This window comes from Rhizobium phaseoli (assembly GCF_003985125.1).
Taxonomy (GTDB): Bacteria; Pseudomonadota; Alphaproteobacteria; order Rhizobiales; family Rhizobiaceae; genus Rhizobium; species Rhizobium phaseoli.
Window position 1 is genome coordinate 337,749 of record NZ_ML133568.1, and the last position, 56,574, is coordinate 394,322.

Consider the following 56,574-nt stretch of genomic DNA (forward strand, 5'->3'; position numbering starts at 1 on the left):
AGGGCAGATGGGGGGGGTGAGGAGCATCAGCGACGAACGCCTTGAGCGGCAAGCGAAAGGCATTTTCTCCAGAGACCGAAACATAAACGCCCAGCATCGTCTCGAAGATGTGGGTCGCACCCCGAACTCCTCCGCACGCCATTGGCTTCCGTCCCCGCCTGTGTCAGGAATGACCCATTCGGAACGGAGTATTCGGTCCCCTGTGACGATCGGCTTTGCGCATGCGGAATTGATTGCGGTGCTCGTCGCGGTGACGGGGGATGAGCCGCGTGTGCTGACGATCCGTTCCGGCAATGCGCTGCCGTCCGGCCCGTTCGAAATGGGGCATCGCACCCTGCAATCGGGCCTGCGCGAATGGGTGCAGGAGCAGACGGAACATCCGGTCGGCTATCTCGAGCAGCTCTACACCTTCGCCGACCGCGACCGGAACAATGATATTCCCGGCGGCCGGACGATCTCGATCAGCTATCTCGGCCTCGTCAACGAGCAGGCCGGCGCCGGCCGGCCGGGCTGGCACGGCTGGTACGACTATTTTCCCTGGGAAGACCACCGGCACGGCCGCCCGGCCGTGCTCGGCGAGATCATGACGCGTCTGAAGGGCTGGGCCGATGCCGATCCGGCCCGGCGCGACCTGCGCCATCGCCGCGCCGATTTCACCTTCGGCCTCGACGGCGGCGGCTGGAACGAGGATCTGGCGCTGCAGCGCTACGAATTGCTCTATGAAGCCGGGCTGGTGGCCGAAGCCGGATGTTCTGCCGAGGCCAATCTCGGCCGGGCGATGTTTGCCGACCATCGCCGGATTCTCGCGACCGGCATCGCCAGGCTGCGCGCCAAGATCAAATACCGCCCTGTTGTCTTCGAGCTGATGCCGGAGAGTTTCACGCTTCTGCGGCTGCAGCGCACCATCGAGGCGCTCGCCGGGCTGACATTGCACAAGCAGAATTTCCGCCGCCTGATCGAACAGCAGGAACTGGTCGAGGAAACCGGCGGCACGGAAAGCGAAACCGGCGGCCGGCCGGCCAAGCTTTTCCGCTTCCGCCACACCGTGCTCGAGGAACGGGCGCTCGCCGGAACGAAATTACCGCTCTCCCGCAATTGACATATGCTCAGAACGAGAATATCTCTTTGCCCGTGATATGCTCAAATAGAGCATAATTAGGAGCCGGCCATGAACCATCCTGTTTCCGCATCCTCGCTCTATGAGCGCGTCAGCCGCGTCATTCCCAAAGCCGAATGGATGTCGTTCGAGAACGATGTCGACGCCATTCTCGACCTCAAGCGCCGCCGCAATGCCGTCATTCTCGCGCATAATTATCAGACGCCGGAAATCTTTCACGGTGTCGCCGATATCGTCGGCGACAGCCTGGCGCTCGCCCGCAAAGCGATCGAGGTCGATGCCGATGTGATCGTGCTGGCCGGCGTGCATTTCATGGCCGAGACGGCCAAGCTTCTGAACCCGGAGAAAACCGTGCTGATCCCGGATCTCGGCGCCGGTTGTTCGCTGGCGGATTCGATCACGGCGGAGGATATCGCGTTGCTGCGCCAGGCCCATCCCGGCGTGCCTGTCGTCACCTATGTCAATACCTCGGCCGCGGTGAAGGCCGCCTCCGACATCTGCTGCACCTCCGGCAATGCCAAGCAGGTGGTGGAGTCGCTCGGCGTGCCGAAGGTGCTGATGATCCCGGACGAATATCTCGCCCGCAACGTCGCCCGCGAAACCGACATCGAGATCATCGCCTGGCATGGGCATTGCGAGGTGCATGAACTTTTCACCGCCGACGATGTCCGCCAGTTGCGCGAAAATCACCCCGGCGTGACGGTGCTCGCCCATCCGGAATGCCCGCCCGACGTCGTGGCCGAGGCCGATTTCGCCGGCTCCACCGCCGTGATGTCGGACTATGTCGGCAGCCGGAAACCGGCGCGGGTCGTGCTGCTGACCGAATGCTCGATGAGCGACAACGTCGCCGTGCACCATCCGGATGTCGAGTTCATCCGGCCCTGCAATCTCTGCCCGCATATGAAGCGGATCACCCTCGCCAATATTCGCGCCGCCCTTGAGGAAAACCGCCATGAAGTGACGGTCGATCCGGCAATCGCCACGGCGGCGCGGCGCGCCGTCGAAAGGATGCTGGCGATATGAGCGAACGTCTCGATCATCTTGCCGGGCACACCGTCATCGTCGGCAGCGGCCTGGCCGGGCTGATGACGGCGCTGACGCTGGCGCCGGAACCCTCCGTCATCGTCACCCGCGCCGCCCTCGGCACACAGACCTCAAGCGCCTGGGCGCAGGGCGGCATTGCCGCCAGCATCGGCGCCGACGACAGTGCGGCGTTGCATCTGGCCGATACGCTTGCGGCCGGCGACGGGCTCTGCGACCGGACCGTCGCGGCCGGCATCATTGCCGAGGCGCCGGCGGCAATTGCCGCACTGGAACAGGCCGGCGTGCGCTTCGACCGCAATGCGAGGGGAGAATTCTCACTCGGATTGGAGGCGGCCCATAACCGCCGCCGCATCGTCCACGCCGAAGGCGATGGCTCGGGTGCGGCAATCATCGCCGCATTGGTACGAGCCGTGGCGCAGTCCCCTGCCATTTCAGTGCTCGAAGGCTTCGAAGCGCGGCGGATTCTGATGGACGGCGAAGGGGTAGCCGGCCTGCTCTGCGCGACCGCGGATGGGGCTGCCATCCTGCCGACCGCGAAGGTGGTGCTGGCCACCGGCGGTATCGGCGGCCTTTATGATGCGACCACCAATCCGATCGGCAATTTTGGCCAGGGGATCGCGCTCGCGGCACGGGCGGGTGCCGACCTTGCCGACATGGAATTCGTCCAGTTCCATCCGACGGCGCTCGATTCTCGCCGCAGGCCCTTGGCGCTGGTCAGCGAGGCGGTGCGCGGCGAGGGGGCTCTGCTCGTCAATGAAAGCGGTGAACGGTTCATGGCCCGCATCCCGGGCGCCGAGCTTGCGCCGCGCGATGTCGTGGCGCGCGCCATCAGTGCCGAGAGCGCCCGCGGCGGCAGGGTCTTCCTCGATGCCCGCGACGCGCTCGGCATCCGGTTCGCTACACGCTTCCCTGTGATCGCAGCCCTTTGCGGCGAAGCCGGAATCGATCCGGCGAAAGACCTCATTCCGGTGCGCCCGGCCGTTCACTACCACATGGGCGGCGTTGCAACCGATGCCAATGGCCGCAGCTCCGTTCACGGCCTCTGGGTTGCCGGGGAGGCGGCCTCGACCGGCCTGCACGGCGCAAACCGGCTGGCCAGCAATTCGCTGCTGGAAGCGGCGGTGATGGGGATGCGGGCGGCGCGCAACATAGCGGGCCTGCCGGCACGCACCGGCGGTCCCTTGCAATCCGAAAGGCTGCCGGCGCCGGCCGACGCATCGCTGGTCCGGCCGGTCGTCTCGCGCCATCTCGGCGTGCTGCGCAATGGGGGCGCGGTACAGGACGCGATTGCCGCCCTGCTACCGCTTGCCGAAAGTGACGGCCCGGCCGCCGATCCGGCCATCGTCGCGCTGTTGATCGCAGTCTTTGCCGGTCTGCGGATGGAATCGCGCGGCGCCCATGCCCGCACCGATTTTCCGCTGAAGCTCGCCGATATCAAGCGCCGCCGGATGCGTCTGTCCCAGGCGCTGGAGATCGCCCGTGCAACACCGTCCTATGCCCTTGCCAGGAGTGCCTGAGATGAGCCTTACTCCCCTTCCGCGCCTGATCGTCGAGCCGCTGGTGCGGGCGGCATTGCTCGAAGATCTCGGCCTTGCCGGCGACATCACCTCGGCAGCGGTTATCCCCGGCGAGCATCGCTCGACGGTGATGATGGCCGCCCGTCAGCCGGGCGTGATCGCCGGTCTTGACGCGGCCGAGCTCGCCTTCACCCTCGTTGATCCCGAAATCGTCATGCGGCGCCATATCGAGGATGGCGACGCGGTCAAAACAGGCGACGTGATCGCCACGATCGAGGGGCCGTCGCGCGGCCTGCTCACCGCCGAGCGCACCGCGCTGAATTTCCTCGGCCATCTCTCCGGCATTGCCACCGTGACGGCAGAGATTGCCGCCGCCATCAGCGGCAGCAAAGCTTCTGTCGCCTGCACGCGCAAGACGACCCCGGGGTTGAGGGCGCTGGAAAAATACGCGGTGCGGGCCGGCGGCGGCATGAACCACCGTTTCGCACTTTATGACGCGGTGCTGATCAAGGACAACCACGTGGCGATATCAGGCGGCGTTGCCGAGGCGATCCGCCGGGCCCGGGCCGGCGTCGGCCATCTGGTGAAGGTCGAGGTCGAAGTGGACCGGCTCGATCAGCTGCATGAAGCGATGGAAACAGGCGTCGATGCCGTCCTGCTCGACAATATGAAGCCGGATCAGCTGCGCGAAGCGGTCGCCATCGTCGCCGGCCGGGCGATCACCGAGGCATCCGGCCGGGTGACGCCGGCAACGGCCGCGGCCATCGCGGCTTCCGGTGTCGACCTGATTTCCGTCGGCTGGCTGACGCACAGCGCGCCGGTGCTGGATATCGGCCTCGATTTCGTCGCGGCCGCAACCGCGGCGGAAACTCGCGCCAAACGCGTCGCATCAGCGCTGTGAACCCTCGGCTGTGCCTGCTGAATTGCCGGCCAGCAAGCCTTGCCCGCCTGAAATAACGCAAGGCAATCCGCGTCGCCCGCAAAGTGTTGGCAAGCATTTCCCGTCGGCCGATGCGAAAAAAATACAAATATTCGATGAAAAATTCGTTTTTCGATAGCAATACCGCTATGCGCGGACCGCATATGGCTCTAACATGTACCTGCGGGTGCGCACGCGCGCTTGGCTTTCAGGGGTGAGAAGCGGGATGCAACGGACATCCGGACAGATGCCGACGAACAGGCTCTGCCTGCTCGGAAGGCCGCGACTGCTGGCAGCGGGGAGGGAACTCTCCTTGCCGGAGAAGTCTTATTTTCTCCTCGCCATGCTCGCCGCCGAAGCCGATCTCGAACTCGACCGCGAGACCGTCAGGCGTCAGCTCTGGCAATCGGAATTGCCGGAAAAGCGCGCCGGCAGTCTGCGCCAACTCCTGGCGCGTATCGAGCAGAGCATTCCCGCCGACCTTCCGCCGCTGCTGGCGGCGACCCGAACCCATATCGGGCTTGCCGACGGCTGGGAAGTCGACGTTCATTTGCTGAAGCAGAGGGGGCCGCTCGCAGCAGAGGACATCGGCATCTTGAATGGCGAACTGCTTGAAGGCGCCAAGTCACCGACGCAGGGGGCCGAGGACTGGTTGACCTTCGAGCGCCAGCGTGTCGACGAATTGCGTGCCGCCCATCTCACCCGGCTGGTCGAGAGCGCCGAAGACAGATCGGACGAAGAACAGGTCGCCTTTGCCCGGCGGCTGCTGGAACTCGACCCGGCCAGCGAGACGGCCTATCGCGCCCTGATGCGCCTCTATGTCAGGATGAACGATCCGGCCGCGGCTCGTCAGGCCTATCTGAAGTGCAAAAGCCAGCTGAAGGACGACTTCGACACCGAACCGGAAGAAAGCACCACCGCGCTTGCCCGCGAGCTCGGCCTGACCCCGGCCGCACAGGCCGCAGCCGAGCGCCCTTCTTCGACGCTCGGTGGCTTCGCCGGTCCACTCGGCGAGCCGCGGATCATCATCCTGCCGCCTGAGAGTATTTTTACCGATCCGCTGATGGAGCGCGTCGGCCGGGCGCTTCTCGAAGACGTCACCATCGGCCTCAGCCAGCAGCGCGGCTTCAAGGTGATCGCGGCCCATACGAGCCTCGAGATCCTCAGCCGCGCGGTCGATCCGGCGCGCGCCGTCCCCGGCCCGCTCGATCTCAGCTTCGATTATGCGGTCTATGTCACCATCCAGGGCCGTGACGAGGATGTCTATGCGACCTGCCGGCTGACGCGGACGACGACGTCGGAAGTGATCTGGGCCTTAGAACTGCCGCTGGTCATGCAAAAGATCAGCGAATCCTTCGCGCATCTGACACGGCGGATCGTTTCCTCGCTCGCCGACACGATCGAGCGCCACGAACTGGCGATGCCGATCGGCGATGCGCCGCCATCGGCCTACCGTCTCTATCTCGAAGGCAAGCGGCTGATCGCCCAGACCGATCTGCAGCATCTGCGCCAGGCGCGCAAATGGTTCAAATCCTCGCTCAATCGTTATGAACACTTCTCGGCCGCCCATGCCGGCGTGTCGCGCGCGCTCGGCATGGAATGGCTGATCCGCGGCATGCAGGACACGGATCTGCTCGACGAGGCGAATGGCGCCGCGCGGCTCGCCCAGCAGTCCGACCCGAACAGCGGCCGGGCCTTCCGCGAGCTCGGCTTCGTGGCGCTGTACCGCCGCCGTTTCGACGAAAGCCTGGAATACTTCCAGCAGGCCCAGGATCTCAATCCCAACGATGCCGACATCCTCGCCGATTATGCCGATGCCCTTTCCCATGACGGCGATTTCGATCGCGCACTGGAGCTCAGCCGCGCGGCCTTCAAGCTCAACCCCTTGCCACCGGACTATTACTACTGGAACCTCGGCGGCATCCACTTCATGCGCGAAGAATATGAAAAGGCAATCAAGGCGCTGGAGCCGGTAAAGACCAAGCAGGCGACCGCTCGCCTGCTCGCCGCCTCCCATGCCATGGCAGGCGAAAAGGGGAAGGCCGGCAATTACGCCCGCGTGGTGCTCGAAAACTTCCCCGATTTCCGCAGTGAAGATATTCGCCATTTCGTCCCCGATCGCGATCCCGCCTTTACGGAACCGTTGATAAAAGGCCTACAATTGGCCGGTCTTCCTTAATTGCACGGCCTTTTAACGAAGCCTGTAACGCTTAAATGACGCGGACAATGTTTCTCTCCGATGGTTAACGGCAGCAACGCGCCGTCCAGCCAATTGGAGATGAACATGCAGACGAACGCTGAAACCACCGCTCAGACACAGTCCTTGCGCTTTTCCGCAGCCGCCAAAGCAGCCCTGAAGCAGGACCAACTCAACGTTTCCGCCAATGCGCTTGAGAGCCTGACGCATGCGCTGAGGTTCCGATAGGGACGAGATCGGTATGTCCGCTTTTGCCGACCTTGAAACGCTAGCCGATGACCTCGAACGATCATCGGCCGGCGTCAGCGACTATCACGACCGCGCGGTCACGCCGGCGCAGACATTGGCCGCCGTCAGGCCGCATCTGCGCGAATTCGGCATTACCCGCATCGGCCTGCTGACCGCCCTCGACGTGCTGAACATTCCCGTCGCCTTCGCGACGAGACCGAACAGCCATACGCTTTCGGTCTTCCAGGGCAAAGGCATCGACAATGATGCCGCCATGGCATCGGCGGCCATGGAGGCGATCGAGACGCGGATCGCGGAAATTGCGCCAGCGGATCTGACACGGGCGACCGTCGACAGCATGCGGGCGGAAGGCGCCGCCATGATCGATCTCGACAATGTTGCGCGCTGCGCGCCCGATGACATCGGCGGCGGCGCCATCCCCTGGTGCTCCGGGCTCGACATCCTCTCCGGCAGCAGCGTCTTCGTCCCCTGGTGGCTCGTCGGCCTCGACCATCGCGGCGAGCGGCCGTCGGGCTTCGAGCAGTCGAGTGACGGGCTCGCCTCCGGTAACACGCCGTCCGAAGCGGTCCTGCACGGGCTTTGCGAGCTGGTGGAGCGCGACGCCTGGGCCTTGACCCAGCTGAAATCGCCGCAGCGCCTCAAGGAGAGCCGCATCGACCCCGCCTCGTTCGGCGATGCGGTCATCGATGTCATGACCGACCGGATTTCGCGCGCCGGCATGCGCCTGCTGCTGCTCGACATGACCACGGATATCGGTGTCCCCGCTTTTCTGGCCATCATCATGCCGGGCAATCTGTCCGACCGCGTCGATGCGCGCTGGGTCCATGTCTGCGGCGGCTGCGGCTGCCATCCCGATCCCGTCCGTGCCGCGCTGCGCGCCATCACCGAGGCGGCGCAGAGCCGACTGACGGCGATCGCCGGCAGCCGCGATGATTTCTCGCCACGCATCTATCAGCGGCTCGACAAGAGTGCGGCGATGCAACAGGTGGTCGAACTCTGCGCGGGCGATGGCCGAATGCGCGCCTTCCAGCCCCGCCATCGCCGTCCCGCAACCATCCAGGAAACCATCGGCCATATTGCCGACCGGCTGACGGCGACCGGCATCGAGCAGATCGTCGTCGTGCCGTTTCCGCATCATCAGGCCCTGCCGGTCTCCGTCGTCAGGGTGATCGTCCCGGGCCTCGAGGTCGATATATCAGGTCAGTACATCCAGCTCGGCCTGCGCGCCGTAAACACCATGAGAGGAGCCCAATCATGAAGGTTCTGTTCGTCGGTCCGAGCCTTGGTGGCGGCCTTGCCGCAGCGAGAAACATGTCCCCCTGTATCGATTTCCGGCCGCCGGCCGCCTGCGGCGACATTCTCAAAGCGGTGGAGGACGGCGCCACGGCGATCGGTCTGGTCGACGGCTATTTTGGCGATCTGCCGTCGGTCTGGCACAAGGAAATCCTCTACGCGCTCGAACAGGGCGTCGCCGTTGCCGGCGGCGCCAGCATGGGCGCATTGCGGGCGGCCGAATGCGCGCCTTTCGGCATGGTCGGGCTCGGCTCGATCTTCGAAGATTACCAGTCCGGGCGGTTGCTCGACGACGAGGCCGTGGCGCTGGTGCATGCGCCGCAGGCGCTCGGCTGGCTGCCGCTTTCGGTGCCCTGGGTTGATTTCGAGCCGACGATCAACGCCCTTCATGCCGGCGGAGAGATTTCGTCGGGCGAGCGCAAGAAACTGCTGCTCTCCGGTCGCTTCCTGCATTTCTCCGAGCGGACCTATGCCAGGGTGGTGGACGAATGCCATTTCCGCAAGGCGCGCCGCGACTATCTCCTCGCCGCCCTGCGCAAGAACCGGGTCGAACGCAAGCGAGACGACGCGCGGCTGGTGCTGGAATGGCTGAACCGTGACGAATTCATGCCCGTCGACCGTGACTGGCACTTTGCCGCGACCTCTCACTGGGAGCTTTTGCACGCCGAAGTCACGCGCAATGTGACTGCTGTAACGCTTGTATAACGGTCACGGCGAAAAGATGCAGCGGTGATGGAATCTGAGGCCTTCATGGCCAAAGGGGCGGGACAATGTTTGAACAGCATAACGAAGGCACAGGCAGCGAATACGCAAGGATCTTCCGGCTGCTGTCGGCAGCCAAGGAGGAGGCTGAAAAGCTTCAGCTGCGCAACCTGATGCACCTGACGAACATGGCGCTGCTGCAGGTCGTCATCGATTGGGACGGCATAGATCCGGACAGGGAGCTAGACGTCAACCTCGAGAAACTGCTCGGCAGCAAGGCCAAGATCGCAATGAAGGACGCCAGCGAAAATCTGATCCTGATCGATCGCCATTGACCTTCATGCAGTCCGGTGGGATCGCGTGAAGGAGATCCGGCCTATTCGGCCGCTTCACCGTCCATCTGTTCGGTGTGGGCGATTGCCTGGACGAGCTTCAGGATCTTCTTGCGAAGCGCTTCGTTCTTGATCGAGAAGAACGCGGCGTTGAGAAGGACGCCCTCGCGCGAAATAACGAATTCCTCGCTGGGAGCGGGGTTGTCGTTGGCCGTATCAGGCGTGGACAGGTCGTCGAAGAACGTCCTGACGTCGACCTTCAGCGCGCCGGCGATTTCAACCAGCATGCTGGCGGAAACGCGATTGGAGCCTTTTTCGTATTTTTGAATCTGTTGGAATGTCACGCCGACGCGATCGCCCAGTTCGGTCTGCGAAACTTTCCGCAGCAGACGCTGTATGCGGATGGTCTTCCCGACATGAACATCCACTGCATGCGGTTCTTCTTTCATTTTGTTTTCCCTCCTGAGGACACGGAGATGAGGTTATTCGCCATATCCGTGTCTGACAACTTTTACCTGAGTTACACAAAGCTAGCAATTGCCCGGCTGTAAGTCGTCCCAAACCGAAACATCACCTTGCTTCATATTAACAGGAGCAAAAAGCATGCCAAAGTAGTACTTTTGGACGACACATCACCTGATTTTGGGATGTGGTGTCGTCTTCGGGAGAGAGGCAAGACTACCAATGATGGCGACCGCCGGCATACTCGGGGAATTACAGCGCCGCGGGCCGGAAAAGCTGCGCAAAAGGCGCTGCAATATTTTGAATTAATTACCCTGAAATCGATGCGATTTCGCAATGATGCCACAGCAAGAAAGACGACTGGCGGACGTTGCCGGGCAAACCGTCGATCGAGCCCTACGCTCACATTGTCAGAGTGGAGATCTGATCGGTGTCGTGGCGGCCTCGAAGGTCGGCCAGCGCCGCCGGATCCGGAGCGCCCTGGGCAGCGAGCTTGGCGAGCGCTTCGAAATAATGTTCGTGCCCAGGTGGAGAAACAGTCATCAGCACGCGCGCCGCCTTGTCGCTGACATTGGCGATGTTGTGCGGCACGCCAGGTGGAATGAACAGGAAGGTGCCCGGCGTCGCGCGGATCGTCTTTCCGCCGGCGTGCCAAACGCATTCGCCATCAAGCACATAAAAGGTTTCCTGCACCCGATGGACATGGAGGCCGGTGACGAACCCGGCCGGTATCGTCCAGTCGAACATGCTCGTGTGTTTGGTATCCTCGCAGGTGACAAGAAACACCATGGGATGGCCACGCAGCATGATCCCCTTATTCTCGTCGGGCATGCGGATGACAAGGGCGGCGCAGCGGGGCATGCGGCTAAGCCCGTTTGACCCATGGGGCTTTGCCGCCTTCGATGCGCAGGCGATGAGCCATTTGCTGCGTGGCCGCTATGATGAAGCCTGTCGCGCCGCCTACCGGTCTGTTCAAGCCAATCCGGCACACAGCATCACGCATGTACAACTGGCCGCCGCGCTCGCGAAATGCCTTGGGGACGCGCTGCGGGCCGCCGGTCTGCCGGAGTAGCCGGCAGAAGGGGCTGGTCCGGCGGGGCGAAATGACACGTTAAGCTCTCGAACCGGTTGGCCGCGTGGCGGATCGCCAATTGACTGGCTTGCTGCCTTACGCTTCCGGTCTCCCCCGGCGTAGCGCTTCCGTCGCCACAAGCTCGGCAATCTTCTCGGATAGCGCCGGATCCGATACAGCCCGAGCGAGAGTGACACCACCGGTAAGCAGGGCGAGCAATAAAATGGACCGATCTTCTCGCGAGATCCCTTCACGATCTCCTGGCGCACCTTGCGGGAGGCCCGCAGCGATTTCCGCGATGAGGCGCTGCAATTCTTCGGTATAGGCATTTCGGGTTTCGTTGTCGGTGCGCATGACGTCGGCCGACAAGCTTGGCAACGCGCAGCTTTCACCGAGATCGCAGGTCCGCTTGTATCCCAAATAAAAGGTGACGAAGTTTTTCAGCCAGCCCTGTTGGTGTTCGGCCCTGAGGGCCGATATTCCCAGCCGCAATTCTTCCAGCCCAGCAAGAACGGCAATGCGGAAGGCTTCGCTCTTGGATCGAAAGTGCCCGTAGAAGGCACCGTTCGTCACGCCTGCTGCCTTTGTCAGCGCGTCGATGCCCGCGCCACCATATCCTTCCTTACGAAACAACTGCCCAGCAGCGGCGATGACCTTCTCCTGGGTACGCTTCTTATGTTCAGCGGTGTAGCGCATATAACCTCATAAAGAGCGGACACTCTTTTTATCTTGCTTAGAGAGCTTTCACTCTCTATGAATAGAGAGCGTCCGGTATATATCGCACCCGGACATCTCTGAAACAAGGAGAGACCATGCCCATCACACTGACCATACCGGAAGGACTGCTGTCGCCTGCCGCGCAGGCAGAGGCCTTCGCAGGGCTGACGGAGGCCGTTCTTCAGGTCTCCGGCCTCAACGGAAATGCGTTCATGACGTCGAATGTTGTCGGCTCGATAAACGTCCTTCCTAAAGAGCACGTGCTTGTGGCCGGGAAACCGGCAGAGGCAGCGTTCGTCGAACTGAAACTGCCGGAGATCGCACTAGCGACGCCGGAAGCCAAGCGAACCTTTATCGAGAAGGCAACCGATGTGGTCGAACGAGCCGCAGCCGGACGGCTCCGACGCGAACATATTTGGTCGAACATCGTCTACGCGCCTGACGGCGCCTGGGGGATTGCTGGTCGCAGCTATGACAATAATGACCTTATAGGCGCCATCACCGGGTCGGCGGTGTAATCACATTGGACATTCAGAAAAGCCGGGCCAGAAGGCCCGGCAGCAGTGGGAATTCGAACCATGCAACTGGCCAACTATCTCTTCTTCACCACGCAGTGTGATGCTGCGCTCACCTTCTATACGGAATGCGGTCTTGGTGCGGTAACCATGATGATGCGCCACGGAGATCACGGCATTCCACTCGCAAGCGAGGCGATGAAGGGTAAGGTGATGCATGCCCGTTTCGAGGGGCCAGGAATTCTGTTCTTCGCCTCGGACAATCACGACGCCGAGCCGATGAGAGGCTCGGCGCAGATTCTCATCATGGACGATCGTGATCGAACGAACGACCTGTTTGCTAAACTGGCGGCTGGCGGTGAGGTGACGACACCGCTCGCGATGCAGCCTTGGGGGAGCTACTATGGCAAGCTCACGGATAGGTACGGGGCTCAGTGGATGCTGGACTGCAAAGTTTAGAGTCTTCAAAGCCGAGAACAACTGATCGCTGGAGCGGACACTCGACACTCAACCGCGCAGAGTGTCATTTCGCCCCCAGCCGGAATCGCCCCCAGAAGGCGCGTCAGAGTGACCAGAGCCGTCGGGCATTGGCGAAGAGCAACTTCGAACGCTCCGCCTCGCTGCTGCCGGAGAGCGCGGCATGGGTCGCCGCGACCCAGGTGGAAAGGCCGCCGCCGAGCGTGCAGACCGGCCAATCGCTGCCCCAGACGACCCGGTCCCAGCCGAAACTTGCAATGACATGTTCGATATAGGGCCGCAGCGTCTGCGCCGTCCACGTCTCGGCATCGGCATAGGCGACGACGCCCGAAATCTTGCAGATGACGTTCGGCCGCCGGGCGATCTCCGATATTCCGGCCTTCCACGGCTGAAAGGCGTCCAAGCGGATATCGGGCACGCCGCAATGGTCGAGCACGAACTGGACGTCCGGCGCAAGATCGACGAGGGCGGCGACGCGTCCGGCCTGATGCGGCAACGTGCAGAGGTCGAAGGTCAGGCCGCTGCCGCCGATGCGCCTGATGTTTTCGCGAAACAGCGCGCCTTCCGAGACGTCGTCGGCCACGACATGCAGCACGCGACGAAATCCCTTGACGAAGGGATCGGTCTTTTGCCGCTCGAGATAGGCGGCAAAGCCTTCATCTTCCGGCCGGCAGGAAACGATGGCGCCGGCGATCAGGCTGCCGGGCTTTTGGGCGATGCCGGCAATGTGGTCGGTCTCGGCCTGCATGGCGGCCGGATCGACATCGACTTCCATATGCAGCGCCGTGGTGATGCCGCAGCGGCGCGCTTCGGCTGCATAGGTCTCGTAGAGAAAATCCTGGTCGAGCGCAGGCACGCCGGAGAGCCAAGGGTAGGGGAGCGCCGACCGATCGATGACATGCAGGTGGGTGTCGATGAGCACGGGTTCCTCCAACGCTGGCTTGCGGCAACCTATCTCTGGTGAATGGATTGTTCAAATAAAAATTCCCGAGCTCAGGCCGGGATGATGACGTCGGCGCCGGCGAGCTGCGAGAGTTCGGCGGCGGTCTTCTGCACCAGCGTGATCGTCTGCGTGATGTCGGGGGCCGACGGTGCATTGACGAGCGCGATGAAAGGACAGGTCAGCGCGGCAATGCAGCGCCGATCCGGCCCGAGAACCGGCGCCGACAGATTGTAGACGCCGGAGGTCTGGGCGCTCGCCATCATCTCGTAGCCGCGCTTGCGGATCTGATCGAGGCGATCGTAGAATTCGGCGCCGAGCTCGATATCGGCGCGGTTGCGCACATGTTCCGATATCATCATCTCCCGCTCCTCGTTACTGCGGAAGGCGAGCAGCACATGCCCCGAACCGGTGTCGAACAGGCTGATATGGGCGCCGATGCGGATCGAGAATCCCCAATAATCCGGCGCCTCCTGCTGGGCGATGACAACGGCGGCGCCGCGATCGAAAACGGCTAGATGATTGGCCTGACGCGCGCGCTGGGCGAGATCGCGCATCAGCGGCGTGGCGTAGGAGGCGAGCCGTCGCACCGGCGCATGCAGCTGCGCAAGCCCGAAAAGCTTCAGCGTCAGCGAATAACGATCGCCGTCCAGCCGCGTGACGTAGCCGCGACGCACCAGGCGGTCGAGCATGCGATAGAATTCATTGGGGCTGCGATCGAGCCGCTTGGCGATTTCCGCCTGGGTAAGGCCGCTGTCGACGCCGGCAAGCAGCTCCAGGATGTCGAGGCCCTTATCGAGGGCAGGAGCGCGGTAGCGGTCTGACTCGTCGGGCTCCATTCCATCCTCCTGTGAATATTATTCTGCATATACGCAGAACCGCGGCCGGAAAAGCAAAACTTCGTGCTTGACCCTTGGCCAATCGTCTGTTTGTCTATAAACAGACAAATTATTGCTGAAGACAGCTGCTCAACGGAACCGACGAGAAGCCGGCATCGCTTCAGGCGGGCCGCAACGCGCAAAGAGGGAAAATGGCAGGCGCTGACGGACAAGCTATTCCATCTCAGCCCGGCCTTCGCCAAGATATGACTATACGCACCGCCCGCGCAGACAATTCCAGAAAAGGCCCGTGACATGACAAACAGATTTTCCGGCAAGACCGTTCTCATCACCGCCGCCGGCCAGGGCATCGGCCGGGCAACGGCGGCAGCCTTTGCCGCGACCGGCGCCAAGGTCCACGCCACCGATATCAACACCGAGGCGCTGGCGACGCTGGCGGCCGAAACCGGCGTTTCGACCCACAAGCTGAACGTGCTCGAAGACGATGCGGTCAAGGCCCTCGTCGCCGAGATCGGCGCGGTCGACGTGCTGTTCAACTGCGCCGGCTTCGTCCATGCCGGTTCGATTCTGGAGATGAAGGATGCGGATCTCGAATTCGCCCTCGACCTCAACGTCAAGGCGATGATCCGCACGATCCGGGCCGTGCTGCCCGGCATGCTCGCGCGCAAGGACGGGGCGATCATCAACATGGCCTCAGTCGCCTCCAGCATCAAGGGCGTGCCGAACCGCTTCGCCTATGGCGTCACCAAGGCAGCGGTGATCGGCCTCACCAAATCCGTCGCCGCCGATTATGTCGCCGACGGCATCCGCTGCAACGCCATCTGCCCAGGCACGGTGGAAAGCCCGTCGCTGCAGGACCGCATGCGCGCCGGCGGCGACTATGATGCGGCCCGCGCCGCCTTCATCGCCCGCCAGCCGATGGGCCGGCTCGGCTCGCCGGAAGAGATTGCCGACCTAGCCGTCTATCTCGCCGGCGCGACCTACACTTCGGGCCAGGCGATCGCCATCGACGGCGGCTGGACGATCTGACCCAGCTGATGACGCGGCCGGCAGACTGCCGGCCGATTCGCTATTGCAATTGGGAGAACAATCATGACCCGCATCACCGACCTTCGTGTCTTCGATCTCCGCTTTCCCACCTCGCAAAGCCTGGATGGATCGGATGCAATGAATCCCGATCCGGATTATTCGGCCGCCTATGTCATTCTCGATACGGACGCGCCTGATCTTGCCGGCCACGGCCTGACCTTCACCATCGGCCGCGGCAACGACATTTGCTGCATGGCGATCGAGGCGATGCGCCACCTCGTCGTCGGCGTCGAGCTTGCCGAGGTGCTCGCCCATCCCGGCAAATTCTGGCGGCATCTGACCAGCGACAGTCAGCTGCGCTGGATCGGCCCGGAAAAGGGCGCCATCCATCTCGCGACCGGCGCCGTCGTCAACGCCGTCTGGGATCTGCTCGCTAAGCAGGCCGGCAAGCCGGTCTGGCGGCTCGTCGCCGAGATGTCGCCGGAAGAGATCGCCGATATCGTCGATTACCGCTATCTGACCGATGTGCTGACGCGCGCCGAAGCCGTCGAGATCCTCAAGCGCGCCCAAGCGGGCAAGGCCGAACGCATCGCTCTCCTCGAAAAGCAGGGCTATGCCTGCTACACCACCTCGGCCGGCTGGCTCGGTTATGAGGACGAGAAACTGCGCCGCCTCTGCCAGGAGGCGATCGACGCCGGCTTCAACCATATCAAAATGAAGGTCGGTCGCGATCTGGAAGACGATATCCGCCGTCTGCGGATCGCCCGCGAGGTGATCGGCCCCGACCGCTACCTGATGATCGACGCCAACCAGGTCTGGGAGGTCGGCCAGGCGATCGACTGGGTCAAGGCGCTTGCCCCGGCCAAGCCCTTCTTCATCGAGGAACCGACAAGCCCCGACGACGTCGCCGGCCATCGCAAGATCCGCCAGGCAATCGCCCCGGTGAAGGTTGCGACCGGCGAGATGTGCCAGAACCGCATCATGTTCAAGCAGTTCATCGCCGAGGGCGCGATCGACATCGTCCAGATCGATTCTTGCCGCATGGGCGGGCTGAACGAGGTCCTTTCTGTGTTGCTGATCGCCGCCAAGTTCGGCCTGCCGGTCTGGCCGCACGCCGGCGGCGTCGGCCTCTGCGAATATGTGCAGCACCTGTCGATGATCGATTACATCGCGGTGTCAGGCACCAAGGATGGCCGCGTCATCGAATATGTCGATCACCTGCACGAACACTTCCTCGACCCCTGCCGGATCGAGAATGCCGCCTACATGCCGCCGACCCTGCCGGGCTTCTCCATCGAGATGAAACCGACTTCGATCAGCGGCTATACATTTCGAGGCTGAGGAGCGCCGGCGGCGCGCTCGTCCCCGCCAGAACCCGGAGAGGGAATTCTCTGCTCTCAAACCAGCATCGACTGCTGGGCGGAGATACCTGCCGTCGCGCCCTGCGATATTGCCGTGGTGACCGAGTTCATGGCTGGGTTTGCGAGATCGCCGGCGGCGTAGATGCCCGGCATGCTGGTTTCGCGGCGCTCGTCGACCTTGAGGGCGATGCCGAAGGGCGTATCGACCGTGGCGAGGCCCAGTGATTCATGCAGGCTTGCGGACGGCTTGTTGCGCGGATGCGCAAACAGGATATCGACCCCGGCGTTGCGGCCGCTCTCGAGATTAACGGTGGTGATATGGCCCCTGTGATGGGCGATTTCGGCGATCCGGCCGTCGATGACAGGTATGTTGCGGCGCGCCAGGTCGGCGCGGATATCGGGCGCAATGTCGTGACCATCGGCGAAGACCGTCAACGTGTCGGTCCAGTCGTGATACAGCCTGACATAATTGTGCGACGGCGGGCCGGACCAGACGAGGCCCCAATGCTGGTCGGCGACTTCAAAGCCGTCGCAATAGGGGCAGGGCACGATGGAAGTGCCCCAGCTTTCGGCAAAGCCGGGAACATCAGGCATCTGATCGGCCACGCCATAGCTTAGGATGAGGCGGCGCGCCCCAAGGCTTTCGCCATCGCCAGTGAGGACGGAGAAATCATCGATGGCGCCGGAGATGCTGTCGGCCCGGGCATTGAGCAGCCTGACCGTGGGATAGCGTGCCAGCTGCATCCGCGCCTCGGCCAGGATGTCCAGCGGTGGCTTGTGATCGTGGCCGAGCAGGCCATGCGAGTGTCCGGCGAAGCGATTGCGCGGCAGGCCCGTATCGAGAACGGTGACCCTGCGGCGGGTACGGCCGAGCTGAAGGGCGGCGGCGAGACCGGCAAAGCTGCCGCCGATGATGATGACGTCATCCATGGTGATAAGCTCCGTGCTGTTGAGCGGGTGTGATTGGCTGAGCCTTGGCGCGTCTCGTCCACCGATCCGCATCGATATGGCCAAGCGGCTTAGAGACTCGATCTATGGGACAGGATAAAATCCGTTCGTTGGCTTGCATATTTCCGATACTGCGTGGTATCGTAAGACATGAATAACGATACTGTCAAGGATCTTAATGGTCGTGACCGAAAATAGTCGAGGCCGGCGCGGCCGGCCAGCCAACGAGGCGCTTGGCCAAACGATAGTCGACGCAGCATACGAACTCTTTGTGGAATTGGGTTTTCAAGCGACGACATTGGACAAGGTCACCCAGCGAGCGAAGATATCCAAGCTCAGCATCTATCGGCACTTCGAGAACAAGGAGGCGCTGTTCAGCGCGGCCATCGCGGACCGCTGCCATCAGTTTGCACCACAGGCCCTTTTTGAAGGCGTCGACGGTTCGGCCGAAGAGCAGCTCATGGCGGTGGGATCATCCCTGCTTCGCACGCTGTTGAGCCCGGACGTCCGCAGTGTCGAAGCCATGGTCATGGCCGACAAGACGAATCAAAAGTCGTTAAGCAAGCTCTATTACGAAGCCGGCCCCGCCCATGTCATCGCCCAAATCGAGGCCCTGTTGCGTCAGTTGCACGCGAAGGCGGTTCTGAACGTGCCCGATCCTCTCCAGTCCGCCCGCTTGTTTGGCGCGCTTTTCAAAGGATCCGATCTCCTGATTATTGCGCGCTTCGATCCGGCAAGAGCAGAGGACGACAACGAAATCGAATCCTATTGCCGATCGGCCGTCGCCATGTTCATCGCCGCGCACGGTGGCAGCGGCCAGGCGGGCGGATAACCCAGTCAAGAACGGATCAGAACAGGATATGGCATGGCAGAGAAAAATGTTTATCAGGTAGCCGACTGGAATGGCCAAAGCGGGGAACGCTGGGTCGCTTACCAGGCCCGGCTCGATGCCATGCTGGCGGTGTTCGGCCAGGCCGCGGTCGAAGCCGCCGCGCCCGCCATCGGCGAAAGCGTGCTGGACGTCGGCTGCGGCGCGGGGGCGTCCACTCTGGATTTGGCCGCCCGCGTCGGCGCGGGGGGCCATGTGCTAGGCGTGGACATATCCGAACCGCTGATCGGCAGAGCGCGCGAGCGAGCGCCGCAGCACACGCCGGTGCTGTTCCAGGTGGCTGACGCCAGCAGCGCCGAGCTGCCCGAGGGCGCGTTCGATATCCTGTTCTCGCGCTTCGGGGTGATGTTCTTCGACGATCCGACAGGGGCGTTCGCCCATATGCGCCGTGCGCTCAAGCCGGGCGGGCGGGTCGCTTTCGTCTGCTGGCGCGGCATGGCCGAGAACGATTGGGTGCGCTTGCCGATGGGCGCGATCAAGGGCATCCTCCCACCGACCGCGCCGCCCGATCCCGAAGCGTCCGGCCCGTTCTCGTTCGGCGACCGGGGGCGGGTGGCGCGTATCCTGACGGCGGCCGGCTTCACCGCCATTGCTATCGCGCCATTCAATGCCTCCATCCCGTTCGGCGGGGGGAGGACGCGGGACGCGGCAATCGACGACGCGGTGGAGATGACACTCGAGGTCGGCCCGCTGTCGCGCGCGCTCGCTGATCAGCCAGACGACATCCGCGCCCGCGCCTCGGCCGCGGTTCGTGCCGCCTTCGCGGACCGCCCCGCCGAGCGGTCGGTAATGATCGACGGCGCAGCATGGATCGTCACGGCGCGCAATCCGGCAAGCTGACAGAGATTAACAGAGGGGAGACGCCCCCGCTTTGAACAAAATCAAAGGCGACAACCGCCCTATGCCTGAGCGTGCATTTGAGGGAAGGCAAGCCTGGTTGCCTTCCCTCAGTGTTTACCGGCGCTTTTTACGCCAGGGCGCATTCTGCTGCCAGTCGCCGGCCATGATGCTCCCGTAGGGGACCACCTCGTCGACCACTTCGGCGAGGCCGTAGTGCTCGATCTGCGCCCGCACGTTCGCAGCACTCTTGTAGGCACTCGGCAGTTCCGACACATCGGCGAAACCGGAGAAGAACCGCGTGTCTAGACCGCTTGTTTCCTTCTCCAGGATAGCCGCGATGTTGTTCGGGCTGAGCCCACGCGAATCCGCCCCATACTCCGCGGACAGCTGCCGCATATGCGCGCTGCGTGAAAAGTTGCGGCCGGCGCCATGCGGCGAGAAGCCGAGGCCATGGGCAGCGTTCGAGCCGCGAACGATCAGGATGGGTTCCGCCATATTGAGCGGAATGATGGTCAGATCGGTCGCGTCATGCGCCCAGTTGTCGAAGGCAGGGGTGGCACCCTTCCCGTGGTAGAACAGTCCGTCCGACTTCCGGAAGACGAAATTATGCTCGTTCCAGAAGCGGTCCGCGACCTTGGCCGAGAGCTTTTCCGCCGCCATGTCGTGAAGGACATAGTGGTTCTCTTTCGTCCACTGGCGGATCGTCTGCAGCGCCGACCAGTAAAGCTCACCTTCCTCGGTATCCGCCGGAATCCAGGCATTTTCCCGATGCGTCTCGGGCGAAATGCGCTCCCGAAACTGGTTGGCGACCTTCATGCCCTTGTCGTAGAGCCGCGCCCCCGGTGCTCGCGATCCGTGGTGGGTCACAAGCGCGGTTTCCCCGGTCGACTTCATTGTTCCGACATAGGCGAAATGATTGCCGTCGCCCTGGGTGGCGAAATGCTCGATGCCAGCGCTCAGCGCACCATCGCGCAGATAAGGATTCTGCTGGAAGGCCGAAAGCGTCGCCTCGGAAGGCTTGAGCTGCGCGCCGCGCGGACGGCCGCCCGGACCGAAATGCGTCACCGCGTGCACGGCATCCAGGAGCGACTTCGGATCCACGCCAGGAAAGATCGAAATCGCCATGGAGCAGCAGATATCGGCCGAATGCATGCCGGGATGGATCGCTTCGGACGCCACCACGCCGCCGACCGGGATCGTTCCGACTGGACCCGCCGGGCAGGCGTCCGGCATGATCGCCGCGGCCCGGACGACCGGCGTGCGCACCAGCGCCCGCATCGTCGCATTCACCTTCTCGACATTGTCCTGCTCGAAGGCGTTCTCGGCGCGGATATTGGAATAGATCTCGATATCGTTATCGGCCTTCAAGGCGAGCGTCGGCTCGGGCTGGAAGGCCCTTGCCGCCTCCAGCGCATCGGTCACCGAGCCACCCTGGCTCAAAACCGCGTTGGCCGCATCGAGAGCCGGGCGAAACCACTTCCCCTGGCTCATGCCGGCATCGATCAAATCCTGTCCGCTCATTACCGCTATCATTGTCTTTTCTGCGTCTGCAGTCCTTCTTGTTCAGTTTGCTTCTCTTCACCTGCCGGCATTCGCCGGGGTAGTCCGTTCCTGCATGGCAGGAGCTTGCAGCGGCGACGAGGGTGGACGAAACCGGATGGCCCCGCTCGTGCCAGAGAGCGTATGCCCAGGAGGAGTCGAACCTGCCAGACCATCCAACTTTGGAGGCTGTAGTTCCGTCCGGCATTCGCCACTGCAATCTTCGTCATGGCAACAAGTGTCCGGGAAACAGCTTGCTCTACCAACTGAGCTACAGGACCAGGCCCTGGCGAGAATCGAACTCGCGACACAGATGTAGTTCCCCATGCATTCGCCATGTCATTCCATATGTCCGTGACGACAAGGTGTGGTGAAACGTCCTGCTCTATCCGCTGAGCTACGGGTCCGTGAACTGGAGGACCCGACGGGATTCGAACCGCGACCAGGAGATTAACGATCTGTAGTTTCATCCGGCATTCGTCACGGCTCCCCGCGCCGTTCACGGCGGCGCGAGGATATTGCTTCCTGTGAGCCCGTCAGAGCTCGATTGCCTCGATGGCTTTCACCCAGCCATCCGCTCCTTTGCTGTTGGCCGCGAAAGCCGTGATCACCCCGTAGACGGCGTCCGAGAAGCCACCGATGTTGAGCACGTCTTCCCGCGTCGGCGCCTGCGTCGTGGCGTGGGGCTGGATGTCGAGGCAGACCAGCTTTGCAGCCGGGTTGACCCGCTTGATCCTGGCCCATTCCGTCATGACTGCCGTCGGCTGGCAGCTGCCGCGCGCATCCACCCAGGACTGATTGTCCGAGATGAACACCACGAGATCGACCTTGGCCTTCTCGTTTGCCAGCATCCTCAGCGGTGCGGAGCAGTTGGTTCCGCCGCCACCGATTTTCGCCAGCGTACCGGCATTGGTCATCACCGAATCCCGCTTGTTGAGGCTGACGCGCACCACGTCATTCTCGAACGGCAGCACCCGCGCCTTCGGGTTGCGCTGCAGGAACGCCGCGGTCATCAGACCGGCGACGTCGATGCAACGGACCGAGGACGTCGCGCCCTTCCGGTAGCCGGTCACGGGCGAGCCCATGGAACCCGACACATCAGGGCAGAGCACCACATTGCCCATCACGGACGGCACATTGGCGATGGCGATATCCATCGCGTCCTGAAGCGCATCCCGCACGACATCCGGAACTTGGCCATCGACCATCCTCCACGCCATCATCAACTGATAGGGGAAGACCTTTGCCTTGCGGATTTCCTCCGGATCGGCAAGCCGCGCGGCCAGCGCCTCGGCAAAACCCTCGACCTCGAACACGCCGTTGCGTGCAAAGGTGTTGAGGTGCTGCCGCACCATCTGCCAGCCGCCCTTGCGGGCGATCTCGACCCAATGCTCTCGCGTCAGCGGCAGCGAGGTCAGCATCTGGAACGGCACATCAGGCACCGGCCCCGTCTGGTCACGCCGGAACGCTTCCAATGCCTTGATGAGCTCCGGCAGCGCCGCGTAGTCGTGCGGCTTGCCGATCGCCCAGGCATAAAGCGCCTTGCGCTCCCCTGTGGCCGGCTTCGGATGCACCATGCGGATGACGTCGGCGAGCGAAGGATCGTTTCCAACCATCGCACGCAGGATCTGCTCGGTGCTGGCCCGTTCGAGCCACGCCTGCACGACCTTCTTCGGGCGTGTGCCGAGCGACTTGCGACCCGTGGCGCCAGAGCGCATGACCTGCACGAAGCCGCGCAGCATCTTGCCGCTCTTCACCACCCGCGGGAATGCGCGGGCGAAGGCATCGCTCTGAAGGCCGGAGAGCATGGCGAGCAGCGTCACCGGCATGTCCTTCATGTGCCCCTTTTCGGCGGCATAAACAGCCAGCTTGGCGAGAAATTCCGGCTCGACCTCAAGGGCAAGCGTCTTTACCGCCTCGAGCTGCTCGGCTCCATCAGCATAGAAGGTGCCGTTGAAGGTGCCGGTCACAGCATATTGCGCCAGCGCCTCGCGCGGCGTCAGCCGGTAGGCCGGGGCTTCTTCATGATTTTTTGTATCCGTTCCCGGAAGCAGTTTCCCGAGGTAGGTTTTGAAGATTGCCTTGTTGACCATGACAGCACCTGTTGTTTGGTTCGTGCCAGATACATTTCAAGACGCGTGCCAGTTTGAAGAAGGGAGCGGGAGATACGCGAAACGTTCGTTCATCCATATGTTATCAAAGGAGAAATTTTTATGTCTCAGCCGAGCGCAATCATGAATTGCGAAAATCCGATCCCGATTATATTATCGCAAATTATCTTGTTTTATAATTTTGGATAAGACATGAAGCGCCGCGTCGCCATCAGCATATTGGGAACCACCCTGGATGCGGGGAAATGGGAAAATCGCTGGAGCCGCTGGCGGCCGAATGTCGCGCTCTGCCAGCAAGCGGGCCTGTTCATCGACCGACTGGAACTGATCCTCGACAACCACTCGCAAGCTCTCTGTCACCGCATCGTCACCGACATCGAAACTGTGGCGCCGGCAACGGAGGTGCGGAGCAACGTCATCAACTTCAAGGACCCCTGGGATTTTTCGGAGGTCTATACCAACCTCAGGGACTTTGCCCGCAACTACAACTTCGACCCCGAAACGGAAGACTATCTCGTCAACATCACCACCGGCACCCATGTCGCACAGATCTGCTGGTTCCTGCTGACCGAAGCCCGCATCATTCCCGGCCAGCTGCTGCAGCTCTCGCCGCCGCGCGACCGCGAGCCGGAGCAGAATTTCGCCGGCACGCATCGGATCATCGACCTCGACCTTTCCCGCTATGACGAAATCGCCAAGCGCTTCGCCTCCGAGCGGGAAGACGCCGCCTCCTTCCTGAAATCCGGAATTTCGACCCGCAACGCCGCCTTCAACAGAATGATCGACGAGATCGAAAGGGTGGTGATCCGCTCGACGGCCCCCGTTCTGCTGACCGGGCCGACCGGTGCCGGCAAGTCGCAACTCGCCCGCAGGATCTACGAGCTGAAGAAGAGCCAGCGCAAGGTCAGTGGTCCGTTCATCGAGGTCAACTGCGCGACGCTCCGCGGCGACCAGGCCATGTCCACCCTGTTCGGCCATGTGAAGGGCGCCTTTACCGGCGCGGCCGGCGAGCGTGCCGGCCTGCTCAAGTCCGCCGACAAAGGCGTGCTGTTCCTCGACGAGATTGGCGAACTCGGCCTCGACGAACAGGCCATGTGCCTGCGCGCGATCGAGGAAAAGAAGTTCCTGCCTATGGGCGCTGATCGGGAGGCGTCCGCAGACTTCCAGCTGCTTGCCGGCACCAATCGCGATCTTGGCGAGGATGTGCGCAAAGGCAGGTTCCGCGAAGATCTCTATGCCCGCCTGAATCTCTGGACGTTCCGGCTGCCGGCCCTGCGCGAGCGCAAGGAGGACATAGAACCCAATCTCGACTTCGAGCTCCGGCGCTATCTGGAACGAGAAGGCGAAAATGTGACTTTCAACAAGGAAGCACGCAACCGCTACCTGACTTTTGCAACTGGCCCGCAAGCCGTCTGGAGCGCCAACTTTCGCGATCTCTCGGCGTCGGTGACGCGTATGGCGACCCTCGCGCCGCATGGGCGCATCACGACCGACGTCGTTGACGATGAAGTCCGGCGGTTGAATGCGTTTTGGCGCAGTTCGAGTGACGAGGGCAGGGTGGACCTGATCATTGAAGAAGTGCTGGGTGCAGAGACAGCCGCTCGCCTCGATCACTTCGACACGGCCCAGCTTGCCACCGTTCTTCACACTTGCCGTCAACACGCCACGGCAAGTGCTGCGGGCAGAGCCCTGTTTGCGATGTCGCGACTGGAGAAAAAGAGCAGCAACGACGCCGATCGCCTGAGTAAATATCTCGCGCGCTTCGGCCTCAGATTCGAGGATATTAGGAAAGCCGGATAAAGGCTTGTGGTAACCGGTGTTCCACTCCCACGCTGCCCTGTCTGGGCTAATCTGTGATCGGCTTTCCATGGACGAGCAACGGGAGTTTCTCCATGGAGAGTACATTAGAGGTTTTCACGACCAGGAAGCCTGGGCGTGAGGTTCACCTATCGAACGCCTTCTGGAGCAAAGCACACGTTCCACTTGATGCCGCTATTTAACGCATTATTGCTTCAATGTCACAGCCGAAGGAACCTCTCAGCCGAGGCCTTCTCCAATCCTGCATTCACGCCAGAGCTACTGTACGCTGCAAATCTACGATGTTGCCTCATCAATCACACGCCCCATGGCATATGACGGCTGGTAACCTGGCAACACGTTGCCAGTGGGTCTGATGGAACGCATCAACGCGTCTCGGGACTTGCCTACGATTGCACCTGCTTTTCGCAAGCCAAAAACGTATGGACCCACGTCAGCAGGCAGTGAATTGAGCGACAATCCCAACTCTTTATCGGAAAGATGGGCGACAGATGCTGCCAGCTCAGCGACCTTCCTTTCCATCGCCGCGTATTCCTTCGTCAGGAGGAGTACGATGTTGTCAAAATCGCTCCAAAACTCTTCCGGCAAATCACGACGAATCGCGGCCATGTCGTCCCCAGCGGCCATTGCTTCCCACATTACCAATGGCGTGCAGCGTGAGATCAACGCATGGATACGACGGTACTCGGAGCCTTTGAGTTTGAGGCGCAAGCCATTTGTGAATCTAACGACAAATCCCTCGTTGTCGCGTGGGAGCGTTGCAGTATGGAGCATCATGTCCGCCATACTCCCGAACTCATGGCGTTCGGCCGCACGCCATCCCAACGCTTGGCTGGTCGTTCGAACCTCGTCGTAGGTTACTTCAAGACCTGAAGCGTGGTAGGCCGCCAACATCACCATGGCAGGCTCCGCATATCGCACGACAATTCTGTTTTCCGGATATACCGCCTCGAACAGATATGTCGTATCCGGTGACAGACTGGAGAGATCGTGGGCATCCAAGCGTGCTTGAGCCCATAGGGCCTGTTCGGAGTCGAACGCGCCTTTGGTGGCTGCGTGCCAACGGCCAGCATCATTGAACACGATTATCAGACTACCATCGAGCTTTTCGAACGCCTCAAACGGCAGATCGGGTACTTCGCCATGCCGCTCGCCGACATTGAAAAACTTCGGAAACGGCGTGGCAACGACCCGACCAGCGCCCTCGTCCACAATGAGACCGCGAGCGATCAGCGAAAACTGATCCCAACCATCCTCATATACGCACCGGGGGGTATAGATGTAGAGCTGCAAAGTACCGGTTGCGTTCTGACGGCGATGGACATGGCCGAGCCCTTGGGCTCGCTTCAAGCCAGCGATAAGGTCGGGAAACGGGATTTGGCGGGCAGGGTGTATCGGGTCGTTCATCTTTTCACAGCACCCTCTTTTATCGCCTTCAGAATTAATTTCGGCTGAACTTATCAATTGTTCAGCCGTTCCACGCCGTCAAACGCGATTTACTAATAGATTTGATCGTCCGCTCTGATGGATGCAACGCCTATTGGGTTCGGACCCAACACAGCCTTTGCCAATCATTTCGCTACTGGCGTTCGCGATCCCCGCGTCGAAGCGTGAAACCGATCCGAGAAAACGGGTCGATCAATCATGCTAATTTCGCTCAATCGTCGATCTTTGTGCCGGCACGGCCCTCATGCGCCTTCCTTTTCAGCGCTCGCCGCCATATGCCTGAGTTCGTCCCAGAGGCTTTCGGCGAAGCTGCGCAGAACGGTGAGTTCGAAGCTGTCATCGCCGGTGCGGACGATCTGGACGGAGATATGGCCGACCATGGTCATCGCCGAACTGCCTTCCGGGAAAACGGCGGGATCGAGATCGATGGCGGTGCCTTTTGAGAGAAGCAGCCGTGAGGATCGGCCTGAGATGCCGATGCGCACGCGCCCGTGGCTCTGGTCCATGACGAAGGCTTTTCCCGCAAGTGCTGCCGCAAGGGCGGCAAGGCTGGTGGGGGAAAGCGGCTCGTTGCCGGCGACGAACCATTGGCGAAAGCCGGCCTTGCGGATCGAACTGTTCGCAAGGCCGGCTTTGGCCAGCTCGGTGGCCAGTGCCGGCGGCTCGATCGCGCCGAGCACGTGCAGCAGATGGCCTTCCGGCAGGGCTTCCAACCGGAGGCCGGACCCTGACATGCCGTTATATCTGGCGTCGGCGAGAACCGGTCTGTGCTGGGGAAGATCAGGCATGGAGCTTCTCGTTTTCGGGATCGATGAAGACGGGATGGCAGAGCACCGCATCGGTGTATTCATTGTGCAGACCGTTCCAGACCGTCACCTTCTCACCGATACGCTCCGGCCCGCGCCGGACGAGCGCCAGACCGATCTTATGGCCGAGCGTCGGCGAAAAGACGCTTGATGTAACGTAGCCCTGATCGTTTTCGAGCGTCGCCGCCGCACCCTCGGCAAGGACATGCGAGCCAGTGCGGAAACCGCTGGCCGGGTTGAGCGGCTTGACGCCAACGAGGCGCGGGCGCTCGGGGTCCTGCAGGCCCTCACGGGCGAGCATCGCCTTGCCGATGAAATCCGGCTTGGTCGATGACACCATGCGGCCGAAGCCGAGATCATCAGGGGTGACCGTGCCGTTGATCTCGGCATGGGTGACATGGCCCTTTTCGATGCGCAGGACGCCGAGCGCTTCGGCGCCGTAGGCGCAGATGCCATGTTTTTCGCCGGCCGCCATGATGGCGTCGGCAACGCTCTCGCCGTAGCCGGCCGGCACCGCCAGCTCGTAAGCGAGTTCGCCCGAGAAGGAGATCCGGAACAGCCGGCCTTCGAGGCGGCCTGCGAATAGCGACACCTGGCGGGCGCTCATGAAAGGGAAGGCCGCATCGGAAAGATCCTCGTCGACGATCTCCGAGAGGATCGCGCGCGACTTCGGCCCGGCAACGGCCATCTGCGCCCATTGGTCGGTCGAGGAGGCGAAGCAGACGTCGAGTTCCGGCCAGAGCGTCTGGGCGCAGAATTCGAGATGGGTCAGCACACCGGCGGCAAGCGCCGTCGTCGTCGTCATGAAGAAATGCTCGTCGCTGAAGCGGCTGGTGGTGCCGTCGTCATAGATGAAGCCGTCCTCGCGCAGCATGATGCCGTAACGCGCCTTGCCGACCGCAAGCTTGGCGAAGCCGTTGCAATAGATCCGATCGAGGAAGGTCGCCGCATCCTTGCCTGATATTTCGATCTTGCCGAGCGTCGAGACGTCACAAAGGCCGGCGTTCTTCCGGATGTTCAGCACCTCGCGGTCGACGCTGTCGCGCCACGTCGCCTCACCGGCGCGCGGGAACCAGGAGGAACGATACCAGAGGCCGGTTTCGACGAAGACCGCGCCATTCTTCTCAGCCCAGCCATGCAGCGGCGATTTGCGCGCCGGCTGGAAATCCTTGCCGCGCGAGGCGCCGGTCAGAGCGCCGAAGGAAACCGGCGTGTAGAAGGGCCGGAAGGTCGTCGTTCCCACTTCGGCGGGCGACACTCCACGCGCTTCGGCCAGTATGCCGATGGCGTTGATGTTGGAAAGCTTGCCCTGATCGGTCGCCATGCCTGATGTCGTGTAGCGCTTGGCGAGCTCGACATGGCCGTAGCCTTCGCGCACGGCAAGCCCGAGGTCCTTGAGATGGACGTCGTTCTGATAATCGACGAAGGCCTTGCCCTTCGAGCCTTTGACCGACCAGAGCGGCTTTGCATGCGGAGCCGTCTCGGGAGCTGAAACAAACGCCGGTTCCGCTGCAAAGCCGATTGCCTGCATTGCGGCGGCGGCCTTCGCCGCGCCATCGCCGAGGCAGGCTGCGGTCTGCGCAAGGCCGGCAGCTGCGCCGGCAACGGCGAGGCCGTCCTGTGATGCCGGCGCCAGAAAGGCTGAAGACACCTCGGACCATTGCGGCTTGCCGCCGCGATGGCAGGCCAGATGAATGACCGGGCTCCAGCCGCCCGACATGGCAAGCGCATCCGCGTCGATCCGGCGAATGCCGCCTGCGGTCTCGATGCTGACGCCGCGCAGGCGCTTGCCGCCCTCTGCATCGATGACCCGGGCGCCCCGCAGAACCTCGGCGCGGCCCTGCCAGCCCTTGCCGCCATCGACGCGGCTGTCGACGATCGCGGCAACTCGAAGGCCGGCGGCTTCGAGGTCGGCGGCGGTGTCATATGCAGTATCGTTGGTGGTGAAGATCACCGTGCTTTGGCCTGGCGCCACCGCCTGCCGATTGAGATAGCTGCGCATGGCGCCTGCCATCATCACGCCGGGGATGTCGTTGCCGCCGAAGACCAGCGGCCGCTCCTCGGCACCTGTCGCCAGGATCGCCTGCCGGGCGACGATGCGCCACAAGCGTTCGACCGGGCGGTCCGGATCAGGCAGCGCCACATGCTTCTGCACACGTTCGACCGCGCCGAAAACATTGTCGTCGTACCAGCCGAACACGGTCATGCGCGGCAGGCGGCGCACATTCGCCAGCCCTTCGAGTTCGGCCAGCAACTCGCCGAGAACAGCGTCCGCCGGCTTGCCGTCGACAGCGCCCCTTGCGGAAAGCAGTCTGCCGCCGAGTTCGGCGCCTTCGTCGGCAAGAATGACGCGCGCGCCGGCGCGCCCCGCCGTCAGCGCTGCGGCAAGACCGGCGGGACCGGCGCCGATCACCAGCAGATCGCAATGCGCCCAGCATTTCTCATAGGCGTCGGGATCGGCTTCGTAGGAGGCGCGGCCAAGGCCCGCCGCCTTGCGGATCACCGGCTCGTAGAGCTTTTCCCAGAGGGCCGCCGGCCACATGAAGGTTTTGTAGTAGAAACCGGCGCTGAGGAAAGGCGAGAGCAAGCCGTTGACGGCGCCGACATCGAAACCGAGCGAAGGCCAGCGGTTCTGGCTCTTGGCCGTCAGCCCCTGGTAAAGCTCGATCATCGTCGCGCGCGTATTCGGTTCGGTGCGCCCGCCGCTGCCTGTCGTCACCAGCGCGTTCGGTTCGGCGGCTCCCGCCGTCAGGATGCCGCGCGGGCGATGATATTTGAAACTGCGGCCGACGAGCTGGACGCCGTTGGCCAGCAGCGCAGAGGCGAGCGTATCGCCCGGATGGCCTTCCAGCGCCTTGCCGTCGAAGGTGAAGCCGAGGGTCTTGGCGCGGTCGATGCGGCCGCCCGAGGAAAGACGGAAGCTCGTCATGCCGGTTCTCCGGCGAGCTTGGCAAGAGCGGCATCCCTGACGCCATGAACCTTATGGGTGACGGTATCGCGCTCGACGATCAGCCAGCGGCGGCATCCGGAGGAATGGTGCCAATATTCGCTGTGCCGGCCCTTCGGATTGTCGCGCAGATAGACATAGTCGTACCAGGCATCCTGACAGGCCTCCGGCGCCGGCCGGACCAGGTTCGCGTCGCCGCGGATCGAGAATTCCTCCTTGGGCCGGACGCCGCAATGAGGACATGAAATCAGGCTCGCCATCGTCAAATGTCCTCAGTGCAGATTGGGCTGGGCGCCGACGCCCTTTTCGTCGATCGGATAGCCGCGCGCGAAACGGTCGAGCCGGAAGGCGCGCGCCGTCTGATGCGGCGTGTTGCGGGCGATCAGATGGGCGTAGCAGAAGCCGGAGGCGGGTGTTGCCTTGAAGCCGCCGTAACACCAGCCGGCGTTCAGATAGAGATTGTCGATATGGGTGCGGTCGATGATCGGCGAGCCGTCCATGCTCATGTCCATCACCCCGCCCCAGGAACGCAGGAAACGTACCCGCGACAGCGAAGGGATCATTGCCACGCCGGCTTCGGCGACATGCTCGACGGTCGCCAGATTGCCGCGCTGGGCATAGGAATTATAGCCGTCGATATCGCCGCCGAAGACAAGCCCGCCCTTGTCGGACTGGGAGACGTAGAAATGCCCGGCGCCGAAAGTGACGACATTGTCGATGAAGGGTTTCAGCCCTTCGGAGACAAAGGCCTGCAGCACATGGCTTTCGATCGGCAGGCGGAGGCCGACCATATCGGCCACGACGGTGGAATTGCCGGCCGCCGCCAGCGCCAGCTTGCCGCAGCCGATGAAGCCCCTGCTGGTCTCGACGCCCGTCACCTGACCGTTTTCGCGGCGGATTCCGGTCACCTCGCACTGGGTGATGATGTCGACACCGCGGCTATCTGCGCCGCGGGCATAACCCCAGGCGACCGCATCATGGCGCACCGTGCCGCCGCGTGGGTGGAACAAGGCGCCCATCACGGGAAAGCGGGCATTGTCGAAATCGAGGAAGGGCAGCTTCTTGCGCACCGCCTGCCGGTCGAGCAGCTCAGCGTCGACGCCGTGCAGCCGCATGGCGTTGCCGCGGCGTGTATAGGCGTCTCGCTGCGCGTCGGAATGAAAGAGGTTGAGCACGCCGCGCTGCGAGACCATGGCGTTGAAATTGAAGTCTTGCTCCAGCCCCTCCCACAATTTCATCGACAGCTCGTAGAAGGGATTGTTGCCGGGCAGCAGGTAGTTGGACCGGATGATCGTGGTGTTCCTGCCGATATTGCCGGAGCCGAGATAACCCTTTTCGAGGACGGCGACATTGGTGATGCCGAACTCCTTGCCGAGATAATAGGCGGTGGCCAAACCGTGACCGCCGCCACCGACGATGACGACGTCGTAATGCGGCTTCGGCGCCGGGTCGCGCCAGGCAGGCGCCCAGCCTTTGTTGCCGCGAAGGCCGTTGAGGAAAATCGAGAGAGCGGAGTAGCGCATGGGTCAATCCGAATGGAGTGGCCGCATGATGCCAGAAAGACCAGCGCGGACTTGCGCAATTAGGACACTAATGAATATAAAAGGGACATGTCCTCGCCCGATACCAGAAATGTCCAGGAGATCGGCTTCATCCTGATCCCGGGATTCGCGCTGATGTCCTACGCTTCGGCGACGGAGCCGTTGCGGGCAGCAAATCTTCTGGCTGGTCGCGATATTTATCGTCTGCGGACCTTCTCGCCGGACGGCGCGCCTGTTCTCTCCTCCTCCGGCGTGCCGGTGCCGGCCGAACCTCTTCCCATCAGGGGCGCGGGGCTCGGCACGGCCTTCGTCTGCGCCGGCGGCTCGCCGCGCGACTGGCGCTATCCGGGCGTACTCGCCTGCCTCAGGCAGTTGTCGCGCGAAGGTGTCAGGATCGGCGGCATTTCGGGCGGTCCCTATCTGATGGCGGCCGCCGGACTGCTCGCCGGCCGCGACTTCACCATCCACTGGGAGTACGCCGCCGCTCTTCTCGAGGCCTTCCCCGATCTTTCGCCGCGCCAGGCGCGCTTTATGATCGACGGCAGCAGAATCACCTGCGGCGGCGGCATCTCAGCCCTCGACATGATGCATGTGCTGATCACCGAGCGCATGGGGCCGGATTTCGCCCGCCGCGTCAGCGACTGGTATCTGCACACGGAGGTCAACGAACCGGCAGCGCCCCAGCGGGCGTCGCTCGCCGAGCGTTACGGCGTCCATCATCCCGGCCTGCTCAGCGTTCTCGAGCGTATGGAGGAGACGATCGAGATGCCGCTCGACCGCGCCGCCATGGCGCGCATCGCCGGTGTTTCCGCCCGTCATCTCGACCGGCTCTTCTCGGCCCATCTCGGCACCACCTTCCTCGATCAATATCACAGGATCCGGCTGCAGCATGCTCACCGCCTGCTGAAGCAGAGCCCGCTTTCCGTCTCGGAGATCGCGGTCGCCACCGGCTTTTCCAGTCTCAGCCACTTTTCCCGGATGTTCCGCGCCCTCTATGGCATTGCGCCGCGACAGGCGAGGCGGGATTAGGTTTTCTTCACGGTTGAGGAACTTTCACCAGGGGGATAGGTTGGCATCGAGACAAAAGAGCAGGCGGCGGGACATTCATGACAACCAAGCGTGAAACGGCAGAGCAACCGGACCATGGCGGACGCGCGCCCTTTTCCCAGGACCCGCACGCCGTTCGGGAGCCGAAGGAAAACAACCTCGAAATGGCGATCGGCCATGAGGTGCGGGCCTATCGCAAGAAACTCGGCATCACGGTCACCGATCTCGCCGCCGCCACCGGCATCTCGCTCGGCATGCTTTCGAAGATCGAGAATGGCAACATTTCACCATCGCTGACGACGCTGCAATCGCTGTCGCGGGCGCTCGGCGTGCCGCTGACCGCTTTCTTCAGGCGCTACGAGGAACCGCGCAATGCCGTCTTCGTCAAGGCGGGAGAGGGCGTCGAGCTCGAACGGCGCGGCACGCGCGCCGGCCATCAATATAATCTGCTCGGCCATATCGATAACAATTCGAGCGGCGTCATCGTCGAGCCCTATCTCATCACGCTGACGGCCGATTCCGATGTCTTCCCGACCTTCCAGCACGAGGGCATGGAGTTCCTCTACATGCTCGAGGGCGAGGTGGTCTATCGCCACGGCGACCAGCTTTTCCAGATGCAGCCGGGCGACAGCCTGTTCTTCGACGCCGATGCGCCGCATGGGCCGGAACAGCTGGTGAAACTGCCGAGCCGCTACCTCTCGATCATCAGCTATCCCCAACAAGTCACTAGAGGCTAATGTTGCCTTAAAAGAAAAATTTATTCTTCCCAGTTGAAGACCGCAAACAGAGCTGTTACTCCTTTCGCAACATGAACGGAGGCACACGCTATGTGCGGCATTGTTGGATTGTTCCTCAAGGACAAGAGCCTTGAACCCCAGCTGGGAAATCTGCTCTCGGATATGCTGATCACCATGACGGATCGCGGCCCGGATTCGGCCGGCATCGCGATCTATGGCGGTTCTGCCGAGGGCAAAGCCAAAATCACCATTCAGTCCGCCAATCCGGGCGCGGACTTCGAAGGCCTCGCCGGCGACCTCGAGAAGGCCGGCATCAAAGCCGAGGTGTCGGTCAAGAGCACGCATGCGGTCGTCGAGCTCGAAGCCTCGAAGCTTGGCGCCGTGCGCAAGGCGCTTGCAGAGATCCGACCGGCGGTCCGTCTGATGGGATCGGGCGAAAGCGTCGAAATTTACAAGGAAATCGGCCTTCCCAAGGATGTCGTGGCGCGCTTCGGCGTGCGTGCGATGAGCGGCACCCACGGCATCGGCCATACCCGCATGGCGACCGAATCCGCGGTCACCACGCTCGGCGCCCATCCGTTCTCGACCGGCGCCGACCAGTGCCTGGTGCACAACGGCTCGCTGTCCAATCACCACAACCTGCGCCGCGAACTGATCCGCGAAGGCATGAGCTTCGAGACGCAGAACGATTCCGAAGTCGCCGCCGCCTATCTGACGGCCGAAATGGCCAAGGGCAAGGATCTCGGCCAGGCGCTGACCGGCGCGCTCGACGATCTCGACGGCTTCTTCACCTTCGTCGTCGGCACCAAATCCGGCTTCGGCGTGGTGCGCGACCCGATCGCCTGCAAGCCCGCCGTCATGGCCGAGACCGAGCAATATGTCGCCTTCGGTTCGGAGTACCGCGCGCTGGTCAACCTTCCCGGCATCGAAAATGCCCGCGTCTGGGAGCCGGAGCCGGCGACTGTTTATTTCTGGGATCACGACAAGGCCGCCTGAGGGGCGCCTGACAGCAGGCGGCGGCTGACACCACCTACCAGACAACCGAGGATTCCAACGAGGATTCAATGCCGACATTCGATCTTTCCCACACCCCTCTTCGCGAATTGAACAGCGCGCTGCACGCCCTTTCCCAAGGCGCCAACGACACTGAATTCGAAGTCATCAATCCGCGCGGCAGCCATGCCGTCGCCGTCGGCATCGACAGCCCCGTCACGGTCGCGGTCAGAGGATCGGTCGGCTATTACTGCGCCGGCATGAATGACGGCGGCAATGTGACGGTCCACGGCTCAGCCGGTCCGGGCGTCGCCGAAAACATGATGTCCGGCACCGTCGTCATCGAAGGCGACGCCAGCCAGTATGCCGGCGCCACCGGGCGGGGCGGCCTGCTCGTCATCAAGGGCAATGCGGCCTCGCGCTGCGGCATTTCGATGAAGGGCATCGACATCGTCGTGCACGGCAGCATCGGCCATATGTCGGCCTTCATGGGCCAGTCCGGCCATCTTGTCGTGCTCGGTGACGCCGGCGAGGCGCTGGGGGATTCGCTCTACGAAGCCAAGCTCTTCGTCCGCGGCACGGTCAAGAGCCTCGGCTCCGACTGCATCGAGAAGGAGATGCGGCCGGAGCATCTTCAGAAGCTTGCCGAGCTCCTCGAGCGCGCAGGGGTCACGGGCGTCAGGCCCGAGGAGTTCAAGCGCTACGGCTCGGCCCGCAAGCTCTACAATTTCAACATCGACAACGCCGACGCGTATTGAGGCGAGGGACATCCATGAGCTATCACAACCCCTATACCCCGCCACGCAAGTCCGCGACCTTCGACGACTATACGCTCGCCGAAATCCGCCGCGCGGCGGCAACCGGCATCTACGACATCCGCGGCGCCGGCACCAAGCGCAAGGTGCCGCATTTCGACGATCTGCTGTTTCTCGGCGCCTCGATTTCGCGCTATCCGCTCGAAGGCTATCGGGAGAAGTGCGACACGACTGTTGTGCTCGGCTCACGCTTCGCCAAGAAACCGATCACGTTGAAGACGCCGATCACCATTGCCGGCATGAGCTTCGGCGCGCTGTCCGGCAATGCCAAGGAAGCGCTCGGCCGCGGTGCGACGATTGCAGGCACCTCGACGACGACAGGCGACGGCGGCATGACGGATGAGGAACGCGGCCATTCGCAGACGCTGGTCTACCAATATCTGCCCTCTCGCTACGGCATGAATCCGCGGGATTTGCGCCGCGCCGATGCGATCGAAGTCGTGGTCGGCCAGGGCGCCAAGCCCGGCGGCGGCGGCATGCTGCTCGGCCAGAAGATCTCCGACCGCGTCGCCAATATGCGCAACCTGCCGAAGGGCATCGACCAGCGCTCGGCCTGCCGCCATCCGGATTGGACCGGCCCCGACGATCTCGAAATCAAGATCATGGAGCTGCGCGAGATCACCGATTGGGAAAAGCCGATCTACGTCAAGGTCGGCGGCGCGCGTCCCTATTACGACACCGCCCTTGCCGTGAAGGCCGGTGCCGACGTCGTCGTGCTCGACGGCATGCAGGGCGGCACGGCGGCGACCCAGGACGTCTTCATCGAGAATGTCGGCATGCCGACGCTCGCCTGTATTCGCCCGGCCGTTCGGGCGCTGCAGGATCTCGGCATGCATCGCAAGGTCCAGTTGATCGTGTCGGGCGGCATCCGCTCCGGCGCCGACGTTGCCAAGGCGCTGGCGCTCGGCGCCGACGCGGTGGCGATCGGCACGGCCGCACTTGTTGCCATCGGCGACAACGATCCGCGCTGGGAAGAGGAATATCAGAAGCTCGGCACGACGGCCGGTGCCTATGACGATTGGCATGAAGGCAAGGATCCGGCCGGCATCACCACCCAGGACCCGGAACTCGCCAAGCGGCTCGACCCGGTCGCGGCCGGCCGCCGGCTCGCCAACTACCTGAAGGTGATGACGCTCGAGGCGCAGACGATCGCGCGTGCCTGCGGCAAGAACCATCTGCACAACCTCGAGCCGGAAGACCTCGTCGCCCTGACGATCGAGGCCTCGGCCATGGCGCAGGTGCCGCTCGCCGGCACCAACTGGATCCCCGGCAAGGCCGGTTTTTAAGAACACCCGGCCGGGCGCGTTTGGGAGGATGCGGCCGGCTTCATCATCAAGTGTCTAAGATCAACATAAGGGGACAAACGTGACACTGGACCTCTCGCAATACGCTGCCGAAAAAGGCATCAAATATTTCATGATCAGCTATACGGACCTGTTCGGCGGCCAACGCGCCAAGCTGGTCCCGGCCGAAGCCATCGCCAATATGCAGAAGGATGGCGCGGGCTTTGCCGGCTTCGCGACCTGGCTCGACCTGACGCCGGCCCATCCCGACTTGTTCGCCGTTCCCGACGCTTCCTCCGTCATCCAGCTGCCCTGGAAGAAGGACGTCGCATGGGTCGCCGCCGATTGCGTCATGGACGACCAGCCTGTCGAACAGGCGCCGCGCGTGCTGCTGAAAAGACTGATAGCCGAGGCTGCGAAAGAGGGGCTCAGGGTCAAAACCGGCGTCGAGCCGGAATTCTTTCTCATCTCGGCCGACGGCTCGGTGATTTCGGATCAGTTCGATACCGCCGAGAAGCCTTGTTACGATCAGCAGGCGGTGATGCGCCGCTACGACGTCATCGCCGAGATTTGCGACTATATGCTCGAGCTCGGCTGGAAGCCCTATCAGAACGACCACGAGGATGCGAACGGCCAGTTCGAGATGAACTGGGAATATGACGATGTTCTGAAGACGGCGGACAAGCACTCCTTCTTCAAATTCATGGTCAAGTCGGTCGCCGAAAAGCACGGGCTTCGCGCTACCTTCATGCCGAAGCCCTTCAAGGGCCTGACCGGAAACGGCTGCCATGCCCATATTTCGGTCTGGGACGTCGACGGCAGGGTCAACGCCTTCGCCGACAAGGAGATGGCTTTCGGCCTCTCGGCGCAGGGTAAGACCTTCCTCGGCGGCATCATGAAACATGCCTCCGCACTTGCCGCGATCACCAATCCGACGGTCAATTCCTACAAGCGCATCAACGCGCCGCGCACCACCTCCGGTGCCACCTGGTCGCCGAACACGGTGACCTGGACCGGCAACAACCGCACCCACATGGTGCGCGTGCCGGGGCCGGGACGTTTCGAGCTGCGCCTGCCGGATGGGGCGGTCAACCCGTATTTGCTGCAGGCGATCATCATCGCCGCCGGCCTCGACGGCATCCGCAGCCAGGCAGATCCCGGTCCGCACCACGATATCGACATGTATGCCGAGGGGCACCTGGTGAAGGACGCGCCGCGGCTGCCGCTCAACCTGCTCGACGCGTTGCGCGCCTATGATGCCGACGAGGGCCTCAAGGCGGCGATCGGATCGGAATTTTCCGCCGCCTACCTCAAGCTCAAACACCGGGAATGGAACGCCTACTGCTCGCATTTTACCGAGTGGGAGCGGGTGAGCACGCTCGACATCTGAGCGGCCGGCCGACATCTTCGATGCGCGCCGACACGCCGGGCTGACAAGCTTCGGCGTGATCGCATCCCCAGGCAGCTGATCCGGCCAAGAAAGAGACAGCCATGAAAAACGTCGTACTCACCGTAACCTGCAAATCGACGCGCGGCATCGTTGCGGCGATTTCGAGCTATCTGGCCGAGAAGCGCTGCAACATCATCGACAGCTCGCAGTTCGACGATCTCGATACCGGCAAGTTCTTCATGCGCGTCAGCTTCATTTCGGAAGAGGGTCTGGCCGGCTCGGCGATCAGCGCCGATTTTGCCGCCGTCGCAGCGCCCTTCGAGATGGACTATGATTTCCACGACAGCGAAAGCCGCATGAAGGTGCTGCTGATGGTGTCGCGCTTCGGCCATTGTCTCAACGACCTGCTCTACCGCTGGAAGATCGGCGCCCTGCCGATCGACATCGTCGGCGTCGTCTCCAACCACTTCGATTACCAGAAGGTCGTCGTCAACCACGACATCCCCTTCCACCACATCAAGGTGACCAAGGAGAACAAGCCGCAGGCCGAAGCCCAGCTGGTCGAGCTCGTCAACCAGACCGGCACCGAGCTGATCGTGCTTGCCCGCTACATGCAGGTCCTCTCCGACCAGCTCTGCAAGCAGATGTCGGGCAAGATCATCAACATCCACCATTCCTTCCTGCCGTCCTTCAAGGGCGCCAATCCCTACAAGCAGGCCTATGAGCGCGGCGTAAAGCTGATCGGCGCCACCGCCCATTACGTCACCGCCGATCTCGACGAAGGCCCGATCATCGAGCAGGACACGGCCCGCATCACCCACGCCCAGAGCGCCGAGGACTATGTCTCGATCGGCCGCGACGTCGAAAGCCAGGTGCTGGCCCGGGCCATCCACGCCCATATCCATCACCGCACCTTCATCAACGGCAACCGCACCGTCGTCTTCCCGGCAAGCCCGGGAAGCTACGCCTCCGAACGCATGGGGTGAATGCCCCGGTCAGCCGACGCCGTCCGGAAGTTTGGGCAAGTCTCAGGACGCCGGACGCTTTCCGAAGCCGAACGTCTTGCGCAGGCTGCTGTCAACCGCTTTTGCCGGCATAAATCTGCGCAGCCGGCTTAGAAGCGTCGCCTGGCCGCCGGCCGGTTGACGCATTTTGTAGGGGCCGTTGATTGCCGCCAATATCTTCTCCGCGACGGTTACAGCCGACGGCGCGGTTTTGATCTGGGCTTGTACCGCCTTGATCGTCGCCTCGGCCTGCGCTGCATAGGCTCCCAGGGGTGCCGCGGTCTGTGCTGCGTTTACATCGAGCTTGGTGTTGGTGAAGGTCGGTTCAACCAGCACGACGCGCACGTTGAACTCACGAATTTCATGATCCAGCGACTCGGACAGCCCTTCGAGCGCATGTTTGCTGCTGGCATATATTCCCATGAACGGCGCCGGCAGGAAGCCGAGGACCGAGCTGATATTGATGATCAGTCCGCTGCGAGCGGCGCGCATGGAGGGCAAGGCAGCGCGGATCATGCGCAAAGGGCCGAAAACATTGGCATCGAATACCGTGTGCGCTTCGGAAGTCGACGTGTTCTCGACAGGGCCGACCAGCGAAACGCCGGCATTGTTGACCAGGATGTCGATCTTGCCTGCCTCGGACAAAACCCATTGAACAAAATTGGAGACCGAAGCGTCATCGGTCACGTCGACAGTTCCATAGCGTACGCCGGGGATAGCGTTGACACGGCTAGGGTTGCGTACGCCCCCAAAGACCTGGAAGCCGTGTTGCGTGAGAAGGCGGGCTGACGCTTCACCGATACCGGAGGATGCGCCGGTAATAACGACAACTCTGTTTTGGGACATGCATGCTCCTTGGCTTTTGGCGCGAGTGGTTGATGACGTGCTTCAATAGAAGGTCGGAACTTTTCACCCCGTCGCCAAAGGACAGCTCCTCAGAACCTGGCACCAAAGCACGTAAGATTTCGATCGACATCTATAATCGTTATAGATGTCAATCGAAATATAAAATCAAGCACTTTTTGTTTTGCGGCGATTTTTTCCGATGATCGCGCCACCAAACCCGCACGGACATGGCGCCGAACCCGAAGGCCCGCCGACATTTCGGCGGGAGCATGAGCCTGAACGGGCTCAGGATTTCGGCGCGGCAGTTCCCGCTCGGTTTCGCGCGACCATTTCGTCATGAGTCAAGCCCGTGCCTGCCGCGAAGAATTCCTTGATCAGGGCGTCGCGATTGTCGGCTGCGCGGAATCGATCCGCCGATCGCAGGGCCTCCTTCAGCTCATTTGCTGCAAGCTCCGTGCAATAGGCAGGGGTGCCGGGCTGCTGACGCCAGGACGCTGCCAGCCCTCCTGCATCCAGCCCATCGAAACCGGTGGCCTCAACCAGCCCTATGGCAATCGCCTTTGCTTCCGGAGCATCGCCTGCAACCGGAATGGCGATGCGCCCATCCGTGCCGTCAGGCTGCCCCTTCTCCGCCAGCGTCGCCGCCAGCACGGCGTTCCAGGCCTTGACGACGGGCCTGCCGATTTGGCCGCTCACCCAAACGCTTTCGGGCATGCCGCCATCGACGTCGGCGATCGCACCGTCGCGAAACGGATAATAGTTTGACGTATCGATCACCACGACCTCTTCAGGCACGTCGTTGAAGAGCCCGCCAAGATCGCGATAGTTAGCGAACGGGATCGAAAGAACCACCACCTCGACGCCCCCGACGGCTTCCTCCTTGGAAACGGCGGCCGCTCCGATATCGCCGGCAAGCTCGCGGATGGTGTCCGGCCCCTTCGAATTGGCAAGCTTGACCGCATGGCCGGCGGCGGCGAGTTTTCTCGCCAGCGTCGCGCCGATATTCCCGGCACCGATGATTCCGATCTTCATGGGATGTCCTTTCTCTGATGTGGAAGTAAGCCCGTCTCAATCGCGGGCGGGGCGAGCGAATGCGTGCAGAGTGTCGCGCAGACCAGCCCCGCGTCCGTGAACTGGCGGGCGGTTTTGATCTGCCGGTGACCGCCCAACATGCGGCACGCAGAGCTTCACCCTGACGTCTCGCGGTCCTCTGTGCCGAGCGCTTTCATGATGAAGCGGATTTGGGCATGGACGCTGACTGCGGCGGCCTCACCCTCCTGAACGCGCCGTTCGACCAGAACCGGATGGGAAAACGGCAAGAAGGCGGTGACGATGCTGTGCGCCGCTTCGTCGGCGTCTCCGACTTTGAACTCGCCCGCCTGCTGCCCCTCGCGGACAAGGGCTTTGAGGATTGCCAGGATGTGATCATTGTGCGCGTTGAGGGTTGCCCAACTTCCATCCGTGGCGGCGACAAGCAGTTGGTGCATTGGTCTGTCCTCCACCAAGGTTCTCGCGCTGTGCCGGTGAATGGCGGTCAAGAGATCAGCTAGCTTTTTGCTCGCCGGCGCATCCGATCGTGCAATTTCCAGAGCGATTTCAGCAACCTCTTTGACAACAAGTCCGCAGACGGAACTGTTGATCGCCGTCTTCGAGGGAAAGAAGCGATAGATATTGGCGCGGCTCATTCCGAGTTCCGAGGCGATGTCAGCGACCGACGTCTTATGATAGCCGATCCGCCGAAAATACCTTTCCGCCACCTCGAGAATCCGCGTCCGCGACTGCTCGAGGTCACTTGCTATCGGGTCCGCAAAATTCATCACCCCTCCGGAGAACATCACTCGGCAGCCAATGCTGTCGGTATTCCCACCTCTTTCGGCGAATTTTCATGGCTTTCATTTTTCGTCGGCTTGATGCGGAACCAGCTGGCGTAGAGAGCGGGAAGGAAGAGCAAGATCATCACGGTTCCGACCGCCGTTCCACCGATCAGCGTGTAGGCCATCGACCCCCAGAACACCGAATGGGTGAGGGGAATGAAGGCAAGGACGGCGGCAAGGGCTGTCAGGATGACGGGACGCGTGCGCTGCACCGTCGCCTCGATGACGGCGTGATAATCGTCGAGGCCGGCTGCCTTGTTCTCCTTGATCTGTTCCGTCAGGATCAGGGTATTGCGCATCAGGATTCCGGCCAATCCGATCAATCCGAGAATGGCGTTGAAGCCGAACGGCTGATTGAAGAGCAGCAGCACCGGAACCGCCCCGGCAAGACCGAGCGGCCCCGTCAGCATAACCATAGTCATCGTCGACAGGCTGCGGACCTGCAGCACGATGACGATCAGCATGGCGGCAATCATCGCCGGAAAGATTTTGACGAGGGCGGCGTTGGCCTTGAGCGACTCCTCGATGTTCCCGCCCATCTCGATGCGATACCCTACAGGAAGCGAGGCGATCAGCGGCTGAAGCGCCTTCATGACCTGCTGGGACACCTCGGGGGGCTGCGTCGCCTCGTCGATATCGGAACGGATCGTGACAACGGGCGTGCGGTCGCGACGTTTGAGGATAGGCTCTTCAAACCGGATCTCGGAATGACCGATCTGATCGAGCGGAACCTGTCGGCCGTCCCGGCTCATCAATGAGAAGTCTGCCAATCGCGACGGATCAAGCCGGTTGTCGCCAGCACTGCGTGCGATGACAGGCACGTTGCGAATATTCTCGCGAACCTCGGTAATCGGAATCCCGCTCAGCAGCAGTTGCATCTGCTGGGCTGCCTCCGCCGGCGAAAGGCCGATCAGGCCCAGCCGTTCCTGATCTGGAACGAAGCGCACGACCGGTGTGCGGTTGCCCCAATCACGGTTTGCCTGACGTACATCCGGCACGCTCTTCATCATCTCCAGGGCCTTTTCGGAGAGCCGGTACAATTGGTCGGTGTCAGGCCCCATGATGCGGAATTCGACCGGAAACGGCGTATAGGGACCGAATACGAGCTGGGTGACGCGGACATAGGCCTCCGGAGCAAGCCCATCCGATATGGCCGCGCGCAGGCGAAGCTTCAAAGCCTCGCGCGTGTGAGCGTCAGGGGTCAGCACGACGATCTTGGCGAAGGACGGATCCGGCAACTCGGGCGCCATGGCAAAGAAGAAGCGGGGAGCGCCCTGACCGACATAGCTCGTCACTGTCTTCGCTTCCGGTTGCTGTTGCAGCCAGTCTTCGAGCTTCCCGACCGTGGCGGCCGTCGTCTCGATACTGGTCCCTTCAGGCATGCGGACTTCAACCAAAACCTCCGGACGATCCGACGTCGGGAAGAACTGCTGCTTTACCGATCCCATGCCCACGACAGAGACCCCCATGACGATGGCAACCACCGCACAGGTGACGAACTTGTGGCGCACGGTAAATTCGATCATCCCCCGCAGGCGGCGGTAGTTCGGGGTGTTGTAGATGGCGTGATGGCCGCCTTCGACCGGCTTGATCGCCGGCAGCATCTTGACGCCGAGGTAGGGCGTGAAGATCACCGCGACAATCCAGGATACGATGAGGGCAAAGCCGACGACCCAGAAGATGTTGCCGGCATATTCGCCGGCGGTCGACCGGGCAAAGCCCACCGGCATCAGCCCGATGATCGTAACGAGCGTGCCCGACAGCATCGGGGCCGCGGTATGGCTCCAGGCATAGGCGGCGGCCTTGATGCGATCCATCCCTTCTTCCATCTTTACCACCATCACCTCGATGGCGATGATGGCGTCGTCGACCAAGAGGCCGAGCGCCAGGATGAGCGCACCAAGAGTGATGCGATCGAAGAACCGGCCGGTTTCCAGCATGATGAGGAAGACGACGGCAAGGGTGAGCGGAACGGCCAGAGCCACGACGATACCGACACGCCAACCGAGACTGACGAGGCTGACGAACAACACGACGCCGAGCGCCATGGCGAATTTCAGCATGAACTCGCCCACGGCTTCGTCGATGTTGACGGCCTGGTCGCTGACCTTGGCGAGCGTCATGCCGAGCGGCAGGGTCTTGGCGATCGCCGCGGATCTTTCCTCCAGCGCCTTGCCAAGCTCCAGACCGTTCCAGCCCTGCTGCATCACCGCGGCCAGCATGATGGCGGGCTCGCCGTCATGGCGGATGAGATAGGTGGCCGGATCTTCATAGCCGCGCCGCACTTCGGCAAAATCCGAGAGTTTCAAGGTGCGTCCGGCCGCGACGATCGGCGTGTCTGATATCGCCTGGATGCTGTCATAGGCGCCATCGAAGCGAATGAAGACCTGCGGCCCGCGCGTATCGATCGATCCCGCCGGCGTCACGGTGTTTCGCCGCTGCAAGGCGGCCGCGATATCCTGCGCTGAAATGCCGAGCGTGGCGAGCTTGGCATAAGAGAATTCGACGAAGATCTGTTCGGGCCGCTCGCCCAGGATGTTGATCTTCTTCACTCCAGGCACATGCAGAAGATCCTGGCGGATCACCTCGGCCTGGCGCACGAGCTCACGCATCGGCATGCCCTTGGCCTTCAGCGCATAAAGACCGAAGCTGACATCGGAGTACTCGTCGTTGACAAAGGGACCGAGCACGCCCCGGGGCAGGTTGCGCGCCTCGTCTCCAAGCTTCTTTCGCGCCTGATAGAATTCCTCCTCGACGGCCGTGGACGGCGTGCTGTCCTTCAAGGTGACGGTCAGGAAGGCGTATCCCGGCCGCGTTGTCGTCTCGACACGATCGTACCAGGTGAGTTCCTGGAGACGCTTTTCGAGCGGCTCGGCGACCAGATCCTGCATCTCGCGCGCAGTCGCGCCTGGCCACACGGTCGTCACGGTCAAGGTTTTGATGGTGAAGGAGGGGTCCTCGGCGCGCCCGAGCTTGACGAAGGCATAGGCGCCGGCGGCGGCCAAGAGAACGATGAAGAACAGCGTAACGGCCCGCTCGCGAACGGCGAGTGCGGATAGATTGAAGGTCATCAGTTTGCCGCCTCTGCCTGTCCCACCTTGGTGCGCACGCTGGCGCCGTCCTGCAGCAGATGGGCGCCGAGTGCGACGACCGGCTCGCCAGCATTGACGCTGGAAACCACCGCCACCTCCTCACCCAATTGTTCTATTTTCACCTGCCGGAAGTGGACGGTCGAAGATTGCGCATCGAAGACCCAGACGCCGGTTCGGCTGCCATCGTCCAAGACGGCGCCGACCGGCACCGCGGAATGCGATTGACCAGTGCTGCTGGCGATTCTGATCGTCACCGTCGCACCGAGCGGCGCCGAAGCTGCAGCGCCATCGAGAACCCAACGCGCCTCATAGGTGCGGGTCTGAGGATCGGCAGCATCTGAGATCTGCCGAAGCCGCGCCTTGTCCTGCCGGCTCTCGTTTCCGTAGATGCTGGCGTCGGCTATCTCGCCGATTTGCGGCCGCAACGACTCCGGAAGCCAGACGAGCGCTTCGCGCGGACCGGCCTGCGCCAGACGGATCACGGTTTGGCCCGCCGTCACGACTTGACCCGGCTCTCCGAGCGTTTCGACAATGGTCCCGTCAGCATCGGCAACCAACAAAGAGTAAGTTGCGGCGTTTTCAGCGACCCTTGCCTCCGCTTCCGCTGCAGCCAGTTGAGCCGTTGCAGTATCGAGCGCAGCCTTTGCCTGTTCATAGCGCTGCGGCGAAGCCGCCGCCAAACCGCTTTTCGCCAACGCTGCGTAGCGTCTCTCGTCTGCTTGCGCCTGGGTCAACACAGCTTGTGCGGAGACCACTGCATTGTGTTTCGCCGTCAGTGCGAGACGCAGATCGGTCTCATCGATGCGCATCAAAGGCTGGCCTGCCTTGACCTGCTCGCCAACATCCACATAACGCTGCATGATCTTGCCGGGCACACGAAAACCGAGATTGCTCTGCACCCGGGCGGCAATGGTACCCGTAAAGGTGCGTTCGGCCGTTTCCGGCTTCTTCGCTTCCACCAGTTTGACGAATGGCGGCGCGATTCGCGGATCGGCGGCTTGCGCGCTTTTCTCCGAGGAAACCCCGAAAAGCACGAACGTCGTGGCGCCGGCAGCTGCCAGAAGGCCGAAAGAGGCGAGGAGGATTTTGCGGTTCATGTCGGTAAGCCTTATTGACGGGCTGAATTAGATTGCGATCTAACTCTAATTCTGCTATAGATGTCAAATGAAATCTAATTGGAGATCGCAATGAGAGTCAGTCGCGCTCAAGCAGAGGCCAATCGTGAAACGGTGATCAATGTCGCAAGCCGGCTTTTCCGAGAGCATGGATTCGACGGCATCGGGCTGAAGGATCTGATGAAAGGGGCCGGCCTCACCCAAGGCGGCTTCTACAAGCAGTTCGCGTCGAAGGATGATCTTGCGGCGCTGGCCTCTGGGCGAGCAATGGAGAGCGCCATTGGCAGGTGGTCGAAGGTTGCCGCCGGAAGCGCCGATCCCTTCGCCGCGGTTGTCGGCATGTATCTGTCGACCGGCCACCAGGGAGAGAAGGGTGACGGCTGCCCCTTGGCAGCACTTGGGTCCGATGCGGCGCGCCAGAGTGAAGAGGTGCGACTTCCGTTCCAGAATGGCATCGAGGCGCATCTTCAGGTTCTCGACGAATTGATCCCGGCATCGGACGGCGCGAAACCCTACGACAAAGCCATGGTCGTCCTGTCCCTCATGGTGGGCGCCGTAACCATCTCTCGCATCATGACCGATCAGGGCATGTCGGAGCAACTGCTCGAAGCGGCCGCTGATGCCGTCAAGCGCATCGCGGGCGAAACAGCGGAGGGATGAGATCACCGGCTCTGCACCGTCATTGCCGAAAATGATCAGCGCAGGCAAATGGCCTCACCGCTCCTCACCCGCGCATTCAGAGGTCCTCATGATCCATAACGCCGCTCCCGGAAGCCCCGGAAGCGACGCCTCCGAGCACACGGGGTGAGTCGCCGAAGGGTTAACGCAGCGCTAAGAACCGCGGTGATGCTGTCGACGTGATCGCCGAGCAACAGATCTTCATTCCGATCATAAATGAGGATTATTCACTCTTCGTATTAATTCAATCTTTTCATCTGCTTAAGCAAAATCTTCGACTGATGGAAGCGACATTGCGTTAGGGAATTTCGAAGCTGCGTTAACTTTTTGTTAACCATGTCGGCGGTAGACATGGTCAACGATTTCTTCACACAGATGACCAAAGTGCTAACAGACGCTCGCTCTATCCGCATCAAGGGCCGCTCTTTCCTGGCGGTCATGCTCTCCCCGGACCTTCCGTTCGACGATTGGCTGGCGAGGCTCGACGATCTGGCCGCGCGTTCGGCCGGCTTCTTCCTCGGACGCCCCGTCGTGCTCGACGTGACGGACCTGCAGATCGACAAGCCGCAGCTGAAGGAGCTCATTGCCGAGCTCGGCAAGCGCAATGTCAGCATCATGGGCATCGAGGGCGCGCGGCCTTCCCTTCTCGGCGCGGGCATGCCGCCAGCGCTCAAAGGCGGCCGCTCCGCCTCCGACATCGAGGTTCAGGCAAGCGAGCCTGTCGAATCGTCGAGCAAACCGGCGCCTCCCGAAATCCGCCCGGCAACGACGCAATCGATCGTCATCCGCGAACCGGTGCGCTCCGGCCAATCGGTGATCTTCCCGGAAGGCGACGTCACCATCGTCGGGTCGGTCGCCTCGGGCGCCGAGGTCATCGCCGGCGGCTCGGTCCACATCTACGGGGCGCTGCGCGGCCGCGCCATGGCAGGATCCATCGGCAACGCCTCGGCGCGGATCTTCTGCCGCAAGCTCGAGGCCGAGTTGGTGGCCATCGACGGTATCTACAAAATGGCGGAAGACATGGCGCCCAATCTTCGCGGACAGGCTGTCCAGCTCTGGCTCGAAGATGATGCGATCATGGCGGAAAAACTGACCTGACCACAGCGCCGCGCGTCTTCAAAAGACGCGCAAAGGACGCGGCGTAACACTTGAATTACTGCGGCACGGCAAAGGAGAGAGAAATGGGGAAAGTGATCGTCGTCACGTCAGGCAAGGGCGGGGTCGGAAAGACGACCTCGACCGCCGCATTGGGAGCGGCGCTGGCGCAACGCAATGAAAAGGTCGTCGTCGTCGATTTCGACGTCGGCTTGCGCAATCTCGACCTGGTGATGGGGGCCGAACGCCGGGTCGTCTACGACCTGATCAATGTCATCCAGGGCGACGCCAAGCTCCCCCAGGCGCTGATCCGCGACAAGCGGCTGGAGACGCTGTTCCTGCTGCCGGCGTCGCAGACGCGCGACAAGGACAATCTGACGGCCGAGGGCGTCGAGCGCGTCATCAACGATTTGAAGCGCTATTTTGACTGGATCATCTGCGACAGCCCCGCCGGTATCGAACGCGGCGCAACGCTTGCCATGCGCCATGCCGATGTCGCCGTCGTCGTCACCAACCCGGAAGTGTCGTCGGTGCGCGATTCCGATCGCATCATCGGGTTGCTGGATGCCAAGACTGCCAAGGCCGAACGCGGCGAGCGGATGGAAAAGCACCTGCTGCTGACCCGCTACGATGCCAACCGCGCCGAACGCGGCGACATGCTGAAGGTCGACGACGTGCTGGAAATCCTCTCCATCCCGCTGCTCGGCATCGTGCCGGAAAGCATGGATGTGCTGCGCGCCTCCAACGTCGGTGCGCCGGTCACGCTGGCCGAAAGCCGCAGCCCGGCCGCCATGGCCTATTTCGATGCCGCTCGCCGGCTCGCCGGCGAGACCCTGCCGATCGCCATCCCCGAGGAAAAGCGCAATATTTTCGGCAAGCTTTTCGGACGGAGGGCGGCATGAATATTTTCCGCCTCTTCAACAAGCAAAGAACCGCGCCCGCCGCCCGTGAACGCCTGCAGGTGCTTCTCGCCCACGAGCGCGCCTCGGCGGGATCGGACCTGGTCACCCTGCTGCGCGAGGAAATCCTTGCGGTGATTGCCAAGCACGTCGAACTCGACCATGACAAGGTGCAGGTGACGATCGACCGTAACGAATTTGTCTCGACGCTCGAGATCGACGTCGAAATCCCGCTAAACGCGGCCGTGCAGGCCGCTTGAGGGCGCCGCGAAGCGCCGGTCAACTTTTCGAAAAGCCGCCATGGAAACATGGCGGCTTTTCGTATTCTACAGCCCGGTCACGCCAGAGGCCGGAAGGCTCAGCGGCCGCCCTCGATCTTGCGGTGGCGCTGCGCAATCCCGCCTTTGCCATAGGGATAATCGAGCGGCTGCGGCGCGCTGACCTCATTGAGCCTGGCCATTTCCTCGTTGGAAAGCTCGACCTTCATGGCGCCGAGATTGTCGGCCAGCTGCTCGGGCGTGCGGGCGCCGAGAATGACCGAGGTGACGGCCGGCTGCGCCGCCGTCCAGGCGAGCGCCACCTGCGCCATGCTGACACCGCGGGCTTCGGCGATTTCCTGCACGGCGCCGATGATCGCCCAGGTGCGTTCCTGGGCATTGCGCGGCGCATAGGATTCGCTGCCGCGATTGGGGTTCTCGCCGAGCCGGGTGGCGCCGGTCGGCATCTGGTCGCGCTTGTACTTGCCGGTCAGCCAGCCGCCGCCGAGCGGCGACCACGGCAACAGGCCCATGCCGGCATCCTGGCAGGCGGCAACGATCTCCAGCTCGATGTCGCGCGCTAGCAGGCTGTATTGCGGCTGCAGCGTCACCGGCCGCGTATAACCCCGCGCCTTGGCAATCTCCGACGCCTTGGCGATGTGCCAGCCGACATAGTTGGAGAAGCCGTAATAGCCGATCTTGCCTGACGAAATCGCATCGTCGAGGAAGCGCAGCGTCTCTTCGATCGGCGTCAGCGCGTCCCAGGCATGCATCTGGTAGAGGTCGATCTGCTCGAGGCCGAGCCGGCGGAGCGAATCGTCGAGCGCCTGGCCGAGATGCCGGCGCGACAGGCCGATATCGTTGGGGCCGGTGCCCATCGGAAACCGGCCCTTGGTGGCGACGATCGCCTGGCGGGCCTCGGTCGGGCGCGCCTTCAGCCAGCGTCCGATGATCTCTTCCGATTTGCCGGCGCTGTAGACATCGGCGGTATCGATGAAATTGCCGCCCCAGGCAAAGTAATCGTCGAGCAGCTTGTGCGAGGCCGCCTCGTCGGCCTCCGCGCCGAAGGTCATGGTGCCCAGGCAATAGGCGGTAACGACGGCCCCGCTGGGACCGAGCTTGCGATAATCCATGTCTTCCTCCTGATGCGGAGGCCCGCAGCCGACGCGCAAAATCGCCGGGGTAGAAGCCGGGGCTTCCGCAATCCAATGACAATATCGAGCTTGAGGCGGCCTCTGCCGCCGGGTGACGTCTGGCGCCCGGGGCTCATCCAGAGCAGGGGCGAGGGCAGCATAACCAATCCCGCCTCCGCCACAAGTGGGAAAACATATTCCCGCCCGCCGCGCTAGCGGCGATAGTCATGCATTTCTGGAAAACGCGCCGGCAATCAGATCGGCTGCGGCAACCCCGGTCTCGTAGGCGCCGTGCGCCGTCGAATAACGCGAATGCGAACAGGCTTCGCCGGCAAAGAAGATTCGCCCGTCATGCGGTGCTGCGAGGACCATACGCTGATCGGAGGCGCCGGGTTCGGCATAGGAATAGGAGCCGCCGATATGGGGTGCGGCGGCCCAGGTCGAAATCGCCGCCAGCGACAATTGCTTGCGGATATCCGCGCCGAATTGCCCCGCCAGCTCGTCGGCGGCAAAAGCAAAGGCAGCCTCGCTGCCCTCCCGCTCCAGATCGTGCGCGAGGTCGCCGGCAAAATAGGCTTCGACAACAGCAGCGCCGAGCGGCCGGAGCTGATAGGTGCCGGTTGCACCGCGGCTGATGGCGCCGAGCATATGGGTATCGGCCGGCAGCGCCTCAGGACGCGCAAGCCCGAGGAAGAGCTTGTCGGCGAGGCCGAGCGGCAAACGGGCGGCCGCCTGCGTTTTATCGGGCAAGGGCGGGTCGAAGGCGATTTTTTCGGCGGCAAGCATATTCGTCGAAACGGTCACCAGCACGGCGCGGGCACTCAGCACCCCCTGGTTCGTCTCGATGCCGATGCGGCCGGCATCGCGGTGATCGATGCCCCTGACGTTGACGCCGAGCCTTGCCGGAACCGGCCTGCCATAGAGCGCGATCAAGGTTCCATAACCCTCGCGCACCCGCCAGTCGGGGCCGGGGCCGGGATCGTATCTGTTGTAATCGGCGACCGACGAGCGTTCCAGTTCGGCACCGGTGATATAGGTGCCGATCGCCCGGATCTGGCCGTTCCAGGGATTGCCGGGCTCGAGCGCTGCGGCCAGATCCGTATCATCGCCGTCATGGCTGTCGAGCCGTTCGAAATAGGCGCCGATCGCCTCTTGCGCGGCTTGGGTGTCCGCCTCGTCCCGCTGCAGCCGCCGGCCGCCGTTCCAGGGCGCCGGTGTGCGGTCGACCGTCAATCCGACCTCATCGGCAATCGCCGTCCAGGCATTGGTCCGCGCCCCGTGCAGCCAGCCGCAGCCGAGATCGAGCGCGACATCGGATGCTCCCGGCAGCCCGACCGTCCAGGCCCTGCCGCCGAGACGGTCGCCGGCTTCCAGCAACAGGATGGAAAGCTCCGGACGGATCGCCTGCAGGCGCCGGGCGGCGGCAACGCCGGCGGCGCCACCGCCGATGATCACCACGTCCTTGTCGGCGCCCTTGTCGGAACCATTGCCGTTGTCACCGGGCATGTCTTCTCCCCTGGCTGCTGACGCCCAGCTAAACTTTCCTGTCCATGAAAGGCAAGGCCTGGGTATAGCGCCCGGCGGGCGGTGGATTAAACCGCGCCTGCGTGACATATAGCTCCGATGAGCGTGCAGAGAGATTCGCAACTCGACATGTTTGCCAAGCCGTCGCCGGCGGCGGCGAAGGTGCGCGCTCCATCGCGCCGGCCGCCGTCGCAGCTGGACGCCCGCTCCGATGAAGACATGGCCCGCGCGCTTGAAGAGAGCGGCAACTACCGCATTCTCAGGAAACTGATCGGCCGTCCGATCGCCTCGGTCAGACGGTCGGAATTTTCGCGGCTCGGCGTCGTTCTCGACACGGAAACGACGGGTCTCAACCATCGCAGCGACGAGATCATCGAAATCGGCGCCGTCGCCTTTACATTCGACGACGACGGCGCAATCGGCGATATCGTCGGCATCTATGGCGGCCTGCAGCAGCCGTCGCGGCCGATCCCGCCCGAGGTCACCCGGCTGACGGGAATTACCGATGCGATGGTCGAAGGACAGGTGATCGACATCAGATCGCTCAGCGCTCTGATCGAACCCGCCGATCTGATCATCGCCCACAATGCCGGTTTCGACCGGCCGTTCTGCGAGGCCTTCTCGTCGCTCTTCACCGGCAAGGCCTGGGCGTGTTCGGTGGCGGAAATCGACTGGAGCGCGCGTGGCTTCGAGGGCACCAAGCTCGGCTATCTCGTCGGCCAGGCCGGTTATTTCCATGAAGGCCATCGCGCGGTGGACGACTGCCACGCGCTCTTGGAAATCCTCGACCGCCAGCAAGGCGAGGGTGAAAGCCCCTTTGCCGAGCTCTACCGGGCCAGCCAGCGCTCGCGCATCCGGATTTTCGCCGAACACAGTCCATTCGAAATGAAGGACCATCTGAAGGCGAGAGGCTATCGCTGGTCTGACGGAAGCGACGGCCGCCTGAAATCCTGGTGGATCGAAGTCGGCGAAGACGACCTCGACGATGAGCTTTCCTATCTGCGCGCGGAAATCTACAGATGGCGAGAGGCGGACCCGCCAACCGTGCGGCTGACGGCCTTCGATCGCTTCAAACCTTGACCGCGAAGCGGTTCGGATCCTGAACACCCTGACACGACCCATGCAAACGCCGCATAGGTGCAGTGATGCATTGGCGCTGCAACAACCGCGGGTCTCATATTATATACAGCGCATCGAAGCGAACGAAGCGCCAAGGACTGGCAGCTAGGCTTCGAAAGCCCACGGAAAGGGGATCATCATGAACGTAGCACGCTCTTTCAACAATTGGCGCAAGTACCGTCAGACGGTCGCTGAACTGGGCCGTATGACCACGCGCGAACTGGACGACCTCGGCATCGGCCGCGGCGAAATTCGCTCTATCGCCCGTGCAGCCATCGGCCGCTAACGGCTCGACAGACGACCATCTTCGAGCCTTGCCCAGCGCCTGCTTCTCCCGAGCGGGCGCTTTGCTTTTGCGGCGTCTGCCAGCCATGAGCATTTCGCATAATGCATGGCTGCCTTGCAAAGAAATGCCTATCGACTGGGCAAAAAATAAGTATGATTATTTCCATCGAAGCGATGCACCTCCTCCCGCATCTCTTCGATATGCAGGCGCCCATCCTCCTCCCAGGGTCGCCTGCGGGAACGACAGCACTCCTCCTCCCAGCTGTCGTTCGGTTCTTTTCGAAAGCCTGCCGCACCTCCTCCCGCGGCAGGCTTTTTCGTTTTGGCCACCTACAAACGGACCGCGCCGCATGCGGCCGCTTGCCATGGTGATGTCCTCCTCTGTTCTCAGTTCTGCTTCAACGCCCCCACGGCCTCGTATCTCGTCGAGCAAGCGCCGACAAAGCTGTTGACACCGAACTTGTCGTACAACTATGTAACCAGACGGATACCACCGCGGCGGAAAACGTCTGAGATGACCCGCTTTCCGCAATAGCGGCACTGCCTGACGACAATGAAGCTGAAGGAAAATTGACATGCAGATCGATGTGAGGCACGCCTCCCACCCCGAGGCCGTGCGCGGTTACGACACCGAAACGCTGCGGCGTCACTTTCTGGTCGAAACCATCTTCGAAGGCGGCGAGATCCGGCTGACCTATTCCCATTACGACCGCATGGTCATCGGCGGCGCCACTCCGCTCGGCGCCGGGCTGACGCTGACGGCGCCGACGGCGATCGGCCAGGAAACCTTCCTTGCCGAGCGTGAACTCGGCGCCCTCAACATCGGCGGCGCCGGCCGCATCATCGTCGACGGCGTAAGCTACGATCTTGCCAAATATGATTGCCTCTACGCCGGCAAGGGCGCCAGGGACATCAGGTTCGAGAGCGCGGATGCCGCCAATCCGGCCAAGTTCTATCTGGTTTCGACGCCCGCCCATCAGAGGCATCCGACCGTGCTGCTCACCCGCGAAAAGGCCCGCCACCTGACGCCGGGCGAAGCGGCGACGGCCAACAAGCGGTCGATCTACCAGTTCATCCACCCGGAGGTCTGCCAGTCCTGCCAGCTCACTCTGGGCTTCACCATGATCGAGCCGGGCAGCGTCTGGAACACCATGCCCGCCCACACGCATGACCGGCGCATGGAAGCCTATCTCTATTTCGATCTCGAAGCCGAGCAGCGCGTCTTCCACTTCATGGGCGAGCCGCAGCAGACCCGGCACATGCTGGTCGCCAACGAACAGGCGGTCATCTCGCCGCCCTGGTCGATCCATTCCGGCGCCGGCACCAAGAATTACAGCTTCATCTGGGCGATGGCCGGCGACAACAAGAGCTTCACCGACATGGATCACATCGCCATTGCGGATCTGAGGTGAGCGCCGTGGCCATTCCCTTCGACCTTTCCGGCAGGACGGCCGTCGTCACCGGCGCCAATACCGGCATCGGCCAGGCCATCGCGGCGGCGCTGGCCGGGGCCGGCGCCTCGATCGTCGCCGTCGGGCGCTCCTCGATGGACGAAACCGAAGCACTGGTGAAGGAAGCGGGCAGCCGCTTCCACGTCATCAAGGCCGATCTCGGCACGATCGAGCCGGTCAAGGAGATCGTCGCCGAGGCCATCCAGACTTTCGGCGGCCTCGACATCCTCGTCAACAATGCCGGCATCATCCGCCGTGCCGATGCGCTCGACTTCACCGAAGAAGACTGGGACGCAGTGATCGACGTCAACCTGAAGACGGCCTTCTTCCTGTCGCAGGCGGCCGGCCGTCACATGGTCGACAAGGGCAGGGGCAAGATCATCAACATCGCCTCGCTGCTGTCCTTCCAGGGCGGCATCCGCATCCCGTCCTATACCGCCTCGAAAAGCGGCCTTGCCGGCCTGACCAAGCTGCTTGCCTGCGAATGGGCCGGCAAGGGCGTCAACGTCAACGCCATCGCGCCGGGTTATTTCGTCACCAACAACACGACGGCGCTGCGCGAGGATCCGGATCGCAATGCCGCTATCCTCGCCCGCATTCCGGCCGGGCGCTGGGGGAAGCCTGATGAACTCGGCGGTGCGGCCGTCTTCCTGGCGTCGTCGGCATCCGACTATGTGCATGGCACGGTGCTGCCCGTCGATGGCGGCTGGCTGGCGCGGTGATCCACCTCGCCGGATGACCGGTATAGAGCTGTCGCGCCGCCCGTCGTTTTGCCTTTCCGGCCGGCATGCGTTAGCACAGGGGTAGCGGTCGCCGCCGCCACCTCGACAGGCAGGATTTCGATCGGGAATGACGGATAAGGACAACGCGCTCTTCACAACCAATCGCCAGCCGCCGAACCTGCGCAGCAGCCTTGCCGATACGCTGATGGCGCAGATCGAATCCGGCGACCTGAAGCCCGGCCAGCGCCTGCCGACCGAACAGGCGATCATGGCCGCGACCGGCGTCAGCCGAACGATCGTGCGCGAGGCGCTCGCCACGCTCCGCGCCAAAGGCCTGATCACCACGCATCAGGGCCTGGGGGCTTTCGTTTCGAACGATCCCAATCCGCGTTCCTTCTCGATCATTCCCAACGACCTGCAGTCGATCGACGAGGTTCTGCGCGTGCTGGAGCTGCGCATCGGGGTCGAATATGAAGCCGCCGGTCTTGCCGCGCTGCGGCGCACGCCGGAGGATATCGAGCGCATGCAGGACCGTCTCGATGCCCTCGACACGGCGCTGGAAAAGGGCGGATACGGCGCGCAGGAGGACTACGCCTTCCATCGGTCGATCCTGGTCGCGACGCAGAATTCCTATTACAGCCGCCTGTTCGACACGTTCGGCGACATCATGGTGCCGCGCCAATGGGCGCGCCTCGACAAGATGACGGCTTTCGAGCGCCAGCGCCATGCCGCCCGCATGCGCCGGGAACACCACGCCATCTTCGCGGCGATCCGCGACGGCAACGAAGCGGCCGCGCGCCGCGCCATCCGCACCCATCTGTCGAAGAGCGCCGCGCGCTTCGAAGAACTGCGCGACGCGACAGAGCCATCCTGACCGTCTTCGTTACGTCTGTGGCTTCGGCTTCATCAACCGCCGCCAGGCGGCATGATCCGTCCTCAGATCGACCGCGGCGTGCGCCGCCGGCAGAAGCGGTTTGCGCCGGCGCCGACCGAAGCGTCGTTTGAAGCCGAGGATATTTTCCACGAAGCTCCTGGTATAAAGGCCGGGCCCGCTTGAATAAATGCGCCATCCGCCGTCGACCGCGATCTTGCCCGCCTTGAGGCGCGCCCAATCGTCCGCCGCCTGATAGCGGTCAGGAAAGGCCGCGTCGCTGCTGCTGAAATAGGTGTTGCGCTGGCGCAGCGACGCATGCGGCAAGGCCGCCGTGACGGCGATCGGATTGACGACGGCAATCGCCTTCCAGAGCGCGTCCACCGCAGCGTCGAGCGCAAGCGTTTCGCAATAACGCAGATGCGCATGCACATACATCAGTCCGATCTCGCGGCCGAAGAAGGAGGAGGATTCGGCCCGGCGGAACAAGGCCTCGGGTCCGCCGGTATAGGTCGCGGGCTTTTCCATCAGCCGGACGCCGTCGGGGAAAAGCAGATGCTTCTCGATCAGCCGCATATGATCGCGCCTCTGCGCCGGCGTGAACAGCTTGCCGAGCATCGCCTGCGTCATCGCGATCAGGGAGAAGGAGAGGCCGGTGCGCGTGTCGGTCGGATGCA

General features: G+C 62.6%; 54 protein-coding genes (1 of these 54 cut by a window edge). 33 read left to right on the forward strand and 21 right to left on the reverse strand.

Annotated elements, in window-relative coordinates; translation table 11 throughout:
• The first annotated feature begins 169 nt into the window (after positions 1-169).
• The 9 genes from EFD56_RS09490 (at position 170) to EFD56_RS09525 (ending at position 9,373) form a co-directional block, all read left to right on the forward strand.
• Positions 170-1,099: an NUDIX hydrolase gene (locus EFD56_RS09490; RefSeq protein ID WP_184330989.1), complete on the forward strand. Its 930-nt coding sequence runs from the start codon at positions 170-172 to the stop codon at positions 1,097-1,099.
• 69 nt (positions 1,100-1,168) lie between these two features.
• Positions 1,169-2,140 (forward strand): quinolinate synthase NadA, encoded by a 972-nt coding sequence (nadA, locus tag EFD56_RS09495; RefSeq protein WP_126905136.1) that lies wholly within the window; start codon positions 1,169-1,171, stop codon positions 2,138-2,140.
• Positions 2,137-3,678, forward strand: a complete 1,542-nt coding sequence (locus EFD56_RS09500) for an L-aspartate oxidase (protein ID WP_126905137.1) — start codon at positions 2,137-2,139, stop codon at positions 3,676-3,678. Before nadA ends, EFD56_RS09500 begins: the two co-directional genes overlap by 4 nt.
• Entirely contained in the window at positions 3,656-4,579 is a 924-nt protein-coding gene (nadC, locus tag EFD56_RS09505) for a carboxylating nicotinate-nucleotide diphosphorylase (protein WP_184331101.1), read from the forward strand. The genes EFD56_RS09500 and nadC overlap by 23 nt, the downstream gene beginning before the upstream one ends.
• Positions 4,580-4,823: 244 nt before the next feature.
• On the forward strand, positions 4,824-6,776 hold the full coding sequence (locus EFD56_RS09510) for an AfsR/SARP family transcriptional regulator (protein WP_126905139.1): 1,953 nt from the start codon (positions 4,824-4,826) through the stop codon (positions 6,774-6,776).
• A gap of 105 nt (positions 6,777-6,881) precedes the next feature.
• Complete coding sequence (locus tag EFD56_RS32570; protein WP_164736820.1) at positions 6,882-7,022, forward strand: hypothetical protein; 141 nt, start codon at positions 6,882-6,884, stop codon at positions 7,020-7,022.
• Between the two features lie 13 nt (positions 7,023-7,035).
• Positions 7,036-8,301 carry a YcaO-like family protein gene (locus EFD56_RS09515; RefSeq protein WP_126905140.1) on the forward strand — a complete coding sequence of 422 codons (1,266 nt, stop codon included), beginning with the start codon at positions 7,036-7,038 and terminating at the stop codon, positions 8,299-8,301.
• Positions 8,298-9,041: a TfuA-like protein gene (locus EFD56_RS09520; RefSeq protein ID WP_126905141.1), complete on the forward strand. Its 744-nt coding sequence runs from the start codon at positions 8,298-8,300 to the stop codon at positions 9,039-9,041. The genes EFD56_RS09515 and EFD56_RS09520 overlap by 4 nt, the downstream gene beginning before the upstream one ends.
• Positions 9,042-9,106: 65 nt before the next feature.
• On the forward strand, positions 9,107-9,373 hold the full coding sequence (locus EFD56_RS09525) for a hypothetical protein (protein WP_004668299.1): 267 nt from the start codon (positions 9,107-9,109) through the stop codon (positions 9,371-9,373).
• A 41-nt stretch (positions 9,374-9,414) separates the two neighbouring features.
• Here the strand turns inward: EFD56_RS09525 and EFD56_RS09530 are convergent, their stop codons facing one another.
• Both EFD56_RS09530 and EFD56_RS09535 read right to left on the reverse strand, forming a co-directional pair.
• Positions 9,415-9,819: a helix-turn-helix domain-containing protein gene (locus tag EFD56_RS09530; RefSeq protein WP_004668301.1), complete on the reverse strand. Its 405-nt coding sequence runs from the start codon at positions 9,817-9,819 to the stop codon at positions 9,415-9,417.
• A 415-nt stretch (positions 9,820-10,234) separates the two neighbouring features.
• Complete coding sequence (locus tag EFD56_RS09535) at positions 10,235-10,693, reverse strand: cupin domain-containing protein (protein WP_126905142.1); 459 nt, start codon at positions 10,691-10,693, stop codon at positions 10,235-10,237.
• Here EFD56_RS09535 and EFD56_RS09540 point away from each other — a divergent pair.
• The gene (locus EFD56_RS09540; protein ID WP_126905143.1) at positions 10,692-10,904 is read left to right on the forward strand and encodes a hypothetical protein; all 213 of its coding nucleotides are present in this window, start codon (positions 10,692-10,694) and stop codon (positions 10,902-10,904) included. The two genes, EFD56_RS09535 and EFD56_RS09540, sit on opposite strands and share 2 nt — an antisense overlap.
• A gap of 96 nt (positions 10,905-11,000) precedes the next feature.
• Here the strand turns inward: EFD56_RS09540 and EFD56_RS09545 are convergent, their stop codons facing one another.
• Complete coding sequence (locus tag EFD56_RS09545; protein WP_004680448.1) at positions 11,001-11,600, reverse strand: TetR/AcrR family transcriptional regulator; 600 nt, start codon at positions 11,598-11,600, stop codon at positions 11,001-11,003.
• 116 nt (positions 11,601-11,716) lie between these two features.
• On the opposite strand from EFD56_RS09545, the gene EFD56_RS09550 reads away from it, so the two are divergent.
• Together EFD56_RS09550 and EFD56_RS09555 are read left to right on the forward strand one after the other, a co-directional pair.
• Positions 11,717-12,139, forward strand: coding sequence for a tautomerase family protein (locus tag EFD56_RS09550; protein ID WP_126905144.1), 423 nt, complete (start codon positions 11,717-11,719; stop codon positions 12,137-12,139).
• A 60-nt stretch (positions 12,140-12,199) separates the two neighbouring features.
• Complete coding sequence (locus EFD56_RS09555) at positions 12,200-12,595, forward strand: VOC family protein (RefSeq protein ID WP_126905145.1); 396 nt, start codon at positions 12,200-12,202, stop codon at positions 12,593-12,595.
• A gap of 103 nt (positions 12,596-12,698) precedes the next feature.
• On the opposite strand, the gene EFD56_RS09560 is transcribed toward EFD56_RS09555, so the two are convergent.
• A complete protein-coding gene (locus EFD56_RS09560) occupies positions 12,699-13,535 on the reverse strand; it encodes an amidohydrolase family protein (RefSeq protein WP_126905146.1) in 837 nt (278 codons plus the stop codon).
• 71 nt (positions 13,536-13,606) lie between these two features.
• Positions 13,607-14,392, reverse strand: a complete 786-nt coding sequence (locus EFD56_RS09565) for an IclR family transcriptional regulator (RefSeq protein ID WP_126905147.1) — start codon at positions 14,390-14,392, stop codon at positions 13,607-13,609.
• Positions 14,393-14,686: 294 nt separating this feature from the next.
• Between EFD56_RS09565 and EFD56_RS09570 the strand changes: the two genes are divergently transcribed.
• A complete protein-coding gene (locus tag EFD56_RS09570; protein WP_126905148.1) occupies positions 14,687-15,421 on the forward strand; it encodes an SDR family oxidoreductase in 735 nt (244 codons plus the stop codon).
• Between the two features lie 63 nt (positions 15,422-15,484).
• Positions 15,485-16,762 carry an L-fuconate dehydratase gene (locus EFD56_RS09575; protein ID WP_126905149.1) on the forward strand — a complete coding sequence of 426 codons (1,278 nt, stop codon included), beginning with the start codon at positions 15,485-15,487 and terminating at the stop codon, positions 16,760-16,762.
• Between the two features lie 56 nt (positions 16,763-16,818).
• Here EFD56_RS09575 and EFD56_RS09580 read toward each other — a convergent pair whose 3' ends face one another.
• Complete coding sequence (locus EFD56_RS09580) at positions 16,819-17,712, reverse strand: NAD(P)/FAD-dependent oxidoreductase (RefSeq protein ID WP_064819964.1); 894 nt, start codon at positions 17,710-17,712, stop codon at positions 16,819-16,821.
• A gap of 202 nt (positions 17,713-17,914) precedes the next feature.
• Between EFD56_RS09580 and EFD56_RS09585 the strand changes: the two genes are divergently transcribed.
• Together EFD56_RS09585 and EFD56_RS09590 are read left to right on the forward strand one after the other, a co-directional pair.
• Positions 17,915-18,562 carry a TetR/AcrR family transcriptional regulator gene (locus EFD56_RS09585; protein WP_037118819.1) on the forward strand — a complete coding sequence of 216 codons (648 nt, stop codon included), beginning with the start codon at positions 17,915-17,917 and terminating at the stop codon, positions 18,560-18,562.
• A 33-nt stretch (positions 18,563-18,595) separates the two neighbouring features.
• Positions 18,596-19,459 (forward strand): class I SAM-dependent methyltransferase, encoded by an 864-nt coding sequence (locus EFD56_RS09590; protein WP_126905150.1) that lies wholly within the window; start codon positions 18,596-18,598, stop codon positions 19,457-19,459.
• A gap of 114 nt (positions 19,460-19,573) precedes the next feature.
• Here the strand turns inward: EFD56_RS09590 and EFD56_RS09595 are convergent, their stop codons facing one another.
• Positions 19,574-20,980, reverse strand: coding sequence for an RtcB family protein (locus tag EFD56_RS09595; RefSeq protein WP_126905151.1), 1,407 nt, complete (start codon positions 20,978-20,980; stop codon positions 19,574-19,576).
• 554 nt (positions 20,981-21,534) lie between these two features.
• The gene (locus EFD56_RS09600) at positions 21,535-23,091 is read right to left on the reverse strand and encodes an RNA-binding protein (RefSeq protein WP_126905152.1); all 1,557 of its coding nucleotides are present in this window, start codon (positions 23,089-23,091) and stop codon (positions 21,535-21,537) included.
• Between the two features lie 210 nt (positions 23,092-23,301).
• Between EFD56_RS09600 and rtcR the strand changes: the two genes are divergently transcribed.
• Positions 23,302-24,909 (forward strand): RNA repair transcriptional activator RtcR, encoded by a 1,608-nt coding sequence (gene rtcR / locus EFD56_RS09605; RefSeq protein ID WP_126905153.1) that lies wholly within the window; start codon positions 23,302-23,304, stop codon positions 24,907-24,909.
• Positions 24,910-25,203: 294 nt separating this feature from the next.
• On the opposite strand, the gene EFD56_RS09610 is transcribed toward rtcR, so the two are convergent.
• The 5 genes from EFD56_RS09610 to EFD56_RS09630 form a co-directional block, all read right to left on the reverse strand.
• On the reverse strand, positions 25,204-26,334 hold the full coding sequence (locus EFD56_RS09610) for an RNA ligase (protein ID WP_126905154.1): 1,131 nt from the start codon (positions 26,332-26,334) through the stop codon (positions 25,204-25,206).
• Positions 26,335-26,615: 281 nt separating this feature from the next.
• On the reverse strand, positions 26,616-27,161 hold the full coding sequence (locus tag EFD56_RS09615) for a sarcosine oxidase subunit gamma family protein (RefSeq protein WP_085744170.1): 546 nt from the start codon (positions 27,159-27,161) through the stop codon (positions 26,616-26,618).
• On the reverse strand, positions 27,154-30,108 hold the full coding sequence (locus tag EFD56_RS09620; protein WP_126905155.1) for a sarcosine oxidase subunit alpha family protein: 2,955 nt from the start codon (positions 30,106-30,108) through the stop codon (positions 27,154-27,156). Before EFD56_RS09620 ends, EFD56_RS09615 begins: the two co-directional genes overlap by 8 nt.
• A complete protein-coding gene (locus tag EFD56_RS09625) occupies positions 30,105-30,386 on the reverse strand; it encodes a sarcosine oxidase subunit delta (RefSeq protein WP_009999631.1) in 282 nt (93 codons plus the stop codon). Before EFD56_RS09625 ends, EFD56_RS09620 begins: the two co-directional genes overlap by 4 nt.
• A gap of 12 nt (positions 30,387-30,398) precedes the next feature.
• Positions 30,399-31,649, reverse strand: a complete 1,251-nt coding sequence (locus EFD56_RS09630) for a sarcosine oxidase subunit beta family protein (RefSeq protein WP_085744168.1) — start codon at positions 31,647-31,649, stop codon at positions 30,399-30,401.
• Between the two features lie 87 nt (positions 31,650-31,736).
• Between EFD56_RS09630 and EFD56_RS09635 the strand changes: the two genes are divergently transcribed.
• The 7 genes from EFD56_RS09635 to purU all read left to right on the forward strand — a co-directional run bounded on the left by EFD56_RS09635 (position 31,737) and on the right by purU (position 38,918).
• Positions 31,737-32,696, forward strand: coding sequence for a GlxA family transcriptional regulator (locus tag EFD56_RS09635; RefSeq protein WP_064812280.1), 960 nt, complete (start codon positions 31,737-31,739; stop codon positions 32,694-32,696).
• A gap of 77 nt (positions 32,697-32,773) precedes the next feature.
• Positions 32,774-33,451, forward strand: coding sequence for a helix-turn-helix domain-containing protein (locus tag EFD56_RS09640; protein ID WP_010004177.1), 678 nt, complete (start codon positions 32,774-32,776; stop codon positions 33,449-33,451).
• A 90-nt stretch (positions 33,452-33,541) separates the two neighbouring features.
• A complete protein-coding gene (locus EFD56_RS09645) occupies positions 33,542-34,447 on the forward strand; it encodes a class II glutamine amidotransferase (RefSeq protein ID WP_085744167.1) in 906 nt (301 codons plus the stop codon).
• 68 nt (positions 34,448-34,515) lie between these two features.
• Positions 34,516-35,202 (forward strand): GltB/FmdC/FwdC-like GXGXG domain-containing protein, encoded by a 687-nt coding sequence (locus EFD56_RS09650; protein ID WP_085744166.1) that lies wholly within the window; start codon positions 34,516-34,518, stop codon positions 35,200-35,202.
• Between the two features lie 14 nt (positions 35,203-35,216).
• Positions 35,217-36,545, forward strand: coding sequence for an FMN-binding glutamate synthase family protein (locus EFD56_RS09655; protein ID WP_085744165.1), 1,329 nt, complete (start codon positions 35,217-35,219; stop codon positions 36,543-36,545).
• Positions 36,546-36,624: 79 nt separating this feature from the next.
• Entirely contained in the window at positions 36,625-37,932 is a 1,308-nt protein-coding gene (gene glnT, locus EFD56_RS09660; RefSeq protein ID WP_085744164.1) for a type III glutamate--ammonia ligase, read from the forward strand.
• A 101-nt stretch (positions 37,933-38,033) separates the two neighbouring features.
• Positions 38,034-38,918 (forward strand): formyltetrahydrofolate deformylase, encoded by an 885-nt coding sequence (gene purU / locus EFD56_RS09665; RefSeq protein WP_010007577.1) that lies wholly within the window; start codon positions 38,034-38,036, stop codon positions 38,916-38,918.
• A 42-nt stretch (positions 38,919-38,960) separates the two neighbouring features.
• On the opposite strand, the gene EFD56_RS09670 is transcribed toward purU, so the two are convergent.
• The 5 genes from EFD56_RS09670 to EFD56_RS09690 all read right to left on the reverse strand — a co-directional run bounded on the left by EFD56_RS09670 (position 38,961) and on the right by EFD56_RS09690 (position 45,845).
• Entirely contained in the window at positions 38,961-39,782 is an 822-nt protein-coding gene (locus EFD56_RS09670; protein ID WP_085744163.1) for an oxidoreductase, read from the reverse strand.
• Positions 39,783-40,067: 285 nt separating this feature from the next.
• The gene (locus EFD56_RS09675; RefSeq protein WP_085744162.1) at positions 40,068-40,814 is read right to left on the reverse strand and encodes an NADPH-dependent F420 reductase; all 747 of its coding nucleotides are present in this window, start codon (positions 40,812-40,814) and stop codon (positions 40,068-40,070) included.
• 155 nt (positions 40,815-40,969) lie between these two features.
• Positions 40,970-41,599, reverse strand: coding sequence for a TetR/AcrR family transcriptional regulator (locus EFD56_RS09680; protein ID WP_085744161.1), 630 nt, complete (start codon positions 41,597-41,599; stop codon positions 40,970-40,972).
• A 17-nt stretch (positions 41,600-41,616) separates the two neighbouring features.
• Positions 41,617-44,727, reverse strand: a complete 3,111-nt coding sequence (locus EFD56_RS09685; protein WP_085744160.1) for an efflux RND transporter permease subunit — start codon at positions 44,725-44,727, stop codon at positions 41,617-41,619.
• Positions 44,727-45,845 (reverse strand): efflux RND transporter periplasmic adaptor subunit, encoded by a 1,119-nt coding sequence (locus EFD56_RS09690; protein ID WP_085744159.1) that lies wholly within the window; start codon positions 45,843-45,845, stop codon positions 44,727-44,729. Before EFD56_RS09690 ends, EFD56_RS09685 begins: the two co-directional genes overlap by 1 nt.
• A 90-nt stretch (positions 45,846-45,935) precedes the next feature.
• Here EFD56_RS09690 and EFD56_RS09695 point away from each other — a divergent pair, with 90 nt between their 5' ends.
• The 4 genes from EFD56_RS09695 to minE all read left to right on the forward strand — a co-directional run bounded on the left by EFD56_RS09695 (position 45,936) and on the right by minE (position 48,795).
• Positions 45,936-46,523 carry a TetR/AcrR family transcriptional regulator gene (locus tag EFD56_RS09695; protein WP_085744158.1) on the forward strand — a complete coding sequence of 196 codons (588 nt, stop codon included), beginning with the start codon at positions 45,936-45,938 and terminating at the stop codon, positions 46,521-46,523.
• Between the two features lie 393 nt (positions 46,524-46,916).
• The gene (gene minC / locus EFD56_RS09700; RefSeq protein ID WP_064832237.1) at positions 46,917-47,639 is read left to right on the forward strand and encodes a septum site-determining protein MinC; all 723 of its coding nucleotides are present in this window, start codon (positions 46,917-46,919) and stop codon (positions 47,637-47,639) included.
• A gap of 83 nt (positions 47,640-47,722) precedes the next feature.
• Positions 47,723-48,538 (forward strand): septum site-determining protein MinD, encoded by an 816-nt coding sequence (gene minD / locus EFD56_RS09705; protein WP_004674691.1) that lies wholly within the window; start codon positions 47,723-47,725, stop codon positions 48,536-48,538.
• Positions 48,535-48,795, forward strand: a complete 261-nt coding sequence (minE, locus tag EFD56_RS09710) for a cell division topological specificity factor MinE (RefSeq protein WP_012490694.1) — start codon at positions 48,535-48,537, stop codon at positions 48,793-48,795. The genes minD and minE overlap by 4 nt, the downstream gene beginning before the upstream one ends.
• A 98-nt stretch (positions 48,796-48,893) precedes the next feature.
• Here minE and EFD56_RS09715 read toward each other — a convergent pair whose 3' ends face one another.
• Both EFD56_RS09715 and EFD56_RS09720 read right to left on the reverse strand, forming a co-directional pair.
• Complete coding sequence (locus EFD56_RS09715) at positions 48,894-49,925, reverse strand: aldo/keto reductase (RefSeq protein ID WP_126905156.1); 1,032 nt, start codon at positions 49,923-49,925, stop codon at positions 48,894-48,896.
• Between the two features lie 225 nt (positions 49,926-50,150).
• A complete protein-coding gene (locus EFD56_RS09720) occupies positions 50,151-51,431 on the reverse strand; it encodes a flavin monoamine oxidase family protein (protein ID WP_085744156.1) in 1,281 nt (426 codons plus the stop codon).
• A gap of 117 nt (positions 51,432-51,548) precedes the next feature.
• Between EFD56_RS09720 and EFD56_RS09725 the strand changes: the two genes are divergently transcribed.
• The 5 genes from EFD56_RS09725 to EFD56_RS09745 all read left to right on the forward strand — a co-directional run bounded on the left by EFD56_RS09725 (position 51,549) and on the right by EFD56_RS09745 (position 55,900).
• Complete coding sequence (locus EFD56_RS09725) at positions 51,549-52,529, forward strand: 3'-5' exonuclease (protein ID WP_085744155.1); 981 nt, start codon at positions 51,549-51,551, stop codon at positions 52,527-52,529.
• A gap of 178 nt (positions 52,530-52,707) precedes the next feature.
• The gene (locus EFD56_RS09730) at positions 52,708-52,854 is read left to right on the forward strand and encodes a DUF1127 domain-containing protein (RefSeq protein WP_004669789.1); all 147 of its coding nucleotides are present in this window, start codon (positions 52,708-52,710) and stop codon (positions 52,852-52,854) included.
• 574 nt (positions 52,855-53,428) lie between these two features.
• On the forward strand, positions 53,429-54,265 hold the full coding sequence (kduI, locus tag EFD56_RS09735) for a 5-dehydro-4-deoxy-D-glucuronate isomerase (protein WP_085744154.1): 837 nt from the start codon (positions 53,429-53,431) through the stop codon (positions 54,263-54,265).
• Complete coding sequence (kduD, locus tag EFD56_RS09740) at positions 54,262-55,026, forward strand: 2-dehydro-3-deoxy-D-gluconate 5-dehydrogenase KduD (RefSeq protein WP_269465986.1); 765 nt, start codon at positions 54,262-54,264, stop codon at positions 55,024-55,026. Before kduI ends, kduD begins: the two co-directional genes overlap by 4 nt.
• Before the next feature lie 127 nt (positions 55,027-55,153).
• Positions 55,154-55,900, forward strand: coding sequence for a FadR/GntR family transcriptional regulator (locus tag EFD56_RS09745; protein WP_037144802.1), 747 nt, complete (start codon positions 55,154-55,156; stop codon positions 55,898-55,900).
• A 9-nt stretch (positions 55,901-55,909) separates the two neighbouring features.
• Here EFD56_RS09745 and EFD56_RS09750 read toward each other — a convergent pair whose 3' ends face one another.
• A protein-coding gene (locus EFD56_RS09750; protein WP_126905157.1) for a GH36-type glycosyl hydrolase domain-containing protein crosses the window boundary here: on the reverse strand, positions 55,910-56,574 show its end. 2,623 nt of this gene lie beyond the right edge of the window; the window shows 665 of its 3,288 coding nt (coding positions 2,624-3,288); the start codon falls outside the window, past its right edge; its stop codon occupies positions 55,910-55,912.

Excerpts from the sequence above, each read along its gene's own strand:
- EFD56_RS09650 (WP_085744166.1), top strand. The coding sequence starts at position 34,516 with ATGCCGACATTCGATCTTTCCCACACCCCTCTTCGCGAATTGAACAGC.
- EFD56_RS09730 (WP_004669789.1), top strand. The coding sequence starts at position 52,708 with ATGAACGTAGCACGCTCTTTCAACAATTGGCGCAAGTACCGTCAGACG.
- EFD56_RS09500 (WP_126905137.1), top strand. The coding sequence starts at position 2,137 with ATGAGCGAACGTCTCGATCATCTTGCCGGGCACACCGTCATCGTCGGC.
- EFD56_RS09615 (WP_085744170.1), bottom strand. The coding sequence starts at position 27,161 with ATGCCTGATCTTCCCCAGCACAGACCGGTTCTCGCCGACGCCAGATAT.
- EFD56_RS09745 (WP_037144802.1), top strand. The coding sequence starts at position 55,154 with ATGACGGATAAGGACAACGCGCTCTTCACAACCAATCGCCAGCCGCCG.
- EFD56_RS09510 (WP_126905139.1), top strand. The coding sequence starts at position 4,824 with ATGCAACGGACATCCGGACAGATGCCGACGAACAGGCTCTGCCTGCTC.
- EFD56_RS09490 (WP_184330989.1), top strand. The coding sequence starts at position 170 with ATGACCCATTCGGAACGGAGTATTCGGTCCCCTGTGACGATCGGCTTT.
- EFD56_RS09565 (WP_126905147.1), bottom strand. The coding sequence starts at position 14,392 with ATGGAGCCCGACGAGTCAGACCGCTACCGCGCTCCTGCCCTCGATAAG.
- EFD56_RS09635 (WP_064812280.1), top strand. The coding sequence starts at position 31,737 with ATGTCCTCGCCCGATACCAGAAATGTCCAGGAGATCGGCTTCATCCTG.
- minC (WP_064832237.1), top strand. The coding sequence starts at position 46,917 with ATGACCAAAGTGCTAACAGACGCTCGCTCTATCCGCATCAAGGGCCGC.
- EFD56_RS09670 (WP_085744163.1), bottom strand. The coding sequence starts at position 39,782 with ATGTCCCAAAACAGAGTTGTCGTTATTACCGGCGCATCCTCCGGTATC.
- EFD56_RS09530 (WP_004668301.1), bottom strand. The coding sequence starts at position 9,819 with ATGAAAGAAGAACCGCATGCAGTGGATGTTCATGTCGGGAAGACCATC.
- EFD56_RS09545 (WP_004680448.1), bottom strand. The coding sequence starts at position 11,600 with ATGCGCTACACCGCTGAACATAAGAAGCGTACCCAGGAGAAGGTCATC.
- minE (WP_012490694.1), top strand. The coding sequence starts at position 48,535 with ATGAATATTTTCCGCCTCTTCAACAAGCAAAGAACCGCGCCCGCCGCC.
- EFD56_RS09645 (WP_085744167.1), top strand. The coding sequence starts at position 33,542 with ATGTGCGGCATTGTTGGATTGTTCCTCAAGGACAAGAGCCTTGAACCC.
- EFD56_RS09625 (WP_009999631.1), bottom strand. The coding sequence starts at position 30,386 with ATGGCGAGCCTGATTTCATGTCCTCATTGCGGCGTCCGGCCCAAGGAG.
- EFD56_RS09525 (WP_004668299.1), top strand. The coding sequence starts at position 9,107 with ATGTTTGAACAGCATAACGAAGGCACAGGCAGCGAATACGCAAGGATC.
- EFD56_RS09535 (WP_126905142.1), bottom strand. The coding sequence starts at position 10,693 with ATGCCCCGCTGCGCCGCCCTTGTCATCCGCATGCCCGACGAGAATAAG.
- EFD56_RS09620 (WP_126905155.1), bottom strand. The coding sequence starts at position 30,108 with ATGACGAGCTTCCGTCTTTCCTCGGGCGGCCGCATCGACCGCGCCAAG.
- EFD56_RS09695 (WP_085744158.1), top strand. The coding sequence starts at position 45,936 with ATGAGAGTCAGTCGCGCTCAAGCAGAGGCCAATCGTGAAACGGTGATC.
- EFD56_RS09715 (WP_126905156.1), bottom strand. The coding sequence starts at position 49,925 with ATGGATTATCGCAAGCTCGGTCCCAGCGGGGCCGTCGTTACCGCCTAT.
- EFD56_RS09680 (WP_085744161.1), bottom strand. The coding sequence starts at position 41,599 with ATGAATTTTGCGGACCCGATAGCAAGTGACCTCGAGCAGTCGCGGACG.
- EFD56_RS09690 (WP_085744159.1), bottom strand. The coding sequence starts at position 45,845 with ATGAACCGCAAAATCCTCCTCGCCTCTTTCGGCCTTCTGGCAGCTGCC.
- nadC (WP_184331101.1), top strand. The coding sequence starts at position 3,656 with ATGCCCTTGCCAGGAGTGCCTGAGATGAGCCTTACTCCCCTTCCGCGC.
- EFD56_RS09515 (WP_126905140.1), top strand. The coding sequence starts at position 7,036 with ATGTCCGCTTTTGCCGACCTTGAAACGCTAGCCGATGACCTCGAACGA.
- EFD56_RS32570 (WP_164736820.1), top strand. The coding sequence starts at position 6,882 with ATGCAGACGAACGCTGAAACCACCGCTCAGACACAGTCCTTGCGCTTT.
- EFD56_RS09685 (WP_085744160.1), bottom strand. The coding sequence starts at position 44,727 with ATGACCTTCAATCTATCCGCACTCGCCGTTCGCGAGCGGGCCGTTACG.
- EFD56_RS09580 (WP_064819964.1), bottom strand. The coding sequence starts at position 17,712 with ATGGATGACGTCATCATCATCGGCGGCAGCTTTGCCGGTCTCGCCGCC.
- EFD56_RS09600 (WP_126905152.1), bottom strand. The coding sequence starts at position 23,091 with ATGGTCAACAAGGCAATCTTCAAAACCTACCTCGGGAAACTGCTTCCG.
- EFD56_RS09675 (WP_085744162.1), bottom strand. The coding sequence starts at position 40,814 with ATGAAGATCGGAATCATCGGTGCCGGGAATATCGGCGCGACGCTGGCG.
- EFD56_RS09655 (WP_085744165.1), top strand. The coding sequence starts at position 35,217 with ATGAGCTATCACAACCCCTATACCCCGCCACGCAAGTCCGCGACCTTC.
- EFD56_RS09640 (WP_010004177.1), top strand. The coding sequence starts at position 32,774 with ATGACAACCAAGCGTGAAACGGCAGAGCAACCGGACCATGGCGGACGC.
- EFD56_RS09550 (WP_126905144.1), top strand. The coding sequence starts at position 11,717 with ATGCCCATCACACTGACCATACCGGAAGGACTGCTGTCGCCTGCCGCG.
- nadA (WP_126905136.1), top strand. The coding sequence starts at position 1,169 with ATGAACCATCCTGTTTCCGCATCCTCGCTCTATGAGCGCGTCAGCCGC.
- EFD56_RS09575 (WP_126905149.1), top strand. The coding sequence starts at position 15,485 with ATGACCCGCATCACCGACCTTCGTGTCTTCGATCTCCGCTTTCCCACC.
- kduI (WP_085744154.1), top strand. The coding sequence starts at position 53,429 with ATGCAGATCGATGTGAGGCACGCCTCCCACCCCGAGGCCGTGCGCGGT.
- EFD56_RS09610 (WP_126905154.1), bottom strand. The coding sequence starts at position 26,334 with ATGAACGACCCGATACACCCTGCCCGCCAAATCCCGTTTCCCGACCTT.
- EFD56_RS09540 (WP_126905143.1), top strand. The coding sequence starts at position 10,692 with ATGCGGCTAAGCCCGTTTGACCCATGGGGCTTTGCCGCCTTCGATGCG.
- EFD56_RS09590 (WP_126905150.1), top strand. The coding sequence starts at position 18,596 with ATGGCAGAGAAAAATGTTTATCAGGTAGCCGACTGGAATGGCCAAAGC.
- purU (WP_010007577.1), top strand. The coding sequence starts at position 38,034 with ATGAAAAACGTCGTACTCACCGTAACCTGCAAATCGACGCGCGGCATC.
- EFD56_RS09725 (WP_085744155.1), top strand. The coding sequence starts at position 51,549 with ATGAGCGTGCAGAGAGATTCGCAACTCGACATGTTTGCCAAGCCGTCG.
- minD (WP_004674691.1), top strand. The coding sequence starts at position 47,723 with ATGGGGAAAGTGATCGTCGTCACGTCAGGCAAGGGCGGGGTCGGAAAG.
- EFD56_RS09520 (WP_126905141.1), top strand. The coding sequence starts at position 8,298 with ATGAAGGTTCTGTTCGTCGGTCCGAGCCTTGGTGGCGGCCTTGCCGCA.
- EFD56_RS09555 (WP_126905145.1), top strand. The coding sequence starts at position 12,200 with ATGCAACTGGCCAACTATCTCTTCTTCACCACGCAGTGTGATGCTGCG.
- EFD56_RS09595 (WP_126905151.1), bottom strand. The coding sequence starts at position 20,980 with ATGAGCGGACAGGATTTGATCGATGCCGGCATGAGCCAGGGGAAGTGG.
- EFD56_RS09570 (WP_126905148.1), top strand. The coding sequence starts at position 14,687 with ATGACAAACAGATTTTCCGGCAAGACCGTTCTCATCACCGCCGCCGGC.
- EFD56_RS09630 (WP_085744168.1), bottom strand. The coding sequence starts at position 31,649 with ATGCGCTACTCCGCTCTCTCGATTTTCCTCAACGGCCTTCGCGGCAAC.
- rtcR (WP_126905153.1), top strand. The coding sequence starts at position 23,302 with ATGAAGCGCCGCGTCGCCATCAGCATATTGGGAACCACCCTGGATGCG.
- EFD56_RS09720 (WP_085744156.1), bottom strand. The coding sequence starts at position 51,431 with ATGCCCGGTGACAACGGCAATGGTTCCGACAAGGGCGCCGACAAGGAC.